Source organism: Shewanella sp. SP2S2-6 (assembly GCF_031931965.1).
Lineage (GTDB): Bacteria > Pseudomonadota > Gammaproteobacteria > Enterobacterales > Shewanellaceae > Shewanella > Shewanella baltica.
In genome coordinates this window covers 115,343-173,013 of record NZ_JAUOEQ010000001.1, presented here as the reverse complement: position 1 = coordinate 173,013, position 57,671 = coordinate 115,343, and the positions used below count along the sequence as shown (strand labels likewise).

The window sequence follows — 57,671 nt, the reverse complement described above, 5'->3', positions numbered from 1 at the left end:
GTCGGAATTGGCGGCGCGAGTGTCGATACTTTACTGGAAGATAATCGCTTGTTGCCGGGCCAAATGTTTAACGCGACAATCGTCGTTAAAGGCGGCAATGTGGCGCAGAGAATTTCGGGACTCGACTTGGCGTTAATGACTAAAGTTAAAGTGAGTACAGATAATGGCGATTATTTTAAAAATCATAAACTTGCAACTTGGCGTTTAAGCGATTCTTTTGAGATCCAAGCTGGTGAAGTGCGCAACATTCCTTTCAGTGGTAAGTTGCATCCTGAAACGCCATTTACTCAGTTACCTGTGCGGAATAATCAGTGTCAAGTTTGGCTGCAAACAGGTGTAGATATTGATTCAGCGATTGACCCTAGCGACACCGATGTTTTGGTTGTCATGCCTACACCAGTCCTTGAACATGTGCTTAATGCTATGTTTAGTATGGGTTATGTACTTTATAAGGCCGATGTTGAGCAGGGATTCTTGAATACCCGCGCCTTTCGCTCAACCTCTGGATGTTATCAAGAATTTGAGTTTAAGCCGCGTAATCTAGGGTTAAATACGATACGTGAGATTGAAATTTCTGTGGTGTGTGAAGCCGAGCAAACCCATTTACTACTTGAATTAGACAGGGCATTTCGTGGTGATGGCTATTTGTACTTTACGTTAGCCAATAACGCTAGCGCCAGCCAAGTGTTAGAAGTGTTCAAGGCGAATATACGCTAGTTAATCTTTTTCCATAAAAACGCCCTGAATCATCAGGGCGTTGATGTCACTACTTCGCGTTCGGAAGTGGGACGATTTCAAAGTTTTCATCAAATTTTACTAAGGTCGACGCTATCTTACCGAAGGCCGCTTTATCGCCCTCGAGTTTGGCTGTGCCGTTGGCAAGTAAGTCTTTGAGGGTCACTTTGCCGAGTAAAATCCCGGTAATGTAGCGCTTATCAATATAAAGATTGGTGTCGGCCTCCATTGGTTTATCAACCTTAATATTGCTTAAGTTACCGTTGCTTAACTCGACGAAGAGTGTTTCTTTAGTGTCGGGGTTAATCACATTAAGCCTTAACAGTCCAAGTTCAGCGGCCTTGATGCTATCGACTTTTACGGCGAGGAAATCAAACAGAGTCGAGATCTCCATTTCACCTAAAATATCTGCCGATGCCGATTTGGGTGCGCCGGGTTGGATCCCTACGCGTAACTCTTGGGCGCCGGTAAGATAAATGTTACGCCAGCCTGCGCCTTCGGCTTGGTAGCCCAGTTGCTCATAGGTATCGGCAAGTAATTGTCTGGCCTTTTCGTTATCGGGTTCTGCCATGACCACTTTATTCAGTGCCGTCGCCACGAAACGGTATTCACCTTGGGCATAGTCGGCCTTGGCATGTTTAACCACAGCTTTAGCACCGCCCATATACTCGACAAATTTCTTCGCTTCATCCTTAGTCGGTAGCGGGTTTAAGTTGGCTGGATTCATATCGAAATAGCCTAAATACATGTTGTACACGGCTTTGGCATTATGGCTGTAGGTACCATGGTAACCATTGGTATACCAAGTGTCGCGCACGGCTTTAGGAATGGTGGTTTGAATCGCATCGCCAATATCTTGAATACCCACGCCATTATTGGCTAGACGCAGGGTTTGATTATGCACTAGGCCATAGTTATCCCTTTGCATTCTGAGGTAAGCATTTACATCCGCATTGCCAAAGACGGGCGCTGAATGGGCCTCGAAAAGTACCTGTGCATCATCGCCAAAGCGTGTCAGCAATGCATTGATATCCTTTGACCATTTGATGGCATCACGGACTTTTGCACCGCGCAAGGTGTAAATGTTGTGCATGCCATGGTAGGTGAGTTCACCCGTCCACAGGGCTTTCATTGAGGGAATATAGGTGGCCATTTCCGAGGCGGCTTCTGTGCCTGAGGCATCCATAAACACCATGTCTATGCCATCAATGGTGAGTGTTTCCCACTTATCTTTGCCGTTTAAGGTGACATCGGGTTTAACGTAGGTCACTTCGCCTTTGGATAATCCCTTGGCGAGCGCTGCATCGACAATGCCTTGATCGTTTCGCTCTAATGTTGCGCCGTATTGATAGGCCGCGCGGCGGCTCATGGCATTACCGGCGAGGACGTTTTCGTCGACAATTTCTTTGGTAATGTTATTTGAACCATAGACTTTGACCTTAGGGTACATGTCTTTGATTGCACGGGAACCGCCAAAATGGTCCGCATGACTGTGGGAATAAATCATCGCCACCACAGGTAAGTCATTACCCTCAGGCAAGTTTTTTAGGGCAAATTCCAATGATAACTTTGCCGCTTCTTTGGTGAGCAGCACGTCATAAAGGATCCACCCCGTTTTACCGCGGATAAGCGTTAAGTTCGACAAGTCAGTACCGCGAACTTGGTAAATCCCCTCTGTGACCTTGTATAAGCCGTTAGACACCATATTCAACTGGGCTTGGCGATAGAGTGATGGATTGACAGTGTCTGGGGTTTTGTCGCCGATAAAGCTAAATTCAGTGCGCAAAATGGCGGCTGTTGGTTCATCGAGTTCGGCGATGAGATTCTTAGAGAACTCTTCAAAGGCTTTTTTATCGGTGTAATTTAGAGTGGCTGCTGTGGCCTTGTTGACCTCAGTGGTTTGCTGGGTCGCAGGCTTTCCCTGATAGTGCAGACTGATATGTTCATGCTCGTGTTCTGCCGCTGTAGCGCTGAGGGTGAACGTTGCGATAATACTCAATGTCATCAAAGATTTTTGCATAATTTTACCTACAGATAGGAGGGATAGTGTCGTTGATGGTTTGAGTATAGACAGCTTGTGTATTTAGATAACTCGCGTTAGCTTGGGTTGTAATATTCATATTGTGAATGAGTAGTTTCCCTTATGCCGACACAAAAGCCATTAGATTTAAACTTATTGCGGGTGTTTATGGTGGTTTACCGTACTCGTTCATTCACGCAAGCGGCTGAAGAGTTGGACTTAACTCAGTCTTCAGTCAGTAACGCGATCAGTCGATTCAGGGTATGGGTCGGGGAGTCACTGTTCAATCGGGTTGGGAGGGGAATTGAACCGACGGCAGTGGCGCGGGAAATGTACCGTAAGTTTGAGCAGCCAATGGCAGATATCGAAACTGTATTGCTGGGGTTTGAGCATTTTGATCCAAAGTGCAGTCAGCGACGCTTCTATGTGTATGCCAATGAGTCGGTTATCGAAGCGCTGCAAACCGGTGTGCAGGCTTTATTACAGGATGCGGATATTGAAGTGATTTTTCGGGAATCACCGCCACAGGAAGCTGATTTATATCGCGATATCTTGCTTGAGCGAGTCGCTGTGGCGATAGACATTAAACCCGCGCAGCAAAGTTTGCTCTCGAGCAAATTACTCTTCACCGAAACCTTAGTGTGTATCGTCAGTCGGCAGCATCCTCGGATTCAAGGCGCCATTACCCATGAGCAGTATTTTGAGGAGAAACACGTCTTTTTGAATATGCGGCGTTTTAATCTTACTGCGGGGGATTTGTTTACCGAAGGCGTCTTGCCTAGACGCAAGATGTATAGTGAGCAGTCATCTTTATTGAGTATGTTTGCTACCGTAGGCAAAAGTGAGGCTATCGGCATAGCGCCTTTGCGATACGCCAGTCAGTACGCCGAGTTGTTCGGCATCCAGATTTTACCTATGCCACTGAAAACAAGACCCATTGATTTGTATATGGTGTGGAGCAGTAAATACACCCAAAACCCGAGCCATCAATGGCTACGAAGCTTATTGCTCGATGCCAGTGCGAGCACGGTAAATGAAAAAGCTCTGAATCTTGCTAGCAACTAGGCTAGCGATTCAGAGCTTAGTTTCGGTTTTTAACCTTGGTTTTTTCTCAGTTCTAAACCTTAGTTCGTAATCTGATACTCGAACGAACGTTAATTACTGCCTTGCGAGTCTGTGGCTTTCGCCAGGTTGCTCGAAGTCACTGCGATACGGGTTGATATCTAAACCGCCGCGGCGCGTATAGCGGGCGTAAACGGTCAATTTAGTGCAATGACAGAAACGCTTCAAATCGACAAAAATTCGCTCGACACATTGCTCGTGGAACTCGTTATGTTGGCGGAAAGAAATCAAATAGCGCAGCAGTTTCTCGCGATCGATTTTAGGCCCTTGATAACGGATCATTACGCTGCCCCAGTCGGGTTGCGAAGTGATCAAACAGTTGGATTTCAGCAGGTTTGAATTAAGCGTTTCCGCAACTGTTTGCTTATCGTCCGTGCTGTTTTCCAAGTAATCAGGATTAAAACTATAATCGCTGACTTCAATATCGAGATCGTCAATACACGTGCCTGGTAACTCGATAATACGCTGAATGCCAAAGCTTTTTGGTTCGATGATTTTAACGCTAATATCACCTTGAGCACATTGGCTTAAGTCTGCGACTAAGGTCTTTTGCAGTGAATCTATGCTATCGAACTTGGTTTGATTAAAGCTATTGAGATACAGTTTGAACGATTTCGACTCAATCAGGTTCAGGCTTTCATAGCTTAAATGAAATTCAGCTATGGCCACCATAGGCTTACCTTTAGCATTTAACCAAGACAGCTCATAACCCGTCCAGATATCGGCACCATGAAACGGTAACGTCCCAGTGAGTGCAATAGCATTACGGTTTAGTGAGCGTGGAACCCCTTGCAGCAGCGACGCATCATACTCGGCTTGATAGTCTGTGGCTTTACCTAAAGTCAGGCCAACAAGCGCTTGCGCATCACTATAGGGATCGTGATTCTGTGTCATCAATACTGTTTCCATGTCAAAATAGGCGCACATTATACCTGAAATTGGATTGTGCTTAAGTGTCTTGTCTGCCCGCACTCGATAAATTTTTGCAAAACTACCATCAAGCTTACCTAACGAGTTTAGGTGAACTACCGCGTTATTACCCACAGGGTGAGCCTTCTGTGTGTATTCAAGGCGAATTTCATGCTGATCTTGATCAAGCCGTTTCTTGGCAGCCGGTTAAACGCGAAGTCGAAGGCAGTTTTGCCAATGTTGAGCATGCGCTTGAGTTGACTTTATGGCCAGAAATCAATCATTTTTACGGTCAGTATTTTTCTGCACCGTTACTATTCGACTCAGAATGGGGCACGGGTGAGTTACTGCAAGTGTGGAATGAGGATGATTTTACCTGCCTGCAGCAAAACCTGATTGGTCATCTGATGATGAAGAAAAAGCTCAAGCAGCCACCGACGTGGTTTATCGGTTTGTTAGATGAGGGCGATAAAATGCTCACCATCAACAACAGTGATGGCAGCGTGTGGATTGAGCTTCCAGGTGAGATCCCCACCCAGCAATTGTCGCCAAGTTTAGCGGAATTTATTGAGGCGTTATCGCCACGAATTGCACCACCCGTTAAACATGAAGAACTGTCTATGCCCGCATTAGAACATCCGGGGATTTTTGCCAGCTTTAAACGTATGTGGCAAAACCTCTTTGGTAAACGCTAGTTGGTGGGAGCTGGGCTCTTTATCTTGCTGCGAGCTCTTAGCCTTCAACCACGTTTAGTCAGAGTGTTAACGCTCAACAACACTTAGTTTGAGCGGAACATTCAACCTAAGCGTGGCTTATCTTAGGTTGAGGTCTACAGCGAGATAAGATGATGTTACTGATGATCCCAAGACAGATTCGATACTATGCGGCAAGGCTCGCAGCGAAAGTGGAACATATCCAATAAAGGTTCATCGAGTTTCCAATCATGACTGCCACAACGTGGGCAAGGTCGCGCCATTTCGGAGGCCAAATCTTGGCCGCCGACGCGGTATAAGTAGTAATAGGTCGGAATTTTAGTGAGATATTCGATACGGCCGCGCAAATCCCAACCTCTGCGAAATAAATCACTGTCTGGACTCGATAATTCCTCAAGTGCGGCAAATTCTGCTTTGGTGGCCGCCGCCATTTGTAACTCGTCACAGGCTTGCCATTCGCTCTGCCAACGGATAATGCGTTTGTGATCGCCATTAAAGGTTGCTGGAAGTCGATATAAGGGAATCGGCAGTAGATTATCGCCGCTGCGCAGGGGCGAGCACATGTGTACAAAGCTGGTATACAGCAGTTGCCAGCTCGGTGTGTCGGTATTGCTGACCTCAGAATTAATGTCCTGACCGATAAACTTTTCCCGCGGCGCGAGTAGCTTAGCGTCGGTTAACTCTGCTAATGCTTTTTTGACCCAAGGGCTGTGATATTTATGCGCTAAACTGCTTTTCTCTGGCATCAGTAAACGCACTCTAAACTCACCGTCATTAAAGGCGACCGCAAATTCTCGCCCTAAGATTTGGCCATTAGCTCGATAGGCTTCAAGGAGCTGATTAATGGCTTTTTCGGCGGCAGAGATAGTGGTGTCGGCGAAGCATTCAAAACGCAGTTCAGTGACAAACATTAAGCGGTTTTTCCTTGGGATTCTAATAAGTTGATGCGTTGTTTTAGTTCAAGCAGTTCGTTTTTCAATTGCATGATTTCTGCTTTTTGCTGCTCAGCATGACGTTCAAAATATGCCTGTTGTATCTGCAGGCGATCGGCAAGCAGCGCAAGCGTCAAGGTATCGTTAGTTGCAGCGGCTTCGATTGTCGGGCTGATGGCTTGTAACTCGGCTAAACGCTCGCGATCCGCCTTAGGCATAGATTTAAATTGCTGCAAGCCTTGGATCAATATCGGTAAAGGTAGGCTGCTACCTAAACGGGTTTTTATTAAGGCAAGGCTCGGTACTTTACCGCAGGCTTCGAGCGAACGTGCAGCCGCTAATACTTGGTCAAGTGGACTCATAATTAGCAAAATTCCTTAATTTGTTGAATGATTTAAACTAATCTTAAAAGACCACGTAAGTTTTTTCATTTAAAAACAGTGCGTTGTCATTTGGCATCTATTTTGCTTATTGTCCTGCCTAAATCGCTTTTTCAAGCAAAAAATAATAATCACACAGGATGTCACATGATTAACCATAAATTGAATAACAAACTTATCGCCATCACTTTTTTAGGGCTTGCAAGCTTAGGTCTTAGCGGCTGTGTGGTCAATGTCGGTGATGGCGAATCGGGTTGGGATAGCAGCGAATCATGGGAGAAAGTGCAAGATAAAAACCGCACTAACTTAACCAAACTGAGTTTAGGGATGCCCAAAGACCAAGTGATGATCTTAATGGGCACCGCTGATTTTAGTGAAGCCTACATTCAACAAAGTGCTCAACAAGGTGAATCGAATAAAGAAGTCTTAGTGTTGTTTTATCGTACCCAGCGCAATAATGGCGATGGAAAAACCACTAAGGATGAATGCACACCTATCGTGCTGAGCAACAATGCCTTAGTGGGTTGGGGTGAAACGGCTTACAGTAAAATTTAACCCGCGAGTTTTATAGCTTACGTAGCTGAGTATCTAGTTGCTCAATGGGCTCAGTCCAGAGGGCATCAGCTTCTAGGCCTTCGATGATAAAGCTCTTTTGAGCTGGGGTCCAAAAGGGCGCTTGGCTTAGATGAATGTGATGGTCGATGTCATGGGTTGCAATAAATTGCGCTATGGCTTCATCGCTACTGTCTAAACCGAGTTGCTCGAATAAGTGGCTTAGGTCTACTGGAGTTGTATCCATCATTATTTCCTTTTCAGTATAGTGCCTTCGTTTAGAGTAAGCGCCTGATTGAAAAATGCAATCTATGATTAAAATTTGCACTTTTCCGTTTCCTTGGTAAATTAATTGTTACTCATAAAAAGTGTGAGCTAAGTCAAGGAATACTAATAATGGACAATGAAACCTTGGAAGACTGCCGTGCAGTCTATTTGACCGCGGAAGACTTACGCATTGCCGCCTCTATCCTCTACAACGCTTATCATGATGACCCTTTTTTTGTCGATTCACTTTTTACCTCAGATAAAGCCGCTTACGAGCAAAAACTGCGCGCCGCGATCCGCGAAGAACTCAATACGTTATGGCAACAAAAACAAGCACTCATAGGTTTGTTCGACCATGAAAGACTGGTTGGTTTAGCCTGTGTGGTAACGCAAGAAGTGCCTTTGGGAGAAGGGCGTTACTGGCATTGGCGCTTAAAGATGTTGTTAGGTACTGGCTGGCAATCGACCCAAGCGTTGATGAAAAAAGAGTCCAGTATTGTCGAACTCTTACCCAGTAAGCACTGCGGTATTTTGCAGTTTATCGCCCTTGCACCGAACGAGCAGCACAAAGGACTCGGACATAAGTTAGTGCAAGCGGTAGTGAGTTGGTGTGATGAGCAGCCGGATTTGGATGGCATTGGTGTGTTTGTCGCTCAAGAGAGCCATCTGCAGTTATTTACCCAGCATGACTTTGTCTCTTTAGGCGAGCTCAATATCGGCAGTGTCCATGGTCAGTTATTATTCTATTCGGTTCAACAAGATGACTCACTCTTATAAACGGTTCGCCGATTTCTATCCTTTCTATTTATCCCAACACCAGCACCCGACTTGCCGGCAATTACACTTTGTTGGCAGTTGCGTAGTCCTGCTGCTGATTGGCATTGCCTTGGTTTCACAAGCTTGGTGGCTATGTTGGTTTATTCCGGTCGTTGGCTACGGTTTTGCGTGGGTGGGACACTTAGTATTTGAGAAGAATCGACCCGCGACATTTCAGTATCCCTTTTACAGTTTAATGGCTGATTGGGTGATGTTTGCTCAGATGATCAGCGGCTTTTTTAAGCGTTAAAAAAGCCGTCCGAGTGAGATGCCCATGCCCGTGTGAGAGATCGCTTACAAACGCTGTAGGACATAATGTTTTATTTTTGATTGTTTTTTGTTCTGTTGCGTTTAATTTTAATTATAATCATTAACTTATAATTATTTACCTTCTGTTCAACTGTAATTTATTTTGTAGTCCGTTCTTTGAGCCGAACAAAAAAGTTACGGTTAACGTAGAATTCACTCATGGCCAAAGCAAATGGATAGCAAGGAAAGCGAAACAGGCCAAAGGGACGCAAGAAGCAACGAATTAAGATTTCAAGGTTGAAATCGCTGACGGTAGGAAAACTGTCATTCGCCTAGGATAGGCTAAGGAAAAGCAGGATTGCTTTTCAAGGATGATTAGAGACAGTGAGTCGTATCGTCAGGATGATGAATTTCAGGAAGAATACAGGACACGCTTAAGGATTAAGCATGAACTCGAGACAGGATGTGTCGAGACAAGGATAAAGTATAAGGGTGAACAGCTTGTACTACTCTATGGAAGACAAATTTTGCAGGATGCAATAGGAAAAAGTCATAGGAAGTGACAGGCTCTGTAAAATGGATTTACAGGTCAAAGGACTGAGTGTTATCTCACGCAAGTTTGATACACAGGGACGAAAAGGGATTACAGGGACGATGCAGGACGCAAGCAGACGCATGGATGGTGCAGGGAGCACAAATCGAGCAGGACGGCTTACAAAGGATAAATGGGGCGCACTTTAGTTGCGCCCTTTTCTTTGGTTCATTTTCAGCATTAATCTTGCTTTGCCAAGCTATAACGCTATTCACATTGACTTTTTAACTCTGCTTAAAGACTTCTCACCGCAAAGCATGTTTACCAGTCTTACTTCTCTTACTTCTCTTATTGCTTAATAATTTTTTTCTGGTAATGCGCTGAATGCTTGTCGAACTTTGAGCAATAGCGGTTTATGTATAAGTCCTCAGGGGAGAACATCTAGCGTTTTGCTTACTTTTGATTCGAATTGCCATCCTTCGTGTAAGAGATCTCCTACAAGTATGTAAGTAATTTGTAGGTTAAAAGGGGGGTTATGTCTTGAGGTTGGTTATTATTTATATTTATATCAGTCAGTTAGTATATTTCTTATTAGTTAAACTCACCATTTTCGTTAACATTTTAAATAATCCGCAATGAGTACTTTCGTTGGTTGGCGTAGAATTCATCTTGTAGAAGGAATTACGGGCAACAGGATGTTGGCGATCAGGATGATCGAACAGTGACTAAGGAATGTGACTTAAGGAATGATAGGGATATAGGCCTTTCAGGATGAAAGAGAGCCAATACCAAGGAAGGGAGACTATCAAGGATTGATAGACTCATTGCATAGGATGGCAATGGCACATGGAGTGCAATTGAATGGATGCAATACCCGTTTCATGGATGATGATGGAACCGCTCAGGAAAGAGCAAGCTTGGGACTGGATGACCAAGAGATAGGGAAGTACATGAGTACAGGGACCTCAAGGATTGAGCAGGGATGAAGCAGGACGCAGATTGACGCATGGATGGTGCAGGGAGCACAAAAATAGCAGGATAGCTTAACAGAGAATAGGAGGGCGTGGCTTTAGGGCCGCGCCCTTTCTTTTTTTATTTTTATAGCGAGTTATTTTGCAGCACCAAAGAATGACTGATTATTCTCTATTCTGGCGAACAGCTTATTTGGGCATCATAGTCGATAAAACTTAATGACACTTGCCTGAGCTACAGCCGCTTTGCGTACCACAACCGCCAAATTTCCCCTGTGCTGTCGGCGCTTCTTGCCATTCGGGCTCTGGGAAGATAGGCCATTCTATTTTTTGAATTTTCTTACCTTGCATCCAAATATGGCCACTGTACTGGTTAATGCCGTCAGTGCTGAATTCAAATAAATATTTCGCTTTCCAACAAATCCCCGTGGTGCCGCCAATACTTGGGCGGGCGGTTTCCATTGCTATGGCTAACAGTTGCACTTTTTGTCGCCAACATTCTTTTTCGGCAAAAATGCGGCTCAACTCTGCCATTTGGCGTAACTGCCAAAAAAATGCGGCAATCACGACGAGGCCAATAATTAACAGTAAATCTGACATCATTTGCTTGCTGCCTTAAACAAACCACCTATGGCTTGTGATAGTTGAACGCTTCGATTGGGGTTTCTTAATTCGCCTAGTAGTTGATTGCGCAAACTAGGGATAGCCACAATATCAGCAAAGACCTGATTAAAAAAGGCTTGGGGCTGCAGTGCTAGGGCTTCTAAGTAAAGACTGCGACTTGAATCTTGTTTTAATACCGACCAGTTACGCCCGGCAATGCTGATGAGGGCATTGGTATCTAAAGAGGCTTGGCCGTGAAGATGTTCGAACGCTTGTTGGCTGTGTTTGGCGCTAGAAGCCAAAGCCCGTAGGAAATAAGCTTGGTGTTCTGGGGCTGCATCTTGAAGTTTCGCGAGAATTTTATCGGCGAGCGTGTCGCTAATCAGTAAGTGCTCAAGACACTGACATAGGGCGATTTGCACTTCGATGGCGGCAGTATCAAAACTCGATACTAAGTGCTGCTCATGATCAAACTCATTTGCGCGCGCACATACATCGGCTATGCCTTGCATCCCAATATGTTGCCATTGTGCTGGGGCTACTTGGCCTGACAGGTACTGCACGGCAAATTCGTATTGCGATGACGCGCGTTGGCCGAGTTGTTTACGAACGAGTGCGTTGAATACGGCGAGTTTTTCCTGGCTTGGCTTGAAGTTAAACGGATTATTCGCGAGTCGTTCTTGCTGCTCATCACTGAGTGGCTGAGTGGGATCTTGCCCTAATGCCGCTAATATCATTTCGATAAATTGTGAGCGCGGTGCAGGCGACAGTAATCCTTGCTCATCTAAGGCCAGTTTTAGAAACCAAATAAAGTGTTGCTGACTCGCATCCCAAAAGACGATAGCAAACTGCGCATGTCCTTGAATAGGGTAAGGATAAGGGGTAGCGAGAGATTCTATTTGGTGAAACGCGAGCATATCAATATGTTGAACCCTACGGCCAAGATCATACACTTGGAACTGGGTTTTGGCTGTGGTTAAAAACTGGCTTAAAGTTGTAATTTCAGTCATTTGGCTGCCATATCAATCAAAGAGGCTCAATAAATTGGCGCCATTATAGGGGGAAGTGCGCCTGGATGGTATGATTGCGGCACTTTAATCGACCTATTCGGCCTGTGGATTGTGGCAAGTTCTTCAATCACAGTGGCTAACATGAGAATGGATCTGAAAGCTATGTTATACAGTCAAACCCAAGCTAAATTGGCTCAGATTGCCCAAGCGCTGCAAGCGGCCGAGTTGTGGTCTGAGCAGGCGCCTTCTGCCACAGCAATGGCAAGCACAGCGCCTTTTGCCTGTGATCTTATGCCCCTTGAGCAGTGGTTGCAGTTTATTTTACTGCCTAGAATGCAGACTTTAATCGAAACGGGTGCGCCATTGCCGACGCAAATTGCGATAGCCCCTATGGCTGAACATGTTTGGCAGGATATGCCCCCGCGCCAAGCTCTGATTGGCGTATTGAATGAATTGGATATGTTGTTAAATGAATCAAGATGATATCTGGCTTGAAACGCCTAAAAATGCACTGAATGCATCCCAAGAGGATGATTCAGAAGAGCAGGCGCCTGAGATTGAAATTCTTTATGAAGATGATCACTTAGTGGCAATTCATAAACCTGCAGGCCTATTGGTCCACCGCAGTTATTTAGCGCGTCGGGAGCGATTTTTTGCCATGCAGCTGACCCGCGACTTAGTCGGTTGTCATGTGTTTCCTGTGCATCGACTCGACAGGCCGACATCCGGCGTGCTCTTGTTTGCCAAGAGTAGTGAAGTGGCTAATGCACTGTGTGAGCAATTTGCTTCCCATACGATTGAAAAGCAATATTTGGCTTTAGTGCGCGGTAATATGCATGAGAGTGGTATTTTAGATTATGCGCTTAAGGTTGAGTTGGATGAGTTGAGCGATAAGAACGCCGATCCTAACAAAGCGGCGCAGGAGGCTGTGACGGCTTATGAGCCATTACTCAATACTGAGATTCCGTATCCCTCGGGCCGATATCCCACTAGCCGATTCGCACTAGTACGCTTGAGCCCTAAAACGGGGCGTAAACATCAGCTCAGAAGACATATGGCGCATTTACGTCACCCTATTGTCGGTGATACCACCCATGGTGACGGTAAGCAAAATGCGTTTTTCCGCGAGCATTTTGGCATTAATCGCCTGTGGCTTATCGCGAAAAAGCTCAGCTTCACCCATCCAGTGACTCAAGTTCGGCTCAGCATAGAAACTGAGCTCGAGCCTCAGTGGGAAACCGTGTTTGCCGAGCTAGGTTGGGACGAGGCGAGCTTGAGTCAACAGGCTGAGTTGTTAATCGTCACGGAAGAGATGCCAGCTGGAAATGCGTAACTCATGACCTTAACTCAGACAATCTCAACTGAGACAATCTCGACATAATTGGCCGTCAGCCAAGTGAGTGGCATCAAAAGTCATTCGCTTGGCTTGGCTATTGACACTAAGCAATCGAATCAAAACTATCGAACCCATAACAGTCGAATCAACACTTTCAATTAAAACGGTTCAATTAAAACGGTTCAATTAAAACGGTTCAATTAAAACTGTCCAATCAAAATGAGTCTGGCGGTAATTAGTCGAGGCGTTGCGGTGTTTGTGCGGTTTGTGGACGCAATTCTTGCATCATGACGGCTAAGGTTGAGAATCCAGAGGTAGGCGCGAGTGGCGATGTGAGATTTTGCTGGGCGGAGTGGAAATAATTTTTACGTCGAATATGGGTTGTTTTGTGGTGTTGCTTGAGGTGTTTTTGGCGGGTGGACTGTCGCATCAGATATTTCCTCATGCTCAATGACTTGATTTATAAAAATTTTGCGCCTTAGCTTGCCCATCCGCTGAACAATAAAGTATGGTCAGCCTAATAAGGTTTGCAACGCGATGTGGAGTGTACCATGAAAAAGGTGAATCTGGTGTTTGGCACTGTCTATGGCAGTGCACAATTTGCCGCCGAAACCCTAGAGAAAGAAATGCAAGTTTTAGGTTATGATGTCACATTGTGGCAACCTAATGACATCGCCAGCTTTATTCCTCCGCAGGATGAATTGTTAGTTGTGGTCACTTCTACGACAGGCCAAGGGGATTTTCCCGAAGATATTCAGCCTTGGTATCATAATCTTAAAAATCTTGCGCCCTATTTACCTGCGCTTAACTACAGTGTAATCGCACTGGGTGATTCAAGTTATGAAACCTTTTGCGGCGCCGGTAAGTCTATAGATGCGCTTTTGAGTGAGCTTGGTGCTAAACCACTTGTAGAATTATTAGAAATCGATGCCTGTGAAACCATGGAACCTGAGGTTGAAGCGATAAAATGGCTAGAACGCTGGAATCAAGTCGTCAAGACCGAGCTCGTCGCTTAGGCAGTTTCGTTACTCAGCAATGGTTTAAATTTGCCCAGCGCTTAAGCCAAGCGCTGCTTATTCCTATTGCCATTTTGCCTGCAGCTGGGGTCATGCTTGGCCTCACCGTTAGTCCTATTCCTTTTATGCCCGAAGAGCTGACAGTGTTGATGTTGGCTGTGGGGAAACTCATTTTTGCCATCATGCCGATGTTATTTGCCGTAGCGGTCGCTATTGGCTTTTGCCGCGATCAAGGCATTGCCGCCTTTACGGCGGTGTTTGGTTATGGGGTGATGACGGCGACGTTAGCCGCGCTAGCTGATTTGTATCGACTCCCAACCCAGCCTCTATTGGGAATGGATACCTTAGATACTGGGATTGCGGGCGGCATGATGCTCGGCGGCATTACTTGTCTTGCGGTGCGCTGGAGTCAATATATACGCTTGCCTGCGATTTTCTCCTTCTTTGAGGGACGCCGCAGTGCATCTTTGTTGATCATTCCCCTAGCGATGGGCTTAGGTTATGTGCTCGCCCATGTGTGGCCACCCTTAGCGCTATTGATTGAGCGGGTATCTGACTGGGCGGTTTATCAAAAACCGGCTATCGCCTTTGGCGTGTATGGTGCATTAGAGCGGTTACTTATTCCCCTTGGCTTGCACCATATTTGGAACGCACCTTTTTACTTAGAAGTGGGCCAATATCAGTTATTAGGGCATGAAGTCGTCCGTGGTGAGGTGGCGCGTTATTTAGCGGGCGATCCGCAGGCGGGAAACCTTGCTGGTGGTTATCTGATTAAAATGTGGGGATTACCTGCGGCGGCGCTGGCAATGTGGCGCTGCGCCGATCCTTCTGAGCGCAATCGTGTGGCGGGCATTATGCTCTCGGCGGGGGCGGCCAGTTGGTTAACTGGGGTGACTGAACCTATCGAATTTGCCTTTATGTTTGTAGCGCCAATCCTATTTATCATTCACGCCTTACTCACTGGGCTCGCTTACTTTGTCTGTATCATGCTCGATATTCACCACAGCATAGTGTTCTCCCAAGGGCTGGTGGACTTTACGTTGTTATTTCCATTGTCCCGTAATGCCAGCTGGTTTATTTTCCTCGGGCCTTTGACCGCCATAATATATTACCTGTTGTTTAGGTTGAGTATTTTAGCCTTTAATTTGAAAACGCCCGGCAGGCTTGAGCATAATGATAATAAAGGACCTAAAGAAAGTTTACGGGCGATTATTGCGGCGCTAGGTGGGCGTGACAATATCGTTGAACTCAATGCCTGTTTAACTCGGTTACGCTTGAGCGTACACAAGCCCGAGTTAGTCAATAAGGTGCGTTTGAGTCAGTTGGGCGCTAAGGGCGTGATCGTTATGGGCAAAGGTGTGCAGGTGGTTTACGGCACTAAGGCCGAAACCTTACGTAAAGTATTGCAGCGTTACTTGGATACTCGCCGCTAGGATTGTGTTTTTACAAAATTAACTGCTTAATTTTTACATTTTATTGATTCAAGCCTCTGAAATGTCATTTTTATTTTCGCATTATAGGTTTTTCATGCTGTTCAGCACGATTTGCTATGGCAAACTCGATGTAGGGACAATATAGGAGATCCAATTTTGCAACAAATGACTGAAACTCGCGGTAATACTTCGCCATCCATAGAACGTAAAATCTTACTGACGGATTGCGCCGATGCCCAAGGCCTCATCGCCAAAATCACCAGTGTTTGTTTTACCCATAAACTGAATATCATCAAAAACAGTGAGTTTGTGGATAATGCCCAAGGGCGTTTCTTTATGCGAACTGAGTTAGAGGGCATTTTTAACAGCGAACAGTTATTGCAGGATCTGCGCGACGTGCTGCCTGCTAAGAATCACATGACCTTGGTCAGCGCTGGCAAGAAACGCATTGTGGTGTTAGTGACGAAAGAAGCGCACTGTTTAGGCGATCTGTTGATGAAAGCCTATTACGGTGGTTTAAGTGTCGAGATTGCCGCTGTGGTGGGCAACCATGATGCGCTGCGCGAACTGGCCGAAAAATTTAACATTCCCTTTCATCTGGTGAGTCACGAAGGCTTAGACCGAATTCAACACGAGCAAGCACTGTTGGCTGCGGTATCTCAATACGAACCCGATTATTTAGTCTTGGCTAAGTACATGCGGGTATTAACGCCTGATTTTGTGGCGCAATATCCTAATCGCATCATCAACATTCACCATTCTTTCTTACCTGCTTTTATTGGCGCAGCACCCTATCGTCAGGCTTGGGAGCGCGGGGTGAAAATTATCGGTGCGACGGCGCATTTTGTGAATAATTGCCTCGATGAAGGGCCGATCATCAAGCAGGACGTGATTCCCGTCGATCACAGTTATAGCGCCTTAGAAATGGCACGCGCTGGGCGCGATGTAGAAAAGAGTGTGCTGAGCAAAGCGCTGCAGTTAGTGCTTAACGAGCAAGTGGTCGTGTACGGCAATAAAACGATCGTCTTCTAAAGCGTAGGCAGTCGCGCTAAGGTAATGACAAGCGTAGCGATAACATGACATTCAGCTCAGCCTATTTTAATCAGCGTATGTCATGGGATCAGCTATCATTATGTTTATTGGAGATTTTATAGTGCTCACATTCGGGCGAATATCACGCTAAAGCGTGTCGCCCATGCTCTAATCAAAGACTGGAGTGCTGGATGTCAACTAGTCAAAGCCTTATCGTTGGAATGAAAGACTTGCCCGATAGTTTGAATTTGTCTTGGGCACAGCTTGATGAGCAATTTCGCGTGCTACGGATGAGCCAAGCCTTTTACCGGCGTTGTAAACGTTCGGCGGCGCAAATCATTAATCAACCCATTAGCCAACTGTTTAGTGCCTTTAATGCCGAGTTGTGCGCCGATATTGTAAGGCGACGTGGGCAAGAGCTTGGTTTTCAATTACAAGATCATAGAGGCATACGTGTGCATCTTGCGCTGCATTCTTTGCCTGAAATGGGATGGTATTTGATTCTATCCGACATCAATTTTGAAGATCCGCAGATGAAGGAATTGCATTCGGATTATCGCCGAGCGATTCAAGCCAGCGATGCTTGGCTGCAACACATTGAAGATGTGATTAAATCCTCCCAAGAAGAAGTGTTTAAAGTTGCCGTCTCCAAGGCGATGTCGCTCACTGGCAGTCGATATGGGTTTATTCTGCTGCATAACGAAAAGTCAAAAACACTCACGCTCGCGGCACGTTCAGACTATCCTCCCGCCGAGGCGAATCAAGCCGATTTCATCGAAGATAATACCCAAGTGTCTGAACTTGAAAGCCGCGTATGGCTCGAATGCGTGCGAGATTATAAGCCGATCATCCAAAATCAAACCGACTCCCAAAGGCGCTTAGGGGATTTGCCCTTAGATAAACTGTTACTTGCAGGGCGTTATTTGGCGGTGCCGATTTTGTTTCGCAGCCGCTTGGTCGGCATAGTGTGCGTGGTCGACCGTAACGAGCCCTATAGTCGCAATGATGCAAGATCATTACTCACCTTCGCCAGCATCCTATGGCACACCATCGAACTGCCGCGCACATTGCGCGCTGTTTCTCGCCAGTCCAAAATCATTAAATCGCAAAAAGAGCAGTTATCTCAGTCGTTAACCCAGCTTATTAGTGCCATTTCTGAGGCATTGGAACTAAAAGATGCCTATACCGCAGGGCATCAAAAGTCGGTGGCGCAATTAAGTTATTTGATTGGTGAGAAATTAGGCTTAGATCCACTGCGTCTCGAAGGACTGAAAATTGGTGCCTTAGTCCATGATATCGGCAAGTTGGCCATTCCATCGCAGATCTTGACCAAACCTTCGAAGCTTTCAAAAGAAGAATATGCATTAATACAGACCCATCCACTCCATGGCGCTGAAATTATTGAGGATGTGGAGTTTCCTTGGCCCATCAAAGAGATGATTTTACAGCATCATGAGCGGCTCGATGGCTCGGGCTATCCTGCGGGTTTAAAGGATAAAGCCATTCTCTATGAGGCGAAAATTATTGCCGTAGCCGATGTTGCCGATTCGATATTATCCCACAGGCCCTATCGTCCATCTTTGGGGCTGGAGAAAATGACCGAAGTGCTGCGTGCGGGTAAAGGGACTCTGTTTGATCCTGAGATAGTCGAAACCTGTTTAGCGATTTTGATTAATCGTGAGTTGAGTATTAGCGATCATATTGGTGCCGCGCCCCTTGAACCTCTCGTCACGATTTCCCTCGACCATGAATTAGCCGACGTTAAGCGTTTGCTTACTGCTGCTCGCGCTAAGGTGGCTGTGGTATTAGATGAGCAACATAAGATAATTGGCGTGATCACTCATCAATTGCTGGAGCATTGGTTTAGCCCATTACTTGGCACAGCGGCTGAGCGTGAGCAGGATAGGGCATCTTTACATAAAAAAGCCCATCAGATCATGCAGCATTCGGTGCCTACCATCAGTGAGGTGGCGACATCGGAAGATGCCTTATTGCAGTTGAATCTTTTGGATTCAGAATATCTTGTGGTGATAAACAAAGCACAGCAGCCATTGGGGATTATCGGCTGGCGGGCCATTGCCATGACAAGAAACGCTTTCCGCGAAGTTGAGAGATTGATTTAAGTGCTTTATGAAACACTTTATTTTTAATCCTGATAATAACAGCGCAACTGTAGGCTAAATTTTACCGACAATAAAAAAGATGCCCGAGGGCATCTTTTTACGTAACTCATGTTATCGAACGAATACTGTTAATCAACAATACGCAGTAATTCGTTGATACCCACTTTACCGCGGGTTTTTGCATCCACTTTCTTAACGATAATGGCGGCATAGAGGCTGTACTTGCCACAGGCTGACGGCAGGTTGCCAGAAACCACGACTGAACCCGCTGGCACACGACCGTAATGCACTTCGCCAGTTTCGCGATCATAAATTCGAGTGCTTTGGCCGATATAAACGCCCATAGAAATCACTGAGCCTTCTTCAACTACCACGCCTTCAACAATCTCAGAACGTGCACCGATAAAGCAGTTATCTTCGATGATGGTTGGGCCCGCTTGCAATGGCTCAAGTACGCCACCAATACCTACGCCGCCAGATAAATGCACGTTTTTACCGATTTGGGCACATGAGCCAACGGTTGCCCAAGTGTCAACCATAGTGCCTTCATCAACATAAGCACCTAAGTTCACATAGGATGGCATCAACACGGTATTTTTACCTATGAATGAGCCTTTACGCACTGTGGCCGAAGGCACCACACGAATCGCTTCCGCTTTGAAGCGGGCTTCATCATACTCGGCAAATTTTAACGGCACTTTGTCGAAGTATTTGGTTTCTGCGCCATCGATAACCACGTTATCGAAAATACGGAAGGACAGTAATACCGCCTTTTTCAGCCATTGGTGTACATGCCATTGTCCGTCGATTTTCTCGGCGACACGGACTTCACCTTTGTCGAGCATATTGATGACATGTTGCACATCGTCACGCACGCTGGCGTCAACTGTGCTTGGCGTGATGTCGGCGCGCGCTTCAAAAGCCGCCTCAATACGTTGGCGTAAAGCCTCCATTTACTTCTCCCACTGGTCTCGTTAATTAACTGATTCGATATTCTTTGCACTCAAGGCACTGATTAAAGCGTCCCTGAGGGTATTCTCTTGGGTTTCGTTAAGCTGCAGGCCATCGTTGGTTTGCAGCATAAAAAAGTCTTCGGCTCGCTCACCAATGGTGGTGATCTTGGCCGCGAGTAACGTCGTGTTGCAACGGTAAAAGATATCCCCGACTTTTGCCAGTAATCCTGGCGAATCTAAGGCGATAAGCTCCATCATACTTGTACCATGACGACTGCTTTCGAGGAAACTCACTTGTGTCGGAACATTAAAAGGTTTCATCTTGCGCGACAGTTTTCTAAAGCGTGGCAGTTTTGGGCTGTCGCTCGACAGGGCTTTTTCGAGTGCCTTACGGATACTTTGGATGCGTGAAAGCTGGCTCACTGGCTCGCCATCTTGTTCTAAGATCACAAAGGTATCGAGGGCATAATTATCTTTTGAGGTCATGATGTTGGCATCATGGACGTTGATATTTTTATTGTCGAGTACCGCCATCACAGTTGCAAATAACTTTGGTCTGTCTTGGCAATAGACAAATAGCTCAGTGCCACCACGGGTGGTGTGTTTTGAGACTAAAACTAAGGGCTCATCCTGTTGTTTATGCTTTAAAATCGCTTCGGCGTGCCACGCGACTTGATTGGGCTGGTGGCGTAAAAAGTAATCTGCCTTGAAACGTTGCCACAGGGTATCGAGATCTTTCTCTTTCAGTCCACGGCGCAGCAGTTCTTTTTTCGCCTTGGCTTGGTATTCACGTACTCTGGCACGAATGTCGACGGGTTTTTCTTTACCGCGGGCGAGTACCCTTTGGGTCGAAAAGTACAAGTCACGCAGCAGTGAGCCTTTCCAGTTGTTCCAGGTTTTTTCGTTGGTGGCGCAGATATCGGCCACGGTTAAGCAGTACAGATAACTTAAATGCACGGCATCGCGGACTTTATTAGCAAAATCGGCCACCACATCGGGGTCGGAAATATCGCGGCGCTGGGCGGTGACAGACATCACCAGATGATTCTCGACCAGCCAAGCGACTAAACGGCCATCGTGATCGTTTAACCCGTGCAGCTTACAAAAGGCGAGGGCGTCGCTTGAGCCCAATTTACTGTGATCGCCGCCGCGACCTTTGGCAATATCGTGAAAGATTGCACCGAGTACCAGTAAGCCCTTTTTCGGCAGTTGGTTGATGAGAATCGAGCCTAGGGGAAATTCTTCTTTTTGTTCGGGCTGGGAGAATCGTTCGATATTGAGCAGCAATCTGTGAGTATGTTCATCGACTGTGTAGGCGTGGAATAGGTCAAACTGCATCTGGCCTTCAATATTTCGCCATGCGGGTAAATAGGCCGATAACACACCGTGTTTATGCATTAACGAGAGGGCAACAATGCCGCGAGGGTGGCGCAGAATTTCCATAAAGGCTTGGCGACAGAGCGGATTTTCTTGCAGCGCTTGCGGCTGAGCACGCCTTGCACGGCGCAGTGAACGCAGTGTTGGCGCGTAAATGCCTTTGATGTTGGAGTTTTTAGCGACCAACAAAAACAGCCGGACAATTTCTTCGCCGCTATCGAACAGATCATCGCTGAGCGCTTCAATAAAGGTGCCACGGCGCTGGTAGTGTTTGTCTATCGATTGAATTTCTAAGGCTTTTGTGTGCCCCAATGTTGCCCGTTTAAATAGCTGCAGCAACATTTCGTTCAGCTCCATCACTCGGCGTACCGTGCGATAGTAGCGTTTCATCATCTGCTCAACAGCAAGCTGGGTGGCGTCTTCATACCCCATAAGTTCAGCAACTTGGCGTTGTACATCAAAGAGTAAGCGATTTTCATCGCGCCCCACCACCATGTGCAGGGCAAAGCGCAGCTTCCATAAAAAGTGCTGACATTCGAGCAATTCTTCTAATTCACCTTGCTCTAAAAAGGCGTATTGGACTAATTCTTCGAGGCGAGCGGCGCCAAAGTGACGCATGGCCACCCAAGCAATGGTTTGAATATCCCTAAGGCCACCGGGACAACTCTTGATATTGGGTTCTAAATCGAAGGCACTGGCTCTGGCATGGCGAGCATTTTGTTCGTCACGCTTAGCGATAAAGAAGTCGCTTGAGGTCCAAAAGTCACTCTGACGAATGGCATCGTAAAGTTGGTCGAATAAAAACTCGGGCCCTTCGAGCAGTCGTGCCTCTAACAGGTTAGTGGCTATGGTGATGTCTTCACGGCCGAGAGTAATAGTGTCGTTTAACGTACGGACACTGTGGCCGATTTCGAGATTAGCATCCCACAGAAAGGCAATAAACTGACTGAGTGCCGCTTCGGCGGCGGGTGACAAGATATCATTAAACAGGAACAGCAAGTCGACATCTGAGTGGGGATGCAGCTCCCCACGGCCATAGCCGCCTACGGCAATCAGGGCAATATCGTATACCCTTAGTCCGTGCTGTTCCCAAGCTTGCTTGACAAGGGCATCGACAAATTGACAGCGCTGCGTGACGAGCTCTTCAATCGGGGTTTTAGCCTTGAAACGGGCTAAAAGAGTCTGATTCTGTTCGATTAATGATTGTTTAGCGAGCAGAGCTGTATTCATCGAGTCCCTTGTTTTTATGCTTGTTAGTTTGGCCTATCGCTCGTGATTGATGATACGCGGGAAATCTTCATCCTCACGCAGAGTCAGTACTTCAACCCCTTTTTCTGTTACCAGAAGAGTGTGTTCCCACTGGGCAGAGTTTTTTCCGTCTGAGGTGGTCACCGTCCACTTATCATCACGATCGAGTATGGTCGTGTGGCGACCGGCATTGATCATAGGTTCAATGGTGAAACACATGCCTGGGCGTAATACTGTGTTATCGCCGTTACGGTAGTGCATGACCTGAGGTTCTTCATGGAAACCCGAGCCAATACCGTGGCCACAATAATCTTGCACGATGGAATATTTCTCAAGGCCTGTTTTGCTCGCTTTGATGAATTTTTCGATAGTATTGCCAATTTCACCCAGTTTTAAACCTGGACGCACCTTGCGAATGGCTAAATACAGGCTTTCTTGCGCGATGCGGCACAGGCGTTTGTCCTTAGCGCTCACTTCACCAATTAAAAACATCATCGAAGTATCGCCGTGATAGCCGTCTTTAATCACGGTGATGTCGATATTGAGAATATCGCCTTCTTTCAATGGTGGGTTATCGTTCGGAATACCGTGGCAAATCACATTGTTTACTGAAGTACAAATGGACTTAGGAAAACCATGGTAGTTAAGCGGCGCCGAAATCGCACCTTGCTTTTCGGTATATTTGGCGCAGAGATCATTGAGTTCATTGGTGGTCACGCCCGGCTTAACATACGGGGCGATCATCTCTAATACCTGTGCGGCGAGTTTGCCCGCAGCACGCATTTTTTCAATTTCTTCAGCTGTCTTGATGACTATACTCATTGCGTTTTCTCTTGTGTCTTTAATGTCTGTTGGCCACGCAACCTAATGCAAAAATTTGTGCTTTAGGGCTATTTATGGTATAAAGCGCGCCGTTATGTTTAAGTCTTGATGAATTGCCTAAGCCAGCATTAGCTCTGTTTAGATACTTGCAAGACTAAAGATGGCGGCCATTATACATGGCTATTTGTCTAAATACTAAATCACACACGTGTCGACACATTCTTCGGGGTGCCCTCAGCTGTTAACTGCGGGGTCGAAGACATGGGATACGTGGAGGTCTAACCCCCTAAATTTTAAGGTAATAGAAATGACTACAGTTTCAATGCGCGATATGCTTCAGGCCGGTGTCCACTTCGGTCACCAAACCCGTTACTGGAACCCAAAAATGAAGCCATTCATTTTCGGTGCTCGCAACGGTGTTCACATCATCAATCTTGAGCATACTGTGCCAATGTTCAATGAAGCGCTGGCTTTCATCAGCAACGTAGCTTCAAAGAAAGGTAAAGTATTATTCGTTGGTACTAAACGTGCTGCTGGCGAAGCGATCAAAGAAGCTGCTCTGTCTTGTGACCAGTACTATGTTGATCACCGCTGGTTAGGCGGTATGCTGACTAACTGGAAAACCGTTCGTCAGTCAATCAAACGTCTGAAAGAACTGGAAAGCCAATCAGTAGATGGTACTTTCGACAAGCTGACCAAGAAAGAAGCGCTGATGCGTACTCGTGAGCTTGAAAAGCTGGAAAAATCTTTAGGTGGTATTAAAAACATGGGCGGCCTGCCAGACGTATTATTCGTCATCGGTGCTGACCATGAGCATATCGCTATTAAAGAAGCTAACAACCTGGGTATCCCTGTTGTTGCAGTTGTTGATACTAACTCTGCGCCAGATGGTGTTAACTACATCGTTCCTGGTAACGACGACGCTATGCGTGCTATCCGCCTGTACACTACTTCTGTTGCTGCTGCTGCTAAAGCTGGCCGTGGTCAAGATTTGGCTGTTCAAGCTGAGCAAGACGGTTTCGTAGAAGCCGAATAATAATAAGGCGGGATGAGTTTCATCACCCTTATTAACCAAGATTTTTGATTGGTTAACAGGGGCCATTCGGCCCCTGTTTTATATCTGCAAATTAGTCGATTTTTTATAGAGGATTTAACAATGGCAATTACTGCTGCCCAAGTTAAAGAACTGCGCGACCGTACTGGCGCAGGCATGATGGATTGTAAAAACGCTCTGACAGAAGCTAACGGCGACATGGAGTTAGCGATTGACAACATGCGTAAGTCTGGCGCTGCTAAAGCGGCTAAAAAAGCGGGTAACATCGCTGCTGACGGTACTATTTTAATCAAGAATGGCGAAGGTTTCGCTGCTCTGTTAGAAGTTAACTGTCAAACTGACTTCGTTGCTAAAGATTCTAACTTCTTAGGCTTCGCAAACGCAGTGTTAGATGTTGCTGCAGCATCTAAAGTGACACTTGAAGATTTAAAAGCACAGTTCGAAGATGCACGTGTTGCTCTGGTAACTAAAATCGGTGAGAACATCAACATTCGTCGTGTTGAGTACATCGATGGTGCAAACCTGTCTTCATACCGTCACGGTGAGCGCATTGGTGTTGTTGTAGCCGGTGAAGCTGACGAAGAAACCTTAAAGCATATCGCAATGCACGTTGCTGCTTCTAAGCCTGAATTCGTTAATCCAGAAGATGTGCCTGCTGATCTTGTTGCAAGAGAGCAAGCACTGCAAATCGAAATCTCTATGAACGAAGGCAAATCTGCTGAGATCGCTGAGAAGATGGTTCTGGGTCGTATGAAGAAGTTCACCGGTGAGATTTCTCTGACTGGCCAAGCTTACATAATGGAACCAAAGAAAACTGTTGGCGAAGTTCTGAAAGAGAAAGGCGCTACAGTGACTAACTTCATTCGTTTAGAAGTTGGTGAAGGTATTGAGAAGAAAGAAGAAGATTTTGCAGCTGAAGTTGCTGCTCAAATCGCTGCTTCTAAAAAGGCTTAATCGCCAACGCTAAATACCCCCAAGACCGTGGCATTCGCTGCGGTCTTGTTATAACCAGGATAAAAATTATGAGCACCAATCCAAAACCCGCATTTAGACGCATTCTTCTTAAATTAAGTGGCGAAGCACTGATGGGCGACGAAGGCTTCGGCATCGACCCTAAAGTATTAGATCGCATGGCTCAGGAAGTGAAAGAGCTGGTTGAACTGGGTATTCAGGTGGGTGTGGTTATTGGTGGTGGCAATCTGTTTCGCGGTGAAGGCTTAGCAAAAGCTGGCATGAACCGTGTGGTGGGCGATCACATGGGTATGCTGGCAACGGTTATGAACGGCTTGGCAATGCGCGACGCCTTGCACCGTGCCTATGTTAATGCCCGTCTGATGTCAGCTATCCCGTTAAAGGGTGTGTGTGACGATTACAATTGGGCTGAAGCGATCAGCTTGCTAAAATCTGGCCGAGTGGTTATTTTTGCTGCCGGTACAGGTAATCCATTCTGCACGACCGATTCTGCTGCCTGTTTACGCGGCATTGAAATTGAAGCTGAAGTCGTGTTGAAAGGGACGAAAGTCGACGGTGTATACTCCGAAGACCCAATGAAAAACCCAGACGCCGTTAAGTATGATGAAGTCACTTATGCGGAAATTCTGGAAAAAGAATTAAAAGTAATGGACTTAGCAGCCTTTACTCTGGCGCGTGATCACGATATGCCTATTTTAGTCTTCAACATGAACAAGCCTGGCGCTCTTCGCCGCGTTATCATGGGTGAAGAGGAAGGCACGCTGATCAGAGCAAAAAAAGTTATTTAATGACCAAGAAGGACATTTAACGTGATTGAGAACATTAAGAAAGATGCGCAAGAACGCATGGGTAAATGTGTAGAAGCGACTAAAAACCAAATGGCGAAAGTACGTACCGGTCGTGCTCACCCAAGCCTGCTTGATTCAATTCAGGTTTCTTACTACGGTACTATGACACCACTGAACCAAGTGGCAAACGTGGGCGTTGAAGATTCACGCACTCTGTCTGTGACTGTATTCGATCGTAGTGCTATCCAAGCCGTTGAAAAGGCCATTATGAGCTCAGATTTAGGTCTGAACCCTATGTCTGCTGGCGCGACCTTGCGTATTCCATTACCTGCGCTGACGGAAGAGCGTCGTAAAGACTTCATCAAAGTGGTGCGTAACGAAGCCGAAAACGGTCGTATCGCTATCCGCAACGTACGTCGTGATGCCATTTCTGAAGTGAAAAAGCTTGAGAAAGCTAAAGAATGTACAGAAGATGACGTTCGTCGTAGCGAAGAAGAAGTACAAAAGTTCACCGATGCTCACATTAAAAAGGTTGATGAGATTTTAGCAGCCAAAGAAATTGAGTTGATGGAAGTCTAATCTCAAGTTCGATAAGCTAGAGTTGATGCGCCGTGTAGGGGTATACTACACGGCGTTTGTCTATTTTAAAGGGCTGTATTAGATGTCATCCACAGTGGAACTTGATCCGCACCCTAGGACGAGTGAGAGTGATTTATACACTCAAACGACCTTGCCGGGACAATTACCCGAACTCGTGAAACAGTCGCTACCTAAGCATGTCGCCATTATTATGGATGGCAATGGGCGTTGGGCACAAACCCAAGGTAAGCCACGAGTGTTGGGGCATAAGGCCGGTGTTAAGGCCGTTAGAAGAGCCGTAAGCACGGCAAGCCAATTGGGTATTGAATCGCTAACGTTATTTGCATTTTCTAGCGAGAATTGGCGTAGACCCGATAAAGAAGTCAGCTTGCTGATGGAATTGTTTTTTACCGTATTACAGCGTGAAATTAAATTGCTGCACAAGAATCAAGTTAAGCTGAAGATTATTGGCGATATCAGCCGTTTTTCTGCGCGATTACAGAAGCAAATTGCTGCCGCGCAAGAGAAGACATCAGGCAATACAGGCTTAGTTTTGAATGTCGCCGCTAACTATGGTGGCCGTTGGGACATACTTCAAGCAGCCCAAAAATTAGCTGAAAAGGTTGAAACTGGCGAAATGACCAGCAGTCAGTTCACCGAAGAAGCCTTAAGTGCACATTTGTGCATGCAAAATCAGAGTGAAGTTGATTTAATGATCCGCACGGGCGGGGACTGTCGCATCAGCAATTTTGTGCTGTGGCAGGCGGCCTATGCAGAATTGGTGTTTACCGACACCCTTTGGCCTGATTTCGATGAACAGGCTTTTCATGAAGCGATTGCCATTTTTGCAAGTCGCCAGCGCCGCTTTGGTTTGACTGGAAGTCAGATTGATGAGATGCGTGCATTGTAAAACCTCATGAGGGATTTTTTTTGCTAAAACAACGAATAATAACAGCAATTTGGTTAGTTCCATTAGTTTTGGGGGCGATATTCTTGCTCCCTGCCAGCTACTTCGCTTGGGCTTTGGTCGGCGTCTTTCTCATTGCAGCAAAGGAATGGGGAAGAATTATCGATAATCAGTGTGATGTGACTCAGTGGAGTTTCACTTGCACGGTCGGTATTTTATTGGTGGCACTGAATCTGATTGTGCCCATCGATGCGGTTTGGTTAAGCCATCAATTACACCCTATCTATTTAGCCATTCTCTATATTGGCGCACTTTGGTGGTTAGCCTCACTATTATTAGTGGTGACTTATCCGAAAAGCGCTAAGTTTTGGCAAAAAAATCCTATGTTTAAGTCCATGTTTGGACAGTTAACCTTAATCCCTTGCTTTGTCGCTCTTATCGCGCTCAAATCTATTGGTTCACAAGCTTCGCCTTATTTTGGCCCAGTATTGGTATTATTGGTGATGTTGATTGTGTGGGCTGCCGATTCTGGCGCTTACTTTGTTGGTAAGGCGATAGGTAAAACCAAACTGATGCCCGCGGTGAGCCCAGCGAAAACGCTTGAAGGCCTACTCGGTGGTTTAGCAACCACCATGATAGTGGTTGCGATTGTGATGTATTATTCGCCTGAGCAAGAACTGGGCTTAGTTGTGGTAGTAACCTTATTTGTTGCCTTAGTGTCAGCAGTGGGGGATTTATCTGAAAGTATGTTTAAGCGTGCGGCCTGTATTAAAGATTCTGGCACCATTTTGCCAGGTCACGGCGGCGTGCTCGACCGCATCGACAGCCTGACCGCAGCCTTGCCGGTGTTTACCCTGATCTACATTGCATTCTGGATGTAACGCTATGCAAAATATGGTGATTTTGGGTGCTACCGGCTCTATAGGTGCCAGTACCTTAAGTGTGATCTCGGCTAATCCATTCGCTTATCGCGTGTATGGATTAGTGGCCAACGCGAGTGTTGATAAGATGCTTGCACTTTGTTTGGCGCATAGACCGAAAGTGGCGCATATGGTGGATGAAGCGGCAGCAAAACAGTTGCGTGCCGTTTTACCTGCGACGCTCAATATCCAAGTCACCACAGGCATGAATGATTTACTCGGGTTAGTGACCGCTGCTGAAGTGGATACTGTGATGGCGGCGATTGTTGGGGCTGCAGGGCTAGTACCGACGCTTGAAGCCGTGAAGGCGGGTAAGCGGGTATTACTGGCCAACAAAGAAGCCTTAGTCATGTCAGGTGAGCTGTTTATTGAGGCGACTAAGCGCTCTGGCGCAGTGCTCTTGCCTGTGGACAGTGAGCATAATGCCATCTTCCAATGTCTCCCCCAGGAAGTGCAAGCCAACCTTGGCCGTTGTGACTTAGCGGCATCGGGTATTTCCCATATTCTGTTAACCGGTTCTGGCGGACCTTTCCTGCGGTCGGATCTTGCGACACTGGCCGCCATGACGCCAGCCCAAGCCTGTAAACATCCTAATTGGTCCATGGGACCTAAAATCTCCGTCGACTCCGCCACTATGATGAATAAGGGCTTAGAGTTTATTGAGGCACGTTGGTTGTTTAACACTCAGGCTGAGCAACTTAAGGTGGTTATCCATCCGCAAAGCGTGATCCACTCTATGGTGCAGTACCGTGATGGTTCCGTTATTGCCCAAATGGGTAACCCAGATATGCGTACGCCTATTGCCCATTGCATGGCTTATCCGCAAAGAATTCATTCTGGCGTTGAACCTTTAGATTTTTTCAAAGTCGGACAGTTAAGCTTTTATGAACCTGATTTTGAACGTTTCCCCTGTTTAGCTCTGGCAATGGACGCGTGTGCCCAAGGCCAAGAGGCGACAACTGTGTTAAATGCTGCCAATGAGATGGCCGTTGAAGCGTTTTTACAGGGACAAATTGGCTTTACTCAAATCGCAAAAGTGAACGAAGCTTGTTTAGTGACTGTGCCTAAACGTCCTATGGGCAGCATAGAAGATATTTTAGCCTTAGATGCGCAAACCCGCGTCTATGCGCGTGAGACCTTAGCAAGCATCGCTTAGCAATGGCTGAGTGATTAAATCAATGACGTAAGGAGTGGGATGTTAGATTTTTTATGGAACTTAGGTTCTTTCATCGTTGCACTGGGCCTGTTAATCACCGCCCACGAATACGGCCATTTCTATGTCGCACGCCGTTGTGGTGTCAAAGTCGAACGTTTCTCCATTGGTTTCGGTAAGGCGATTTGGCGTCGTGTCGGTAAAGACGGCACTGAATACGTGTTAGCCATGATCCCACTCGGTGGCTATGTCAAAATGCTCGATGAGCGCGTCGAAGACGTCCCTGAAGCATTAAAAGATCAAGCATTCAATCGTAAAACCGTTTGGCAACGCATTGCGATTGTGGCTGCTGGCCCGATTGCGAATTTTATTTTTGCCATCGTTGCCCTGTATTTTATGTATCTGATTGGTGTGCCGTCACTGAAACCTGTGATCACATCGACAACACCTGGAACTGCTGCCGCGCAAATCCAGGTCACTGAGCCCATGCAAATAACGGCCATTTCCGGCCAGGCTGTGCGTAACTGGGAAGAAGTGAATTTAGCCTTAGTGGGCCACATAGGCGATGAAAGCCTAAGTGTATCGCTGACGCCATTGAGCGGTTTGCAGGGCCTAGATTCCAGCGCGCGCTCTTATACCTTAGATACCCGCAATTGGCATTTTGATCCTGAAAAAGAATCACCGATTACCACCTTAGGTTTAGGAATATATCGACCCGAAATCGTCCCGACTATTGCTGCTATTAGCCCTGACAGCGCCGCTGCCAAGAGCGAACTAAAAGTTGGCGATACCTTAGTGGCGATAAATGGTAAAAATTATACCGATTGGCAGGCTTTTGTTGACATTATTCAACATTCTGCCAATGTGCCTGTGAGCTTAACTGTGCGTCGCAATGGCGAGCAGTTTAACGTGGCAGTGACACCGTTAAGCAGTAAAAACGCCGATGGCCAAGAGATAGGTATGCTGGGGGTGAGCCCAACCCAAGCGCCATGGCCAGACAATATGCGTTTACAACTTGAATATGGACCAATCGATTCTTTCGGCATCGCAGCGGATAAAACATGGCAACTTGTTGCTGTGAGCTTTAAGATGATTGGCAAATTATTTACCGGCGATGTGTCGGTGAAAAACCTGAGTGGACCCATCTCGATCGCACAGGGTGCGGGCAGTAGTGCAAACTATGGTCTGGTCTATTTTCTCGGGTTCCTCGCGCTCATCAGCGTTAATTTAGGCATCATTAACTTGTTGCCTTTACCTGTGCTCGATGGGGGACACCTGCTGTATTACTTTATTGAAGTAATAACTGGTAAACCTGTACCTGAAAAGGTGCAGGAAATAGGATTCAGATTTGGGGCAGCAATACTGCTGATGTTGATGAGCATTGCGCTTTTCAATGATTTTGCCCGACTCTGAGCAAGGACAGACTAATAATTAGAAGTGCTCTATGAGATTGAATAAACTTTTTGCCTCGATGTTATTCGTCGGTGCGTCGTTTTCAGGGACTGTGTTGGCTGATACTTTCCAACCGTTTGAAGTGACCGACATCCAAGTTGAAGGTTTGCAGCGAGTTGCACTCGGTGCTGCCCTGTTAAGCTTACCAGTAAAAGTAGGTGACACTGTTGACCAGTTAAGAATTCAACAAGCCATTAAAAGCTTGTATGCATCGACTAACTTTGAAAATGTCTCCGTGAGCCGAGATGGCGGCGTATTAGTGGTGAAAGTCACTGAACGTCCTACCATCAGTGCCGTGACCTTCGATGGCAACAAAGACATTAAAGATGAACAGTTACAGGAAAGTCTGGACGGTTCTGGCGTTAAAGTCGGTGAGTCGCTCGATCGCACTATGTTGACCGGTATTGAAAAGGGTCTGCAGGATTTTTACTACGGCGTGGGTAAATACGGCGCTAAAGTGGAAGCTCAAGTGATCAACTTACCCCGTAACCGGGTTGAGCTGAAATTTAAGTTCACCGAAGGTTTAGCGGCCGAAATCCGCCAAATTAACGTGGTCGGTAATCATGAGTTCACCGATGCTGAGTTGATTGGCATGCTGGAGCTTAAAGATTATGTGGCTTGGTGGGATCTGTTCGGCGAACGCCGTTATCAGAAGCAAAAGCTGCAGGCCGATCTCGAGACCATCAAAACCTATTATCACAATAAAGGTTATATCCGCTTTGAAGTCACCTCGACTCAAGTGGCGATGACACCTGACCGTAAAGGTTTATATATCACCATCAACGTAGATGAAGGTGAGAAATATAAAGTTAAAGAAGTAAACCTGACGGGTGATTTGATGGGCCGTGAAGAGTTGATGAAATCAATTCTGCCGATCAAAGCGGGTGATATGTACAACGGCGGTGATGTGACTTTCACCGAAGAAATGTACAGCAAGTATTTAGGCCGCTTCGGTTATGCCTATCCAGAAGTCAAAACGTATCCTGAAATTGATGATAAGACCAAAGAAGTCACCTTAAACATCAATGTTAAACCGGGTAAACGTGTTTACGTTCGTGCGATTAACTTCACTGGTAACACAGTGACTAAAGATGAAGTGATGCGCCGTGAACTGCGTCAGATGGAAGGGGCTTGGTTAAACTCAGCACAAGTTGAGCAATCTAAAGCGCGTCTTAACCGTTTAGGCTTCTTCGAAACCGTTGACACTGAAACCATTCAAGTGCCTGGTACCGATGATTTAGTCGATGTCGCAGTGAAAGTGAAAGAACAGCCGTCGGGCTCATTCAACGCTGGCGTAGGTTATGGTACTGAATCAGGCCTGAGCTTGCAGTTTGGGGTGCAGCAAAATAACTTCTTAGGTACGGGTAACCAAGCTGGTGTGAGTTTGAGCACCAACAAGTACTCTAAGAACGTTAACTTATCCTATACCGATCCGTATTGGACGAAGGATGGCGTGAGTTTAGGGGGGAGCGTTTATTGGAGTGAGTTTGACGCCAATGAAGCGAACTTAGAACGTTATAAAAACAGTTCTTACGGTGTGGCATTGAACTCGGGTTTCCCGATCAATGAATACAACCGTATCAACGGTGGCATCGGCTATCGTCATAACACGATTTCTGAAATTTCCGCCTACGAGCAAGCGCGTCGTTTCTATAACATCTATCGTGATAACGATCCAAATGCGGACTTAAGTTTCGATAACTTTGAATTGAGTCTGGGTTGGTATCGTAGCACCTTGAACCGTGGCACTTTCCCTACAGACGGCTCGTCTCAGCGTTTGAACGGTAAAATGACTTCGCCAGGGTCTGATTTACAGTACTTTAAGACAGACTTTGACACTAACTTCTATTTCCCTATTAACCGTAGTCAGAGCTTTGTGCTTTTGGCCCGTGGTCGATTAGGTTATGGCAACGGTTATGGTCAGTTTAACGATAACGATCAAATTCTGCCTTTCTGGGAAAACTATTACTCGGGTGGTAGTAGCTCTCTACGTGGCTTTAAGTCAAACTCGGTCGGTCCTCGCTCCTTCTATATGTATAGTGGCAGCGAACCTTGCTTCGATCCATCCGGTGACGGCTGCAATTTCCCTCAGCCGGATCCTGATCGTATTCAAGTGAGTTCTGGTCGCTCAATCGGCGGTAACGCCCTTGCGACAGCGAGCATGGAGTTGATTGTACCGACGCCATTCTTGGATGAGGCTTACACTAACTCAGTTCGTACGAGCTTCTTCGTTGATGCGGGTAACGTCTGGGATACTGAGTTTGATTACGATTATTATAAAAATAGCTTGCCAGCAGACGAGTTTGCTAAGTTACAGGATTATAGTGATCCAGCACGTTTACGCGCCTCTTGGGGCTTAAGTGTGCAGTGGTTATCACCTATGGGTCCTATGGTGTTTAGCTTAGCGTGGCCGATTAAAGAATACGAAGGCGACCAAACAGAGATCTTCTCTTTCAATATTGGCAAAACTTTTTAAAAGGCATACACTCGGCAAGTTTTGCTGACTATAACAAGGTAACAAGGAGTTTATTTTGAACAAGATGGTAAATCGCGCGCTGATGACGTTAGTTTTGTTAGGCGCGCCGTTAATGGCACATGCTGAGAAAATTGCCGTAGTGGATATGGGCGCTGTGTTCGAACAGCTGCCACAACGTGAACAGATCTCTCAATCTCTGAAGAAAGAGTTTGGCGATCGCATGGCTGATGTCCAAAAAATGCAAGAAGAAATGCGCTCTCTGATGGAGAAGCAGCAACGTGACGGTGCGTTAATGAACGATGCACAAAAAACGGAACTGGTTCGTAAAATGGAATCGCTAAAATCTGAATATCAGTTAAAAGGCAAAGCATTGGATGAAGACTTACGTCGTCGCCAAGGTGAAGAGCAAAATAAACTGTTAGTTAAAGTGCAGAAAGCCATCAACACTATCGCTGAAAAAGACCAATATGATTTGGTATTGCAACGTGGTGCAGTCATTTATGTTAAGCCTAACGCTGACATCAGTGGCAAAGTGGTTGAAGCCTTAAGCAAAGGCAAGTAATAGATGAATAGTGTGACTTTAAAAGAGCTAGGCCTGTTATTAGACGGTGATATCCAAGGCGACGAAACGCTAGTTATTAATAGTGTGGCGACCTTAGAACATGCCAAAGCGGGTCAAATCTCTTTTTTAGCCAACAGTAAATATCGCTCTCAGCTTGAGGAAACTCAAGCGAGTGCGGTGTTATTGTCAGCTAAAGATGCGCAGGATTATCAAGGTACTGCGTTAATTGTAAAAGATCCTTACGTTGGTTTCGCCCGCGTTGCCCAGTACTTGGACACTACGCCTAAAGCGGCGGTGGGTATCCATCCTTCGGCTCAAATAGACGCTTCTGCCCATATAGGTGAAGGTGTTGCGATTGGGGCGAATGCGGTTATTGGTGCGAACGTTATTTTAGGTGAAGATGTCCAAATAGGTGCCGGTGTTGTGCTTGGACAAGATGTGGTAATTGGCTCAAAAACGCGTTTATGGGCTAATGTTACCGTCTATCACGATGTGCATTTGGGGCAAAATTGTATTATCCATTCGGGTGCCGTATTAGGCTCGGATGGTTTTGGTTATGCCAATGAACGCGGCCAGTGGATTAAAATTCCACAAACGGGCGGCGTTCGTATCGGCGATCGGGTTGAGATAGGTGCGAATTCAACGGTAGATCGCGGTGCATTAGGCCATACCGAGATCCACGATGGGGTGATTATCGATAACCAAGTACAAATTGCCCATAACGATATTATCGGTGAAAATACCGCTATCGCTGGTAGTACGACTATCGCTGGCAGTGTCACTATTGGTAAATATTGCATTATTGGCGGTAGTTGTGCCATCGCAGGTCATTTGAGCATTGCCGATGGTGTGCATGTGTCTGGTGCTACCAATATTACCACTAATATGCGTGAGCCCGGTTTATACTCTTCTGCCACAGTGGCAATGGACAATAAACTTTGGCGTAAAAATACAGTTCGTTTCCGTCAGTTAGATGAACTGTTCCAGCGTGTTAAAACGTTGGAAAAAAATTTAAAAACACCAGATTAATTGCTCCAAGGCAATTTGAGGAACTCGGTTCGTGTCTAATCAAATGAACACTATGGATATTAAAGAAATACTTAAATATCTACCCCATAGATATCCATTCCTATTGATCGATCGTGTGCTTGATTACACTCCTGGTGTTAGTCTGCAGGCGATCAAAAACGTTTCAATAAATGAGCCATTTTTTCAGGGACATTTCCCGGTTCAGCCTGTGATGCCAGGCGTGCTTATTTTAGAAGCCATGGCGCAGGCAACTGGCCTGTTAGCCTTCAAAACCATGAGTAGTGATGTGCCTCCTCCTGGGGTGTTGTATTACTTTGCTGGTATCGACAATGCGCGTTTTAGACGTGTGGTTGAGCCAGGAGATCAAATCCATTTTGATGTCAAAATGATTAAAGAGCGCCGCGGGATTGGCGTCTTCTACGGTGAGGCCAAAGTGGATGGTGAAGTGGTTTGTTCCGCTGAAATCATGTGTGCCCGCAGAGAGATTAGTCAGTGATAGATACATTAGCGTTTGTGCATACCGATGCAAAAATTGGCAATAACGTCACCATTGGCCCTTGGACCTATATCGGTGCAGGCGTTGAAATTGGTGATGATTGTTGGTTGAGTTCCCATGTGGTTGTTAAAGGCCCAACGATTATCGGCAAAGGTAATCGTATCTTTCAATTCGCCTCAGTAGGCGAAGAATGCCAAGACAAAAAATACGCTGGTGAACCCACACGACTGATCATTGGCGACAATAACGTCATCCGTGAGCACGTGACTATTCACCGTGGTACAGTTCAAGATAACAGTGAAACCCGTATTGGGTCGAATAACCTGTTTATGAACTATGTGCATATCGCCCATGACTGTGTGGTCGGCGATAATGTGATCATGGCGAATAACGCTTCTATCGCGGGTCACGTACACGTGGGTGATTGGGCGATTTTAGGCGGTATGACTGGTGTTCACCAATTTGTGCATATCGGTGCCCATGCGTTTACTGCAGGGTGTTCTTTGGTGCTGCAGGATGTGCCTCCCTTTGTTATGGCGGCGGGTCAGCCGACGATTCCGCGCGGTTTAAACAGCGAAGGCATGAAACGTCGTGGTTTTTCTAAAGAAAGCCAGCTGGCGGTGCGTCGTGCTTATAAGACCTTATATCGCAGCAGCTTAACAGTTGACGAAGCGATGGAAGCCCTAGCAGAAGATGCGCAGAGCGATGAGCAAGTGAAATTGTTCCTTGAATTTGTAAAGTCATCGAGTCGCGGCATTATTCGCTAACTTGATGACCACACGACAACAAAAGGGCATTTTTATGCCCTTTTGTATTATTGGCTTAAGCCTATTGGGTGGTTAGACGTTGTCGTTAGTAATGTCCTTGTGCATTCAACCATCAATGAGCTTAATCATTAATTTACAGCAGTATGGCTTGGCATGATGCGTTTTAGCTGTTGTTCGCCCCGTCATCCAATGTCATTCATTCATGAGACATGATTGGTTTATGAGCAATAAAACTCCATTAGTGTTTGCCATGGTTGCCGGAGAACTCTCGGGCGATATTTTAGGCGCAGGTTTAATGGCGGCGCTGCAAAAGACTCATCCCGATGCGCATTTTGTCGGTATCGGTGGTCCCCGCATGGAAGCCCTTGGCTTTAAATCCCTGTTTGCGATGGAAGAACTCGCCGTGATGGGAATTGTTGAAGTGCTATCCCGTTTGCCTCGTTTATTAACAGTACGTGCCTCCCTGATTAAAGAGATTACCGCGCTTAAGCCCGATTGTTTTATTGGCATCGATGCACCGGACTTTAATATTGGTCTTGAGCTTAAACTCAAAGCGCGCGGCATTAAGACGGTCCATTATGTGAGTCCGTCCGTGTGGGCGTGGCGTCCAAAACGGATATTCAAAATCGCCAAGGCTACTCATATGGTGCTATCGCTGTTGCCCTTTGAGAAAGCCTTTTACGATCAGCATCAGGTGCCTTGTACCTTTGTGGGTCATACTTTGGCTGACGATATTCCTTTCCAAAGTGATAAAGCTGCAGCCCGTGCCTTGCTTGGATTAGATGCCGATGCTGAATACTTAGCGATTCTGCCCGGTTCCCGTGGTGGAGAGCTAAAGCAACTGGCTGAGCCTTTTGTGAAGGCGGCTTTACTGATTAAACAGAACTTCCCTGATATACGTTTTGTGACGCCGCTGGTGAATCAAAAACGCCGTGACCAATTTGAGCAAGCACTGAAGGATTTTGCGCCTGATCTTGAAATCCACATGATTGAAGGCCAGTCCCGTGAAGTGATGGCAGCGGCCGATGGGATTTTATTGGCCTCCGGCACTGCGACGTTAGAAGCCATGTTAGTCAAGCGTCCTATGGTGGTGGCTTATCGCGTGAGCCCGATAACCTATCGCATTGCTAAGCGCATGATGCAGGTCGAGCGTTTCTCGTTACCGAATTTGCTTGCTGGAAAAGATCTCGTCCCAGAACTTATCCAAGAAGATTGCACCCCAGAGAAAATTGCGGCGGCCGTGACCCTTGAGCTTAATCGCGATTTTGCGCCGCTCAAAGCCGAGTTTGATGCACTACACCAAGTATTACGTCGTGATGCGAGCTTAAAAGCTGCTGAAGCGGTAATGGCGCTGGTTGAGCCTAAACACACTCAGGCTAAATCGCCGGAGGCTAATTAGTGGCAACCTATAAAAGTTTAACTGAAGCCGATTTGCTGGCCTTTTCGACGGGGTTGATTGCCGGAGTGGACGAAGTCGGCCGTGGCCCCTTAGTCGGCGACGTCGTCACTGCCGCAGTGATTTTGGATCCGAGCAAGCCCATCAGTGGCCTGAATGATTCGAAAAAACTCAGTGAGAAGCGTCGCGAAGCTTTGTTTGATGAGATTTGTGATAAAGCGTTGTGTTATCACGTTGGCCGCGCCAGTCCTGCTGAAATCGATGAGCTGAATATTCTGCACGCTACTATGTTGGCGATGCAGCGCGCGGTTGCTGGGCTTAATATTGCCCCTGAGCTTGTGCTTGTGGATGGTAATCGTAGCCCCATCTTTATTGCCCATAATGGCGTCTCGCTTACCAGTCACAGCATCATTAAAGGTGATGGTTTAATTGCCAGTATTAGTGCCGCATCGATTATCGCGAAAGTGACGCGGGATCGTGAGATGGATGTGCTCGATGCTGCTTATCCGCAATATGGTTTTGCTCAGCATAAAGGCTATCCAACAAAGGCACATTTTGAGGCCATAGCCGAACATGGGGTATTTGACCAATATCGTAAAAGTTTCAAACCCGTCAAAGCATTACTGGGACTGTGAGCGCTGATTTTTAGCATTTGATCCAAACAAGCCGAAATAGGTATCTTGAGGTTGTTTGGGTATATAGTTGCCGTTATCCTGCAAAGTCACTGGCTCTGGCTGCGTGACTTTGTTAGGCTGCTTTCTAGTTATTGTTAACCTGCTATTCAAAGATAATCCTAATTATGTCCGATCCTCGTTTTGTGCATCTTCGTGTCCACAGTGACTTCTCTATGACCGATGGCGTGGCCAAGGTTAAGCCGATTTTGGCGCAGGTGGAAGCGCTGGGAATGGCGGCTGTCGCCCTGACTGATCAAAACAACTTTTGTGGTTTGGTGAAGTTTTACAGTGGTTGCCATGGTGCGGGGATTAAGCCGATTATCGGCGCCGATTTTTGGATGCAAGTGCCTGGATTTGAAGGCGAATTATGCGCCTTGACCATCATTGCGATGAACAATGTCGGTTATCAGAATCTGACCCAAATTATCAGTCAGGCCTATTTGCGTGGCCAAGTGGCTGGCCGTGTGGTGATAGATCAAGAGTGGTTACTCACCTATAACGAAGGTATTTTGCTGTTATCAGGCGCCAAAGAAGGCGATCTGGGTAAGGCGCTGCTCAAGGGCAATGGCACACAAGTCGAATCTTTATGTGAGTTTTATCAAACCCATTTCGCCGATCGCTATTTTCTTGAACTTATCCGCACAGGACGCCCAGACGAAGAGCGCTATCTGCACATGGCTGTGGCCTTAGCGCAGGAGAAGGGCATCCCTGTTGTGGCTACTAATCAGGTGGTGTTTCTTAAACCCGAAGATTTTGATGCCCACGAAATTCGGGTGGCAATTCACGATGGCTTTACCCTTGCCGATCCTCGCCGACCTAAAAAATACAGTGAACAGCAGTATTTGCGTAGCGAAGAGGAAATGTGTGAACTATTCGCCGACATTCCTGCGGCGTTGGCGAACAGTGTCGAAATCGCTAAACGCTGTAATGTAACGATCCGTTTATACGAATATTTCCTGCCCAACTTTCCGACGGGCGATATGTCCATTGAAGACTTTCTGGTCGATTGTTCGAAGAAGGGTCTTGAAGAGCGGCTCGAGTTTTTGTTCCCCGATCCCCAGGTGCGCGCCGAGAAACGCGGCGAATACGATGAGCGCCTCGACATTGAACTTAAAGTGATCAACCAGATGGGGTTCCCAGGTTACTTCTTGATCGTAATGGAGTTCATTCAATGGGGTAAAGATAACGGTATTCCAGTCGGGCCTGGTCGTGGCTCGGGCGCGGGTTCACTCGTGGCCTATGCGCTTAAGATTACCGATTTAGATCCATTGGAATTTGATCTGCTATTCGAGCGATTCCTCAATCCAGAGCGGGTTTCCATGCCCGACTTTGACGTCGACTTTTGTATGGATAGACGTGATGAGGTTATTGATCACGTGGCCGAATTGTACGGCCGTGAAGCGGTATCGCAAATCATCACCTTCGGTACTATGGCGGCGAAAGCGGTTATCCGTGACGTTGGCCGTGTGCTGGGTCATCCCTATGGTTTTGTTGACCGAATTTCTAAACTCATTCCACCAGAACCAGGCATGACGCTGGCGAAGGCTTTTGAGGTCGAGCCAGCCCTGCAAGAATCCTATGATGCCGATGAAGATGTCAAAGATCTGATCGACATGTGTCGTAAGCTCGAAGGTGTGACCCGTAACGCCGGTAAGCACGCGGGTGGTGTGGTGATTGCACCGACAAAAATTACCGATTTTGCGCCGCTCTATTGCGACGCTGAAGGTAAAAACCCAGTAACCCAATTCGATAAAAACGACGTCGAAACTGCAGGTCTGGTTAAATTCGACTTTTTGGGTTTACGTACTTTGACTATCATCGACTGGGCACTGGAGATGGTGAATAAGGTCGAAGTCAAAAACGGTCGTCCGCCTGTGCGTATTGAAGCGATTCCGTTAACGGATCCTGCGTCGTTCCGCCTGTTGCAAAAGTATGAAACCACAGCAGTATTCCAGCTGGAATCCCGTGGTATGAAGGATTTGATTAAGCGTCTGCAGCCCGACTGTTTTGAAGACATGATCGCACTGGTGGCATTGTTCCGACCCGGTCCGTTGCAATCGGGCATGGTAGATAACTTTATCGAGCGTAAGCATGGGCGCGAGGAAGTATCTTATCCCGATTCTCAGTACCAGCATGAATCACTAAAAGAACTGTTATCGCCAACCTACGGCATTATTCTGTATCAAGAGCAAGTGATGCAGATTGCACAGGTGCTGTCGGGTTACACCCTTGGTGGCGCCGATATGCTCCGCCGTGCTATGGGTAAGAAAAAGCCCGAAGAGATGGCCAAGCAGCGCAGCATTTTTAAAGAAGGCGCAATCAATAACGGCGTCGACGGCGATTTGTCGATGAAGATCTTCGACTTAGTGGAAAAGTTCGCCGGCTACGGTTTTAACAAATCTCACTCAGCCGCCTATGCGTTGGTGTCTTATCAGACCTTATGGCTAAAAACCCATTATCCTGCGCAGTTTATGGCGGCGGTAATGTCGGCTGATATGGACAACACAGATAAAATTGTGACCTTGGTCGATGAATGTGAGCGTATGGGGCTACCGCTCATTCCTCCGGATGTGAACAAAGGCTTGTTCAAATTTACCGTTGATGATGATCTGCGCATTGTTTATGGCATTGGTGCCATTAAAGGTGTGGGTGAAGGCCCAGTTGAATCGATTTTAGAGGCGCGTAAGGATGGCCCCTTCGTGGATCTATTCGATTTTTGCGCCCGTATCGATTTGAAAAAGCTCAATAAGCGCGTGATTGAAAAGCTTATCTGCGCGGGGGCACTCGATACTCTTGGACCGCATCGTGCGTCTATGATGGCAACCTTGCCCGAAGCGATTCGCGCCGCCGATCAACACGCTAAAGCTGAGGCGATTGGTCAACACGATATGTTTGGTTTGCTCAACAGTGAACCCGAAGATAGTAAGCAGCAGTTTGTTGAATGTACCCCTTGGCCGGATAAAATTTGGCTCGAAGGCGAGCGTGAAACCTTAGGCTTGTATTTGACCGGTCATCCGATCAATCAATATTTAAAAGAGCTTAAGCATTACACTTCTGGCCGTTTGAAAGATGTGCATCCGACCGAGCGCGGTAAAACCGCTAAGGCTGCGGGATTAGTGGTGGCAACACGCGTGATGTTGACTAAGCGCGGCTCGAAAATGGGCCTGTTGACGCTTGATGATAAGAGCGCGCGTCTTGAAATCATGTTGTTTACCGAAGCCTTTGAAAAGTTTAATCATCTGCTGGAGAAAGACCGCATCCTCATTTGTGAAGGTGAGGTGAGTTATGATGATTTTGCCGGCGGTAACCGTATGACGGCGCGTAACATTATAGATATCAGTGAGGCGCGCAGCCACTTTGCCAAAGCGCTGGAAATTGATATGGATGGCAGTGAGTTAACGCCATCAGCCCTTGATACCTTCGAGCAAGCCCTAAGCCCGTGGCGTAACGGCGCTGTGCCTGTAGTGATCAACTACACTCAAGCCCAAGCCAAAGGTCAATTTAGGCTCGCCGATGCTTGGCGAGTGAATCCGACCGATGACTTGATGCTCTCGCTTGAATCGCTGCTCGGGCCAAACAAGGTGAGAATTTTATTCTAATGTTGGCGAATGTCTTAGGTGCAAACAGATGAAGTTAACCTATGTCGGTTAAGTTTGATGAGCCATTGGCTGCAGGCGATCTCTGCGCGCATATTAGTGCTTTTTTGACGGCGCAGTCGTTAGCGCCTGACTGTAAGTTAGTGCTGGCTTACAGTGGCGGTGTTGATTCCGAAGTTTTGGCCTTTGGCTTAAGTCAGTTTGCGCGGCAACATCCCGAGTTTCATTATCAACTGGTGTATGTGCACCATGGCCTAAGCGACAACGCTGAGGCTTGGGCGCAGCATTGCCTTGAGCGCGGTCAACATTATGGTTTGCCCGTGACGGTTGAGCGAGTGACAGTTAATCGCGGACCCAGATTAAGCCTTGAAGCCGAAGCACGAAAAGTCCGTTATCAAGCGATTGAACGGCATTTAAGTGCAAATGATGTGTTGTTAACTGCCCACCATGAAGATGATCAGCTCGAAACTATCCTATTGGCGCTGAAACGTGGTCAGGGCCCGAAGGGGCTGGCGGCCATGGGGCAAGTACAAGCATTAGCACAAGGCAGACAACTTCGGCCGTTATTGGATATCAGCCGTGAGCAGATTGAAGCCTACGCGCAACAACAAAGCTTAGTGCATATCGAAGATGAAAGTAATCAAGATGATAAGTTCGATCGTAATTTTTTACGTTTAGAAATCATTCCTCGTTTAAAAGCGCGTTGGCCTAGTATCGCGACAACCGCGAGTCGCAGCGCAGCATTGTGCGCCGAGCAACAGGCAACGTTGGATGTGCAGGTGAGTGAACGTTTACCTTTATGGTTAACCCAAGCACCTTACCATACTCAAAGTGTATTCAAGCTCGATGGTTTTGCCGAGCAGTCAGCCGACTGGCAAGCGCTACTCTTGCGGGGTTTTATCGAATCACAAGGTTTTGCCTTGCCCTCAAAGGTGCAGCTTAATCAGATCATCGCTCAGCTTTTAACCGCGAAAGATGATGCCAAAGTGCATATACGTGTCGGTGAATGTGAAATCCGCCGCTTTGCCAATCAAGTGTATTTATTTAAGTATCAAGCCCGCATGCGTCATGTTAAGCCTGCGAGCTGGGCATTTCCTTCGCAGCTCCTAAATCCGTTAGTGCAGGGCGACGTTACTCAAGTGGACGTTACTCAATCAGACGTTACTCAATTGGACGTTACTCAATTGGACGTGACGTCTGCGGGTGTTACTTGTGGTGAGCTGATACGTCTAAGTGCCTCTAAACAAGGGCCTAGAGCCCGCTTTCCTCGGCCAGATGAAGTGGTGAGTGTGCGTTATCAACTCGCGGGGCAATGTCGCTGTCATCCCCATTCCCGTGGCAAGGGCCGAGAATTAAAGAAACTGTGGCAAGAGTTTGGCGTTCCGCCTTGGGTACGTGAAAAGGTCGGTTTCGTGTTTTATAACGAGCAACTGGTTATGGCGATTGGGCTGTGGGTTGAAAAAAGCTTTATTGTTGAGTTGAATGGACTAGGTTTGCAGGTCTCTCAAACTTCTGTTTGAGTGTTTGTTTAAGTGCCTGTTGGCGAAGCTAGGGGTTGGGAGTTGTCGCTGGAGTTTTTGTGAGTCGTTGCGGTGTTATTCTTTTTAAGTAGGAAAGCAGTAAAGCAGCAAAGTAAGAAAGAGTAGGTCGCAGCACGTCAGTTTGATTCGAATCTTCCTTGAGATCTACATTGAGATATTAACTTTCCTTTCGTTTTGAACCTTCACAGATTACGCGCTGCGAGTTTGTTATCGCATTTCATTTGGCATCCCTGCGCGTCTAAACTAATTGATTTTGGCTGAGTTTATAGCAGTTACGTCCCGCTGCTTTAGCTTGATATAGCGCCTTATCGGCAAGTTCATAAAGTTGTTCGGCTTCAATGGTATCGTGTGATTCTGCCGCACCTAAACTACAGCTCACTCCAAACTGGGTGAAACTACTGTGCTGATTGATGGCCGAGACAATCCGTTCGCATAGCAAGCCTGCCGCATGAATATTGCCTTGGACAATAATAACGAATTCGTCACCGCCGATACGGAATGCTTGATCCGTATTACGTATGGTCGCACGAATGATGTCGCCAAATTCCTTCAGAATATAATCACCACATTTATGGCCGAATTTATCATTTAGCTGTTTAAAGTTATCTAAATCGAGCACTATGAGAGCGACAGAACCTTGTTTTCTATGGGCTCTGGCGGTCGCATTGCTGAGACTTTGACTGTAGTAATGGCGATTACCTAAACCTGTGAGCGAGTCAAACATGGCTTGCATCGACATTTCTTGGTATTGCATTGCATTTAATAACGGTTGCAATAACAGCGGCTCAATCTCTTTCAGGTTCGAGGTTTGCGATGGCGTCAGTGGCGTCAATAACTGGTACTGAATCGTCAGCGGCATACCTGCACATATGAGCTGTCGTTTGACGCTGATACCATAACGTTTGCCCCAGCTTAATTTATGTTCGCCATAACTTAAGCGCACACCTTGGATCGGCAAGTGTTGTCCCAGCACTTTGCCATAGCAGGCAAAGACTGTCCTTGGATCTAAACTGGCGTGCAGTTGTTGGATTACTTGTACCAAGTCCAATGGATTATCATTGGGACTATAATGTTCTGTTTGATAGCGATATTCGTCGGGATATAGCTCGGTCGCTAGGCCAAAGTCCATAATCATCACTCCAGCAAATGTTAGTGCGATACATCTCTTACTTAGTCTAAGCAAATACCGTGCCGTTATATTTGTTAATAAAATTTGTCTTTGTTAGTCATTCAGTTAAGCTTAAAACTCAGCGTTAGTTTTTTTGACACGTCAGCATTTTGACAGGAGTCATAGCCCCAATGGAACATAGCTTCTTAATCCAAGTACTACTTATGTTAGTGATTGCCATTGTGGCTATTGCTGTGCTGCGCCGTTTGGGCTTACCCGCAATTCTGGCTTATTTACTCACTGGTGTAGTGAGTGGACCGAGCGGTTTTCATTGGTTTACCCAGCATCAAATGCAATCTGTCGCTGAACTTGGGGTTGTGCTACTGATGTTTACCTTAGGCTTAGAGTTCTCTGTGCCGCGGCTGTGGGCCATGCGCCGTACCGTATTTGGCTTAGGCAGTGCACAGATGGTAATAACGACCCTGTTGACTATGGGCGTGGCCCTGTTGTGTGGTCTTAATTGGGTCGAAGCCTTAGTTATCGGAGCTGCCATTGCCTTATCATCCACTGCCATCGTCCTTAAATTACTCAATGAGCAAGGATGGTTGCGTCGTCGTCATGGTGAGCTATCCGTCAGTGTCTTATTATTCCAAGATTTAGCGGTTGTGCCGCTGTTGATCCTATTGCCATTACTGGCCAATGGCGGCGAACCTTTGATCGTTGCGGATATCGCCTTTGCTTTGTTGAAAGGTATTTTGGCCTTTTTCCTCTTAATGGCTTTCGGTAAATGGGCACTGCCGCGGATTTTTGACGAAGTTGCCCGCTCCCGCTCTAACGAACTGTTCGTATTATCAACGCTGGTGGTGGCCTTAGTCACTGGCGCGTTCACCCAATGGCTGGGATTATCCATGGCGCTGGGGGCATTTATGGCGGGTATGCTGCTGGGGGAAAGCCAGTACCGCCGCCAACTTGAGGCCGATATCCGGCCTTTTCGTGATCTATTGATGGGGCTGTTTTTCATCTCCATAGGCATGATGCTGGACTTTACCTTAGTGATGCGTTTTTGGTGGCAGATATTGCTGGTTTTAGTGGCGGTTGTGCTTGGTAAAGCGTTGATCATTCATGGTATTTTAAGACTAGTAGGCGAGCCTTTTCGAATTTCGATGAGTACGGCCATGAGCCTAGCCCAGGTGGGCGAGTTCAGTTTTGTGGTGTTGGCTTTAGCGGTTAATTATCAACTTTTAGATAATGAAATTAGTACCATGTTGGTCATGGTCGCCGTGCTTTCCATGTCGCTCGCACCTTGGTTAGTTCGCCATAGCGTGGACATTGCTAAGTGGGTGTTGGGGATCCGGCAGGCAAAACACGTAGATGAAGTCGTACCACTTTTAATGGATGAGCAAGAGCTGGTGATGATTTTCGGTTATGGTCGAGTAGGGCAGACCATAGCGCGATTTTTGAAAACTGAAGCCGTACCTTATCTGGTGATGGATCTCGATCCGACTCGTGTTTCTGAGGCACGCCGTGCTGGCGAACCGATTTATTTTGGAGACGTGTGTAAACGGGCGATTTTAAAACAAATAGGCGTTAAGCAGGCTAAGATGATCGTCATCACTTTTTGTGAATCGCGCAGTTTAGAAGAAGTCCTACCCTTATGTAAGTTATTGGCGCCAGAAGCTAAAATTTTAGTCAGAACTAAAGACGACAGTGATCTAGACTTGCTGAAAAAAGCGGGTGCCAATCAAGTGATCCCAGAATCTTTAGAAGGTAGCTTGATGCTAGTGTCACAGGTATTGCATCAATGCGGTGTGCCATTAGCGCGGATTTTAAAACGTTTAGAGTCAGAGCGGCGCAATCATTATCAATTTTTACATGGTTTTTTTTCCGGTACAGAAACCGACTTCACCTTAGAGTCATTGCATGCGGTGGCGTTACCGCGTGGTGCAGATGCGATTGGTAAAACCGTTGCCGATATTATGTGGGAAACCTTAAGAGTCGAGTTAAGGGCGATTCGTCGCAGTGGCGCCGAAGTGGAACATCCTGAGCAGGACTGGGTTTTTCGTGCAGGGGATATTTTACTGATAGTGGGTAAACCACGAAGACTTGAGAAAGCCGAGGCTAAACTCTTGCACGGCTAAAGCCAAAGGCTGGCTTTTTAGATACAGCTGAATTGCAGATATAAAAATGCCGACATAGTGTCGGCATTTTTGTCTGGAACTTGTTAACTTAAATTAGACAAAGTCTAATTACAGAATAACTACGTTCGCAGCTTGAGGACCTTTTTGGCCTTGTTCGATATCAAAAGAAACCTTTTGACCTTCAGCAAGAGTTTTAAAGCCTTCTGAAACGATTGCGCGGAAATGAACGAATGCGTCAGCGCCACCATTGTCAGGAGAAATAAAACCGAAACCTTTATCTTCGTTAAACCATTTAACTACACCAGTAGTTTTAGACATGAATGTCTCCAAAATTTTCAAACAAATAATTCGCAATTATGCGGGATGTTAGCCAGAAATAGAATTATTTACATTGATGATAAGTTATGAGTGGAAAGCTTCATGACAGCAAAAAATATTACAGGCGTAGCGAAGGTTTTCAAATACATAATATTGCTTATAAATAGGTCTGAATCACAGGCCGGAGTGCAGATTAACACACTCTAGGGGTTTGTATAGCTTTATTTTGAAATACCTTTCATCTATAGAGAGGGTTATGGAAAGATTTTGGGAGGACGATGCTTTATAACTGTTTATATTCAATTGGATACGAAGCTAGTTTGAAAATTATCGAGCGTAAAAAATATTTTGTCTGTTTGTCGCGACTTAGTGACAGTTTACCTATTAGGTGTCTGTGGAGTGTGGGAGGCGACCTGTATGCCAGAGAAGGGATTCAGTCACGCTTAGTTACGTTATTAAATTGTTGCCTATTTGTGTTGGTGATATTCTCGTCTGCAAAATAACAGCGTGCTTGAGCTTTAGATTCAGTGCGATAACTGTAGACCCAATATAATAAGAATGGAGAATGACGTTGAAAACAGTACTAAAACGGATTGGACTCGGCAGCTTAGTCTTAGTGCTGTTATTAGTGGCGCTGGCCGCCCATGAATGGTTTGCGAAAAAGCCGTTTTTCTTTCGCGCGTTTTTAGATCGAAGTGTGGTCAAGATGGCTTTCGAAAGCCCTGAGACCTTAACCTCATTGGGTTTCTTAGAATCGGTAGGGATTACAGGCCATAACGCCGAGTTGGATGATGATAGTCCAGAGGCGATGGATAAGACTTTCGCGCAAGTGCGTGATCTACGTGAAACCTTATTGAGTTATTCCGATGCGGATTTAGATGAAAATCAGCGCATTTCCAAGGATATTGCCTTATATCTTGCCGATTTCGCATTGGTCTCTGAGCCCTATCGTTACCATAACTATCCGCTGAATCAGTTGTTTGGTGTGCAAAACGGGTATCCCAGCTTTATGCAGGCACAGCACCAAGTCCACTCGGTGGGCGATGCTGAAAACTATCTGTCGCGTTTACAAAAGGTGAAACTTAAGTTTGCGCAAACTCTCGAAGGCTTAAAAATCCGAGAAGCTAAAGGGATTATTCCGCCTAAGTTCGTGATTGAGCGGGTTCTCACCGAGATGAATGATTTTGTCGCGACGCCGATTCAAGACAATATCCTATACAGTTCATTCAAAACCAAATTAGCTGACACGGATATCAGTGCCGATGAACAAGCACGGTTATTGGCCGCGGCCGAAGCGGACATAAAAGGTTACGTGCATCCTGCGTATCAACTCTTTATTGATTATTTTTCCCAGTTACAAGCCAAAGCGGGGACGGACGATGGTTATTGGGCGCTGCCAAATGGCGACCTTGCCTATGAGCAATTGCTGAAGTTCTTCACTACCACCAATTACACTGCTGATGAAATCCATGCTAAAGGGCTGGCTGAGGTGGATCGCATTCAAAGTGAAATCATGACTATCTTAGCCGCAGAAGGTTACGATGTGAGTCAAGGTTTTTCGGTCGCGATTGAAGCATTAGCCGCGGATCCTAAGTTTTACTATGAAGATAGCGATGCGGGTAGGGCGCAAATCTTGGTTGATTATCAGCATATTCTTGATGAAGTGAATGCGGGACTGGGTGATGTTTTCCGTATTAGACCCGAAGCGGGGATGGAAGTGGTGCGCATTCCTGAATTTAAAGAAAAAACAGCACCGGGTGCCTATTATCAGCAGCCCGCGATTGACGGTAGTCGTCCAGGGCGTTTCTATGCCAATTTATATGACATCAAGGCCACGCCTAAATACGGTATGCGCACTTTAGCCTACCACGAGGGGATCCCTGGGCATCATTTTCAAATCGCAGTGGCGATGGAGTTAGAAGGTATGCCGCTTATTCGTAAGATGGCGCCTTTTACGGCGTACATTGAAGGTTGGGCTTTATATAGCGAACGTTTGGCGTGGGAACTTGGTTTTGAAAAGGATCCCTTTGATAATATCGGTCGTTTGCAGGCAGAGTTGTTCCGTGCTGTACGTTTAGTGGTAGATACGGGTATTCACCATAGCCGTTGGACTCGCGAGCAAGCGATTGACTATATGAAGAAAAATACTGGCATGTCCGATCGCGATGTCACGGCTGAGATTGAGCGTTATATCGTTATGCCAGGTCAAGCGACGGCTTATAAAGTCGGCATGATGAAAATTCTCGAACTGCGCGAAAAAGCCAAGTTGGCCTTAGGTGATAAGTTCGATCTCAGAGACTTCCATGATGTGGTGCTGAAGAATGGTGCAGTTCCTTTGGATATCTTAGAAACATTAGTCGATCGCTACATTGCTGATAAAAATAGTACTGATGCAAAAAGTACTGAGGCTAAAGCAAAAGTTTAGCCCTTGGTTGCGACCGTTAACGTCTTGGGGGTGATGCAAAGTTAACGCCTTATTTATTAATGTTTTTCGGTAATTTTAAATCTATGCCCTGCCTGCGAATAAGTCTGTTCTTTTATCTTGCAGGCAGAGTGAGTTTATCGATAGAGGCTATCATTCTGGCTTTCGGCCAAGGCTTTCAATACAATTCCACACAACTCATTGATAAATGTCGCTCGGCAATGGCTTGCTATTGTTAGGTATCGATATTTTTAAGTTTCAAGGTTTGTACATGAATCGCTTGTCCCCCCAAGAACCTATTCAATTGACTCGCACCACGATTGAGTCATTATTCACGCCGCCAACCTTAATGCGCGCCCGTGATTATGTGATGAAAGGACGGGTCTTGAGCGCCAAAGCGAATGCCGATTTTCGTCATATTGAAGGTCGCGTCATGGGGACGGAATCCCAGCCCTATCGGCAAGATATTCGCCTCGTCAGTGTGAACCATAAGTTGATCATGAACGGCTTCTGTTCATGCCCCGCCACTGGGCATTGCAAGCATATTGCCGCCGTGCTTTACAGTTTACTGAGTGATAGAACCGTTGAAGATCAACGTATTGCACAGTGGTTACATCTGCTAGACGAAAGTGATGATCTCACGGTTTCAAATGTCGATTTACTCTATGACGATCGCGTGTTGTACGTGTTATCCAAAGATGATAACGGCGTCTACCTTGAACTAAGAAAAGGTAAGCTGGCGAAGAAGGGCGGTTATAACAAAGGCTCTAAAATCGCGTTATCGGATGTGCAATACTACATGCCCGCTTGGATTGGCGCCGAAGACGTGCTCATCATCAATCTTATTATGTCGACTCGCCGCCACGGTGCCTCGCGTTTGTATCTTAAAGCTCAGTTAGGCGCTATGGCGCTGGAAAAAATGCTCGTCACTGGGCGATGTTTTTGGGAAGAGAGCCGTTTAGCGCTCACCCGAGGTGAACCGTTAAAGCCTGAATTCATTTGGCTGGATAAGGATGCCGAGCACAAGCAGATGCAGTTAACGCTGCCCAATAAGGACAATTGGGAGCTGATCCCCTGCGAGCCGCCGACTTATATCGATTTAGATTATTTTAAAATAGGCGCATTAGAGACAGAGATCAGCGTTGAAAAACTCTTGTTACTCAGTCAGATGCCGCCAGTGCCTAGCTCACAAATTGAACTAGTGAGCCACAAACTGATTAAGCATTTTTCTGCGAAAACCGTACCTACGCCGGCTTCGATTGATTTTGTCGAGCTGCAAGTGCCGCTGCAAGTTAGGTTGACCTTAACCTCGCAGGAATTACCCGAGTTTGCTATGGCGCAGCCATTAGTGCTGCTGGAATTTGTTTATCAAGACGTGGTGCTTGGCGGCCAATATCCCGATGAGCCCTTGTCCTTAGTTACCCATCAAGGCAAAACCTATCAAGTCGCGCGTCAACTCGATGCGGAAATGGATGCCATTAATCGTTTGATGACATTGGAACTGGTCGAGCTGGCGCCTTCTTTTATCCCGAATAGCGGCAGTTATGCCAGTATTTGGGGGTTAGGGCCACTGCCAGAAACCATCGATGCTTGGTTGCACTTTATCCAACAGGAAATCCCGGCGCTAGAGGCCTTGGGCTACCAAGTGCATTTTGCCGACCATTTCAGTTTGAATGTGATTGAAACTCCATTGGCGATTGAACTGGATGATACCCAAGAGGGTTGGTTCTCCCTGTCACTGAATGCCGATATCGATGGCCAAATGGTGCCTATGCTGCCCTTAATTGCCACTTGGCTTAAGCAGTATGGTGAACCGGCAGACGATGCAGAATTATTGCTACCCAGCCCGAATGGCGATTGGTTAAAAGTTAAAGCTAGCGTGATTAAGCCGCTGATCAGCATAATTTTAGAACTGTTCGACAGCCATAAAGGCAATAGCGTGTCTTTGCCTAAATACCGTGCCCACCTATTAAATGATTTTGCCGACAGCGATATTCGTCTGCTTAATGGCGAACGGGTACGCAGTTTAGCAACTAAGCTTGAAAATTTTAACGGTGTGTTAGAGGTCGCTGTCCCCGACAACTTACATGCTGAGTTACGCCAGTATCAACAGCAAGGCTTAAATTGGCTCTGTTTTTTAAAGGAATATCAGCTTGGCGGTATTTTGGCCGACGATATGGGACTGGGTAAAACCATTCAAACCTTGGCTTTTTTACTTAAGCAGCAAGCGTTAAAACCGACGGGTGCTAGCCATGTACCGAGCCTCATTATTTGCCCAACGAGTTTAGTGGGCAATTGGGCGAAAGAAGCCGCGAAATTTGCGCCTTCGTTAAAGCTTGTCGTCATTCATGGCGCCTTACGTAAGCCTTTACTCGAACGCTTAGGTGAGTTTGATATTGTGGTGACGACCTATCCGCTGATTGTGCGCGACAGTGACTATTACCAACAGCAGGTGTTTGAACATATCGTGCTCGATGAAGCGCAGCAGATTAAAAATGCGCAGGCGAAAGTGACTCAAGTGATTAAAGCTCTTAAAGCGCCGTTTAGATTGTGTCTGTCGGGTACGCCGCTTGAAAATCACTTAGGCGAACTTAAGTCTTTGATGGATTTTAGTTTACCTGGATTACTCGGCACGAATGCCTTCTTTAACAAATCCTTTAGGCACAAAATTGAACGTTATGGCGATAGGGAACAAGCGCGAATCTTGAGTCAGCGGATTGCGCCTTTTGTGCTGCGCCGAACCAAAGATGAAGTGGTCGGTGAATTACCCCCTAAAACCGAAATCTCCCAGAGCTTAGAGTTAGAAAAAGATCAGCGAAATCTCTACGAGAGTATTCGATTGGTAATGGAGAAAAAACTGCGGGATTTATTTGCCACTCAAGGCGTTGGCAGCAGCCATATCGAGTTTCTCGATGCTTTACTTAAGCTACGCCAAGCCTGCTGCGATCCGCGCTTAGTGAAGTTAGAGCAAGCGCAGAAAGTGAAGAGTAATGCTAAGTTAGACTGGCTGAAACAGAACTTGCCCGAGATGGTGCAAGAGGGGCGCAAGATATTAATTTTCAGCCAGTTCACTAGCATGCTTAGCCTGATTGAAGCTGAGCTGGTGGACTTGGGGCTCGATTACAGTAAGCTCACAGGGCAAACTCGCCTGCGCCAAGCGCAGATAGATAAGTTCCAAGAAGGCGATACGCCTGTGTTCTTAATCAGCTTAAAAGCGGGCGGGACTGGGCTCAATCTCACCGCGGCGGATACTGTGATCCATTATGATCCTTGGTGGAATCCAGCGGCGGAAAAACAGGCTACGGACAGAGCCCATCGTATTGGCCAAGATAAGCCCGTGTTTGTGTATAAGCTGATTGCCGAAGGCACTGTAGAAGAAAAAATCCAAGAAATGCAGCAGCATAAACAAAGCCTAGCGGACAGTATTCTCGAAGGTAAAGGTAAGGGCACATGGCAAGGAAGCGCCGATGAATTGTTATCGCTTTTTAGCTAATAGTGGCCAGTTTTAAATTGATTGAATCATTTGACTGAGGTGAACCATGCAGTACCAAGTCGACACTCATACCCATACTGTGGCTTCAAGCCATGCTTATAGCACGATTCATGACTATATTGCCGTAGCAAAACAGAAGGGTATTCGCCTATTTGCTAATACAGATCATGGGCCTGCGATGGCGGATGCGCCGCATTTTTGGCACTTTGTGAATTTAAGAGTGTTGCCGCGTATGGTCGATGGCGTCGGGATTTTGCGGGGTATCGAAGCCAATATTAAAAATATCGACGGCGAGATTGATTTCTTTGGCGATTATTTAAAGCAGCTCGATATTGTGCTCGCGGGATTCCATGAGCCCGTCTATCCTCCGTCAGATAAGGCAACCCACACAGAGGCCATGATTAATGCGATTAAGAGCGGCAAGGTCGATATCATTACTCATCCGGGTAACCCTGCTTATCCAATTGATATTGAAGCCGTTGCCCGCGCCGCTGCAGAATACGGTGTAGCGCTTGAAATTAACAATTCCTCCTTTGAAGTATCCCGTAAGGGCAGCGAAGCTAATTGCACTGCGATTGCTAAAGCGGCCAAGGAGTTTGGCACGATTTTAGTTATGGGCTCTGATTCCCATGTGGCTTTCAGCTTGGGCGGTTTTGCGCGGGCGCAAGCGATCATCGATGAAGTGGCTTATCCGCCATCACGATTACTCAATCGCAGTCCTTCGGCACTCTTGGCCTTTTTAGCCGCCCGTGGTCATGAAACCGTCGCCGATTTGATCCCCTTATTTAGCGACGATGCTCAATTAATAGATGCATAGTGAATAATATTAGTGATGAAAATCGTGGTCACTGAGGCGATGCCAGCTCAAAGCGGGGAGGCGAGCAACACAGAAGCCAACATCCCGCAAGTCGTGTTGATTACTGGCGCGAAGAGTCAGCTTGCTCAGGCTTTGCTGAGAGTCGCAGCCGATATTGGCGAGCTAGCCCTAAATACCATCGCAAACACAAACATAAGTGAAAACACTGACGCATCGCTGAAGCTTTATGCGTTAAGTCGCAGTCAGTTAGACATTACCGATGTCGCCAATATTGCGGCAGTGTTTGATCAATATCGACCAAGCTGGGTGATCAATTGCGCGGCCTATAATGCGGTTGACGCTGCTGAGCATGACGCAATCGAAGCGAATCGGGTGAATGCACTCGGCCCTGAGTTATTGGCGCAGCAATGTTTGTTGTCGGGCGCGCGCTTACTGCATGTGTCGAGCGATTATGTGTTTGGTGGTCAAGCTGTTTGCGGTATTGCTCATGCTGCTGAACGTGCTGTTTGCGATGCTAGAGAAAGTGGCGTTGAACAGCATCAAAACCTAGACTCAGCTTCAAATTCAAATCCAAACCATTTACCAAGGCCATTTGTTGAACTTGATGCTCCCGAGCCGTTGTCTACTTACGGTAAGAGTAAGTTGCTCGGCGAGCTGAAGGTAGTGGCGGTTCTGGGTGATGGTGCAACGATTGTGCGCACCTCATGGCTCTACGGTCAAAATGGGCATAATTTTGTCAACACCATGCTGAACTTGATGCGTACTCAGCCAAGTTTGCAGGTAATAGCCGATCAAATCGGTTGCCCGACATGGAGTGATGCACTCGCGCAGGTGATTTGGCAATTAGTCATGCAGCAGCGCTCGGGCGTATTTCATTACAGCGCTCAAGGCCAGTGCAGTTGGTATGAATTTGCTAGTGAAATCCAGCGACAAGCCCTAGCGCTTAATTTGTTAAGTCAACCTGTGGATATCCAGCCGATTACCAGTGCGGATTATGCTAAGCAGGCACTAAACCGCGGTGTCAATTTGGCAAAAAGGCCGAGTTATAGTGTGTTGAACAGTGGTAAATTACGCTCCACTTTGGTGACCCATAACGCACTGTTGATGCCTGAACACGTGGAGTGGCAAGATTGGTGTCAGCAATTGAATTGCATGTTGCGGCGGTTATCTTGACGATAATGAGCGTGACTCACATTTTGCTTTAGGCTGCTTTAATCAGGCGTTAAGCGTTTACGTTATCGCAGTGACTAACGCTGTCGAAAACAATAAGCCCGCCAATAATCAGATTTAAGCGACGGCTTTAGACTATCCGTATGAAAACATGGGCTCTGAATACGAATGCAGCTGGACTCAAGGCTCTTCTCAGCGCCGATGGCTTGCCTTAGTATCGTAATCACTTTGTTTATCTGTGGTTTTGTACGCAGCGGTTCAAGCCGTGAGTCTTAGTCTATTTTGCTTGATGTATGATGAATTTGTTCTAAATTCCCCTTGGATGACAATGGCATAATGCCAAGATATTTAATGCATTAAGGACGTTTCAGTGACAGACAAGACGACAATAGCACAGACATTGACCAAACAAGATCTACTGCAAGTGGTCGCGATTGCCAAAACGGCGGGCGATGCCATTATGACGGTTTATGGTCAAGATGACTTTTCGGTGAGCCATAAGGGTGACGATAGCCCCGTGACAGCGGCGGATTTAGCCGCGCACCACGTGATAGTGGCGGCATTGGCGCAGCAGTTTGTCGGTATTCCTATTATGTCTGAGGAAGCGGCGGATATTGCGTGGGATGAGCGTCGTCAATGGCAAACCTATTGGTTAATTGACCCTTTAGATGGCACTAAGGAATTTATTAAGCGCAATGGTGAGTTTACCGTCAATATTGCGCTTATCCATCAAGGGGTTGCAATCGCAGGTGTGGTATATGCGCCTGTGCTCGATACCTATTATTACGGCGCTAAGCATTTAGGTGCATGGCGTCAACAAGCGGGTCAAGAAAGTCCCTTATTGGGCGCTAAAGCGCCACGCGCGATGCCGATGATTGTTGGCAGTCGCTCGCACTTAAGCCCTGGTTTAGCGCAATATTTACAACAGTTTGGCGAGCATGACATCTTAAGCGTGGGTAGCTCGCTTAAGTTTTGTATGTTGGCAGAAGGCAGTGCTGATCTGTACCCCAGACTTGGCCCAACTAGCGAATGGGATACTGCGGCGGCGCAAGCTGTGCTCGAAAGTGCAGGCGGCACAGTTGTCTGTTACGACTCAGGTGAACCATTAACTTATAATCAAAAACCTGACATTTTAAACCCTTACTTTATTGCCACAGCCCCAGGCTGGGTGAAATAACGACCGCATAGCATCGATACTTGTTGATGAAAGGGCGGGCTAAACACTGGAGTAGTATTCATGATGCGCATGGGCGTCGATTTAGGCGGAACAAAAATAGAATTAGTCGCACTGAGTGATGAAGGCAATGAGCTATTTCGCAAACGTGTGACGACGCCGCGTGACTATCAGGGCACGCTAGCTGCGGTTGTCAACCTGGTCAAGGAAGCAGAAGCGACACTCGGCGAGCAAGGCACAGTCGGTGTGGGAATTCCTGGTGTGGTATCGCCCTATTCAGGTTTAGTGAAAAACGCCAATTCAACATGGATCAATGGTCATCCCCTCGATGTGGATTTAGGGGAATTGTTGCAGCGTGAAGTGCGGGTTGCCAATGATGCCAACTGCTTTGCGGTATCAGAGGCGGTCGATGGTGCTGCCGCTGGTGCATCTGTGGTGTTTGGCGTGATTATTGGTACTGGTTGCGGTGCTGGCGTGGCAATTAACGGCAAAGTTCATGGCGGTGGTAATGGTATCGGCGGTGAATGGGGTCATAATCCTTTGCCTTGGATGACCAAGGAAGAGTTCAATACCACCCGATGTTTCTGTGGCAATCCCGATTGTATCGAGACCTTTATCTCTGGCACTGGATTTGTGCGTGATTATAATACGGCTTTGACGGCTGCAGGTACAGTGCGTACTGCTGCCAAATCAGGTGCTGATATTATGTTGTTAGTCGATGAGGGTGACGCTATTGCGGTTGCTGCATTTGATCGTTATATGGATAGACTCGCTCGTTCACTCGCCCATGTGATCAATATGCTCGATCCAGATGCCATAGTGCTGGGCGGCGGAATGTCGAATGTCGCAGCGATTTACCCAAGATTACCGGCATTGCTGGCCCATTATGTGGTGGGGCGTGAGTGCCATACGCCTGTGGTGCAGAATCTTTATGGTTGTTCATCGGGTGTGCGCGGCGCAGCTTGGTTGTGGGAAAAGTAATCTTCGCTTGGATATCTGTACTCATCTAGTGAGCTTATTCGGCTTTGAGATCAATGCTTAATGGCTTATACGTTTTATAAACATTAGCCCAGCAAAACGCTGGGCTAATGTTATCTGCTGTGCGTTTCGCCGTATTTTGATGCTATGATTGCGCTCCTTTGGGTTGCTTGGCATGGACATCATGTTTTGGGTTAAGAAAGTTGTTTCACAAGGGATAATGCCGATTCCCTTTATCCTATTGTTATTACTGATTTCTTTTCTGGTATGGCGCCGTCGGAGCATGGCGAAATACTTAGTATCTTGCGCTTTTTTTCTCTTACTCTTTTTAAGCAGTCAACAGAGTGTAAATACCTTAGTGCGGCCATTAGAAGCGGCTTACCCTATTAATTCTACGCCCATCGCTGGCGCTTGTTTTGTGATGGTATTAGGTTCGGCACACTCGGATATTCAAGGCGCGACTGCTGTGCAATCCTTATCTGCAGTAGCGCTTACAAGACTGAGTGAAGGCGTCAGGCAGCTTAATTTAGGCCAAGAATG

The 57,671-nt window shown here is 46.6% G+C and carries 50 protein-coding genes (2 of these 50 running past the window's edge); 37 read left to right on the top strand and 13 right to left on the bottom strand.

Annotated features, from left to right (window positions below; genetic code table 11):
* On the top strand, positions 1-717 hold the 3' portion of the coding sequence (locus Q4Q57_RS00755) for a sporulation protein (protein ID WP_006085223.1). The gene continues 24 nt to the left of window position 1, outside the view; the window shows 717 of its 741 coding nt (coding positions 25-741); its start codon lies beyond the left edge, outside the window; the stop codon is at positions 715-717.
* Positions 718-766: 49 nt separating this feature from the next.
* On the opposite strand, the gene Q4Q57_RS00750 is transcribed toward Q4Q57_RS00755, so the two are convergent.
* On the bottom strand, positions 767-2,755 hold the full coding sequence (locus Q4Q57_RS00750) for an alkyl sulfatase dimerization domain-containing protein (RefSeq protein ID WP_311889267.1): 1,989 nt from the start codon (positions 2,753-2,755) through the stop codon (positions 767-769).
* A gap of 123 nt (positions 2,756-2,878) precedes the next feature.
* Here Q4Q57_RS00750 and Q4Q57_RS00745 point away from each other — a divergent pair, with 123 nt between their 5' ends.
* Positions 2,879-3,820, top strand: a complete 942-nt coding sequence (locus Q4Q57_RS00745; RefSeq protein ID WP_071939089.1) for a LysR family transcriptional regulator — start codon at positions 2,879-2,881, stop codon at positions 3,818-3,820.
* A 93-nt stretch (positions 3,821-3,913) separates the two neighbouring features.
* Here Q4Q57_RS00745 and queF read toward each other — a convergent pair whose 3' ends face one another.
* Positions 3,914-4,771, bottom strand: a complete 858-nt coding sequence (gene queF, locus Q4Q57_RS00740; RefSeq protein ID WP_006080957.1) for an NADPH-dependent 7-cyano-7-deazaguanine reductase QueF — start codon at positions 4,769-4,771, stop codon at positions 3,914-3,916.
* 59 nt (positions 4,772-4,830) lie between these two features.
* Between queF and syd the strand changes: the two genes are divergently transcribed.
* A complete protein-coding gene (gene syd / locus Q4Q57_RS00735) occupies positions 4,831-5,481 on the top strand; it encodes a SecY-interacting protein (RefSeq protein WP_311889266.1) in 651 nt (216 codons plus the stop codon).
* A gap of 155 nt (positions 5,482-5,636) precedes the next feature.
* Here syd and Q4Q57_RS00730 read toward each other — a convergent pair whose 3' ends face one another.
* Together Q4Q57_RS00730 and Q4Q57_RS00725 are read right to left on the bottom strand one after the other, a co-directional pair.
* A complete protein-coding gene (locus Q4Q57_RS00730; protein WP_311889265.1) occupies positions 5,637-6,410 on the bottom strand; it encodes a Zn-ribbon-containing protein in 774 nt (257 codons plus the stop codon).
* A complete protein-coding gene (locus tag Q4Q57_RS00725; protein ID WP_006080960.1) occupies positions 6,410-6,793 on the bottom strand; it encodes a hypothetical protein in 384 nt (127 codons plus the stop codon). Before Q4Q57_RS00725 ends, Q4Q57_RS00730 begins: the two co-directional genes overlap by 1 nt.
* Before the next feature lie 165 nt (positions 6,794-6,958).
* Here Q4Q57_RS00725 and Q4Q57_RS00720 point away from each other — a divergent pair, with 165 nt between their 5' ends.
* Positions 6,959-7,366 carry a DUF3192 domain-containing protein gene (locus tag Q4Q57_RS00720; protein WP_006080961.1) on the top strand — a complete coding sequence of 136 codons (408 nt, stop codon included), beginning with the start codon at positions 6,959-6,961 and terminating at the stop codon, positions 7,364-7,366.
* 10 nt (positions 7,367-7,376) lie between these two features.
* Here the strand turns inward: Q4Q57_RS00720 and Q4Q57_RS00715 are convergent, their stop codons facing one another.
* Positions 7,377-7,610, bottom strand: a complete 234-nt coding sequence (locus tag Q4Q57_RS00715; RefSeq protein ID WP_012588139.1) for a DUF2789 domain-containing protein — start codon at positions 7,608-7,610, stop codon at positions 7,377-7,379.
* 149 nt (positions 7,611-7,759) lie between these two features.
* On the opposite strand from Q4Q57_RS00715, the gene Q4Q57_RS00710 reads away from it, so the two are divergent.
* Positions 7,760-8,407 carry a GNAT family N-acetyltransferase gene (locus tag Q4Q57_RS00710; protein ID WP_006085234.1) on the top strand — a complete coding sequence of 216 codons (648 nt, stop codon included), beginning with the start codon at positions 7,760-7,762 and terminating at the stop codon, positions 8,405-8,407.
* Positions 8,391-8,696 (top strand): DUF962 domain-containing protein, encoded by a 306-nt coding sequence (locus Q4Q57_RS00705; RefSeq protein ID WP_311889264.1) that lies wholly within the window; start codon positions 8,391-8,393, stop codon positions 8,694-8,696. The genes Q4Q57_RS00710 and Q4Q57_RS00705 overlap by 17 nt, the downstream gene beginning before the upstream one ends.
* Positions 8,697-10,414: 1,718 nt before the next feature.
* On the opposite strand, the gene Q4Q57_RS00700 is transcribed toward Q4Q57_RS00705, so the two are convergent.
* Together Q4Q57_RS00700 and Q4Q57_RS00695 are read right to left on the bottom strand one after the other, a co-directional pair.
* A complete protein-coding gene (locus Q4Q57_RS00700) occupies positions 10,415-10,801 on the bottom strand; it encodes a DUF3301 domain-containing protein (protein ID WP_006080967.1) in 387 nt (128 codons plus the stop codon).
* Positions 10,798-11,811 carry a DUF3549 family protein gene (locus tag Q4Q57_RS00695; RefSeq protein WP_107402276.1) on the bottom strand — a complete coding sequence of 338 codons (1,014 nt, stop codon included), beginning with the start codon at positions 11,809-11,811 and terminating at the stop codon, positions 10,798-10,800. The genes Q4Q57_RS00700 and Q4Q57_RS00695 overlap by 4 nt, the downstream gene beginning before the upstream one ends.
* Positions 11,812-11,973: 162 nt before the next feature.
* Here Q4Q57_RS00695 and Q4Q57_RS00690 point away from each other — a divergent pair, with 162 nt between their 5' ends.
* On the top strand, positions 11,974-12,294 hold the full coding sequence (locus Q4Q57_RS00690; protein WP_126492393.1) for a YqcC family protein: 321 nt from the start codon (positions 11,974-11,976) through the stop codon (positions 12,292-12,294).
* Complete coding sequence (gene truC / locus Q4Q57_RS00685; RefSeq protein WP_311889263.1) at positions 12,281-13,144, top strand: tRNA pseudouridine(65) synthase TruC; 864 nt, start codon at positions 12,281-12,283, stop codon at positions 13,142-13,144. Before Q4Q57_RS00690 ends, truC begins: the two co-directional genes overlap by 14 nt.
* Positions 13,145-13,382: 238 nt before the next feature.
* Here the strand turns inward: truC and Q4Q57_RS00680 are convergent, their stop codons facing one another.
* Positions 13,383-13,577 (bottom strand): hypothetical protein, encoded by a 195-nt coding sequence (locus Q4Q57_RS00680; protein WP_006080971.1) that lies wholly within the window; start codon positions 13,575-13,577, stop codon positions 13,383-13,385.
* Positions 13,578-13,698: 121 nt separating this feature from the next.
* Here Q4Q57_RS00680 and Q4Q57_RS00675 point away from each other — a divergent pair, with 121 nt between their 5' ends.
* The 4 genes from Q4Q57_RS00675 (at position 13,699) to Q4Q57_RS00660 (ending at position 18,751) form a co-directional block, all read left to right on the top strand.
* Positions 13,699-14,163 carry a flavodoxin gene (locus tag Q4Q57_RS00675; protein ID WP_311889262.1) on the top strand — a complete coding sequence of 155 codons (465 nt, stop codon included), beginning with the start codon at positions 13,699-13,701 and terminating at the stop codon, positions 14,161-14,163.
* Positions 14,115-15,596 carry a PTS transporter subunit EIIC gene (locus Q4Q57_RS00670; RefSeq protein ID WP_311889261.1) on the top strand — a complete coding sequence of 494 codons (1,482 nt, stop codon included), beginning with the start codon at positions 14,115-14,117 and terminating at the stop codon, positions 15,594-15,596. Before Q4Q57_RS00675 ends, Q4Q57_RS00670 begins: the two co-directional genes overlap by 49 nt.
* Before the next feature lie 165 nt (positions 15,597-15,761).
* Positions 15,762-16,628: a formyltetrahydrofolate deformylase gene (gene purU, locus Q4Q57_RS00665; RefSeq protein WP_012088721.1), complete on the top strand. Its 867-nt coding sequence runs from the start codon at positions 15,762-15,764 to the stop codon at positions 16,626-16,628.
* A gap of 191 nt (positions 16,629-16,819) precedes the next feature.
* Entirely contained in the window at positions 16,820-18,751 is a 1,932-nt protein-coding gene (locus tag Q4Q57_RS00660; RefSeq protein ID WP_311889260.1) for an HD domain-containing phosphohydrolase, read from the top strand.
* 128 nt (positions 18,752-18,879) lie between these two features.
* Here the strand turns inward: Q4Q57_RS00660 and dapD are convergent, their stop codons facing one another.
* From dapD to map, 3 genes are read right to left on the bottom strand one after another with little or no spacing between them, the layout of a single operon-like run.
* Positions 18,880-19,704 (bottom strand): 2,3,4,5-tetrahydropyridine-2,6-dicarboxylate N-succinyltransferase, encoded by an 825-nt coding sequence (gene dapD / locus Q4Q57_RS00655; protein ID WP_106650017.1) that lies wholly within the window; start codon positions 19,702-19,704, stop codon positions 18,880-18,882.
* Between the two features lie 21 nt (positions 19,705-19,725).
* Positions 19,726-22,311 (bottom strand): bifunctional uridylyltransferase/uridylyl-removing protein GlnD, encoded by a 2,586-nt coding sequence (gene glnD / locus Q4Q57_RS00650; RefSeq protein ID WP_311889259.1) that lies wholly within the window; start codon positions 22,309-22,311, stop codon positions 19,726-19,728.
* 33 nt (positions 22,312-22,344) lie between these two features.
* Positions 22,345-23,175: a type I methionyl aminopeptidase gene (gene map / locus Q4Q57_RS00645; RefSeq protein ID WP_311889481.1), complete on the bottom strand. Its 831-nt coding sequence runs from the start codon at positions 23,173-23,175 to the stop codon at positions 22,345-22,347.
* Positions 23,176-23,458: 283 nt separating this feature from the next.
* Between map and rpsB the strand changes: the two genes are divergently transcribed.
* From rpsB to tilS, 17 genes are all read left to right on the top strand, one after another.
* Positions 23,459-24,187 carry a 30S ribosomal protein S2 gene (gene rpsB / locus Q4Q57_RS00640; RefSeq protein WP_037458301.1) on the top strand — a complete coding sequence of 243 codons (729 nt, stop codon included), beginning with the start codon at positions 23,459-23,461 and terminating at the stop codon, positions 24,185-24,187.
* Positions 24,188-24,307: 120 nt separating this feature from the next.
* Complete coding sequence (gene tsf / locus Q4Q57_RS00635) at positions 24,308-25,159, top strand: translation elongation factor Ts (protein WP_106650020.1); 852 nt, start codon at positions 24,308-24,310, stop codon at positions 25,157-25,159.
* Between the two features lie 68 nt (positions 25,160-25,227).
* Complete coding sequence (pyrH, locus tag Q4Q57_RS00630) at positions 25,228-25,965, top strand: UMP kinase (RefSeq protein ID WP_106650021.1); 738 nt, start codon at positions 25,228-25,230, stop codon at positions 25,963-25,965.
* Between the two features lie 21 nt (positions 25,966-25,986).
* On the top strand, positions 25,987-26,544 hold the full coding sequence (gene frr, locus Q4Q57_RS00625) for a ribosome recycling factor (RefSeq protein WP_106650022.1): 558 nt from the start codon (positions 25,987-25,989) through the stop codon (positions 26,542-26,544).
* 82 nt (positions 26,545-26,626) lie between these two features.
* Entirely contained in the window at positions 26,627-27,454 is an 828-nt protein-coding gene (gene uppS / locus Q4Q57_RS00620) for a polyprenyl diphosphate synthase (RefSeq protein WP_106650023.1), read from the top strand.
* 20 nt (positions 27,455-27,474) lie between these two features.
* Positions 27,475-28,332, top strand: coding sequence for a phosphatidate cytidylyltransferase (locus Q4Q57_RS00615; RefSeq protein ID WP_311889257.1), 858 nt, complete (start codon positions 27,475-27,477; stop codon positions 28,330-28,332).
* A gap of 4 nt (positions 28,333-28,336) precedes the next feature.
* Complete coding sequence (ispC, locus tag Q4Q57_RS00610; protein WP_311889256.1) at positions 28,337-29,527, top strand: 1-deoxy-D-xylulose-5-phosphate reductoisomerase; 1,191 nt, start codon at positions 28,337-28,339, stop codon at positions 29,525-29,527.
* A 39-nt stretch (positions 29,528-29,566) separates the two neighbouring features.
* Positions 29,567-30,937: a sigma E protease regulator RseP gene (gene rseP / locus Q4Q57_RS00605; protein ID WP_311889255.1), complete on the top strand. Its 1,371-nt coding sequence runs from the start codon at positions 29,567-29,569 to the stop codon at positions 30,935-30,937.
* Positions 30,938-30,968: 31 nt separating this feature from the next.
* A complete protein-coding gene (gene bamA / locus Q4Q57_RS00600; RefSeq protein WP_311889254.1) occupies positions 30,969-33,452 on the top strand; it encodes an outer membrane protein assembly factor BamA in 2,484 nt (827 codons plus the stop codon).
* Between the two features lie 64 nt (positions 33,453-33,516).
* A complete protein-coding gene (locus Q4Q57_RS00595) occupies positions 33,517-34,014 on the top strand; it encodes an OmpH family outer membrane protein (protein ID WP_011846353.1) in 498 nt (165 codons plus the stop codon).
* 3 nt (positions 34,015-34,017) lie between these two features.
* Positions 34,018-35,043 (top strand): UDP-3-O-(3-hydroxymyristoyl)glucosamine N-acyltransferase, encoded by a 1,026-nt coding sequence (lpxD, locus tag Q4Q57_RS00590; RefSeq protein ID WP_106650028.1) that lies wholly within the window; start codon positions 34,018-34,020, stop codon positions 35,041-35,043.
* Between the two features lie 31 nt (positions 35,044-35,074).
* Positions 35,075-35,539, top strand: a complete 465-nt coding sequence (fabZ, locus tag Q4Q57_RS00585; RefSeq protein ID WP_106650029.1) for a 3-hydroxyacyl-ACP dehydratase FabZ — start codon at positions 35,075-35,077, stop codon at positions 35,537-35,539.
* Positions 35,536-36,306: an acyl-ACP--UDP-N-acetylglucosamine O-acyltransferase gene (gene lpxA, locus Q4Q57_RS00580; RefSeq protein ID WP_311889251.1), complete on the top strand. Its 771-nt coding sequence runs from the start codon at positions 35,536-35,538 to the stop codon at positions 36,304-36,306. The genes fabZ and lpxA overlap by 4 nt, the downstream gene beginning before the upstream one ends.
* A gap of 220 nt (positions 36,307-36,526) precedes the next feature.
* Complete coding sequence (gene lpxB, locus Q4Q57_RS00575; protein ID WP_311889250.1) at positions 36,527-37,705, top strand: lipid-A-disaccharide synthase; 1,179 nt, start codon at positions 36,527-36,529, stop codon at positions 37,703-37,705.
* Entirely contained in the window at positions 37,705-38,337 is a 633-nt protein-coding gene (rnhB, locus tag Q4Q57_RS00570) for a ribonuclease HII (RefSeq protein ID WP_311889249.1), read from the top strand. Before lpxB ends, rnhB begins: the two co-directional genes overlap by 1 nt.
* A 164-nt stretch (positions 38,338-38,501) precedes the next feature.
* Positions 38,502-41,975, top strand: a complete 3,474-nt coding sequence (dnaE, locus tag Q4Q57_RS00565) for a DNA polymerase III subunit alpha (protein ID WP_311889248.1) — start codon at positions 38,502-38,504, stop codon at positions 41,973-41,975.
* Between the two features lie 41 nt (positions 41,976-42,016).
* A complete protein-coding gene (tilS, locus tag Q4Q57_RS00560) occupies positions 42,017-43,492 on the top strand; it encodes a tRNA lysidine(34) synthetase TilS (protein WP_311889247.1) in 1,476 nt (491 codons plus the stop codon).
* Positions 43,493-43,751: 259 nt separating this feature from the next.
* On the opposite strand, the gene Q4Q57_RS00555 is transcribed toward tilS, so the two are convergent.
* Positions 43,752-44,642 (bottom strand): GGDEF domain-containing protein, encoded by an 891-nt coding sequence (locus tag Q4Q57_RS00555; RefSeq protein WP_006080996.1) that lies wholly within the window; start codon positions 44,640-44,642, stop codon positions 43,752-43,754.
* A 170-nt stretch (positions 44,643-44,812) separates the two neighbouring features.
* On the opposite strand from Q4Q57_RS00555, the gene Q4Q57_RS00550 reads away from it, so the two are divergent.
* Positions 44,813-46,759, top strand: coding sequence for a monovalent cation:proton antiporter-2 (CPA2) family protein (locus Q4Q57_RS00550; RefSeq protein WP_311889246.1), 1,947 nt, complete (start codon positions 44,813-44,815; stop codon positions 46,757-46,759).
* A gap of 108 nt (positions 46,760-46,867) precedes the next feature.
* Here Q4Q57_RS00550 and Q4Q57_RS00545 read toward each other — a convergent pair whose 3' ends face one another.
* On the bottom strand, positions 46,868-47,077 hold the full coding sequence (locus tag Q4Q57_RS00545) for a cold-shock protein (protein ID WP_006080998.1): 210 nt from the start codon (positions 47,075-47,077) through the stop codon (positions 46,868-46,870).
* Positions 47,078-47,642: 565 nt separating this feature from the next.
* On the opposite strand from Q4Q57_RS00545, the gene Q4Q57_RS00540 reads away from it, so the two are divergent.
* The 7 genes from Q4Q57_RS00540 to Q4Q57_RS00510 form a co-directional block, all read left to right on the top strand.
* Positions 47,643-49,502, top strand: coding sequence for a DUF885 domain-containing protein (locus Q4Q57_RS00540; RefSeq protein WP_311889244.1), 1,860 nt, complete (start codon positions 47,643-47,645; stop codon positions 49,500-49,502).
* Between the two features lie 268 nt (positions 49,503-49,770).
* A complete protein-coding gene (locus Q4Q57_RS00535; protein WP_311889243.1) occupies positions 49,771-52,992 on the top strand; it encodes a DEAD/DEAH box helicase in 3,222 nt (1,073 codons plus the stop codon).
* A 46-nt stretch (positions 52,993-53,038) separates the two neighbouring features.
* Positions 53,039-53,809 (top strand): phosphatase, encoded by a 771-nt coding sequence (locus Q4Q57_RS00530; RefSeq protein WP_259483228.1) that lies wholly within the window; start codon positions 53,039-53,041, stop codon positions 53,807-53,809.
* A gap of 15 nt (positions 53,810-53,824) precedes the next feature.
* A complete protein-coding gene (locus tag Q4Q57_RS00525; RefSeq protein ID WP_311889480.1) occupies positions 53,825-54,982 on the top strand; it encodes a sugar nucleotide-binding protein in 1,158 nt (385 codons plus the stop codon).
* Between the two features lie 367 nt (positions 54,983-55,349).
* Positions 55,350-56,156 (top strand): 3'(2'),5'-bisphosphate nucleotidase CysQ, encoded by an 807-nt coding sequence (cysQ, locus tag Q4Q57_RS00520; protein WP_063883227.1) that lies wholly within the window; start codon positions 55,350-55,352, stop codon positions 56,154-56,156.
* A gap of 60 nt (positions 56,157-56,216) precedes the next feature.
* Positions 56,217-57,134 carry a fructokinase gene (mak, locus tag Q4Q57_RS00515; RefSeq protein WP_300483938.1) on the top strand — a complete coding sequence of 306 codons (918 nt, stop codon included), beginning with the start codon at positions 56,217-56,219 and terminating at the stop codon, positions 57,132-57,134.
* 217 nt (positions 57,135-57,351) lie between these two features.
* Positions 57,352-57,671, top strand: partial view of an ElyC/SanA/YdcF family protein gene (locus Q4Q57_RS00510; RefSeq protein WP_311889479.1) — the 5' portion only. 382 nt of this gene lie beyond the right edge of the window; only the first 320 of its 702 coding nucleotides appear in the window; it begins with the start codon at positions 57,352-57,354; its stop codon lies beyond the right edge, outside the window.

Bases quoted from the DNA above. Each gene is read 5' to 3' on its own strand.
- Q4Q57_RS00750 (WP_311889267.1), bottom strand. From the start codon at position 2,755: ATGCAAAAATCTTTGATGACATTGAGTATTATCGCAACGTTCACCCTC.
- Q4Q57_RS00745 (WP_071939089.1), top strand. From the start codon at position 2,879: ATGCCGACACAAAAGCCATTAGATTTAAACTTATTGCGGGTGTTTATG.
- queF (WP_006080957.1), bottom strand. From the start codon at position 4,771: ATGACACAGAATCACGATCCCTATAGTGATGCGCAAGCGCTTGTTGGC.
- Q4Q57_RS00730 (WP_311889265.1), bottom strand. From the start codon at position 6,410: ATGTTTGTCACTGAACTGCGTTTTGAATGCTTCGCCGACACCACTATC.
- Q4Q57_RS00725 (WP_006080960.1), bottom strand. From the start codon at position 6,793: ATGAGTCCACTTGACCAAGTATTAGCGGCTGCACGTTCGCTCGAAGCC.
- Q4Q57_RS00720 (WP_006080961.1), top strand. From the start codon at position 6,959: ATGATTAACCATAAATTGAATAACAAACTTATCGCCATCACTTTTTTA.
- Q4Q57_RS00715 (WP_012588139.1), bottom strand. From the start codon at position 7,610: ATGGATACAACTCCAGTAGACCTAAGCCACTTATTCGAGCAACTCGGT.
- Q4Q57_RS00710 (WP_006085234.1), top strand. From the start codon at position 7,760: ATGGACAATGAAACCTTGGAAGACTGCCGTGCAGTCTATTTGACCGCG.
- Q4Q57_RS00705 (WP_311889264.1), top strand. From the start codon at position 8,391: ATGACTCACTCTTATAAACGGTTCGCCGATTTCTATCCTTTCTATTTA.
- Q4Q57_RS00700 (WP_006080967.1), bottom strand. From the start codon at position 10,801: ATGATGTCAGATTTACTGTTAATTATTGGCCTCGTCGTGATTGCCGCA.
- Q4Q57_RS00695 (WP_107402276.1), bottom strand. From the start codon at position 11,811: ATGACTGAAATTACAACTTTAAGCCAGTTTTTAACCACAGCCAAAACC.
- Q4Q57_RS00690 (WP_126492393.1), top strand. From the start codon at position 11,974: ATGTTATACAGTCAAACCCAAGCTAAATTGGCTCAGATTGCCCAAGCG.
- truC (WP_311889263.1), top strand. From the start codon at position 12,281: ATGAATCAAGATGATATCTGGCTTGAAACGCCTAAAAATGCACTGAAT.
- Q4Q57_RS00680 (WP_006080971.1), bottom strand. From the start codon at position 13,577: ATGCGACAGTCCACCCGCCAAAAACACCTCAAGCAACACCACAAAACA.
- Q4Q57_RS00675 (WP_311889262.1), top strand. From the start codon at position 13,699: ATGAAAAAGGTGAATCTGGTGTTTGGCACTGTCTATGGCAGTGCACAA.
- Q4Q57_RS00670 (WP_311889261.1), top strand. From the start codon at position 14,115: ATGGCTAGAACGCTGGAATCAAGTCGTCAAGACCGAGCTCGTCGCTTA.
- purU (WP_012088721.1), top strand. From the start codon at position 15,762: ATGACTGAAACTCGCGGTAATACTTCGCCATCCATAGAACGTAAAATC.
- Q4Q57_RS00660 (WP_311889260.1), top strand. From the start codon at position 16,820: ATGTCAACTAGTCAAAGCCTTATCGTTGGAATGAAAGACTTGCCCGAT.
- dapD (WP_106650017.1), bottom strand. From the start codon at position 19,704: ATGGAGGCTTTACGCCAACGTATTGAGGCGGCTTTTGAAGCGCGCGCC.
- glnD (WP_311889259.1), bottom strand. From the start codon at position 22,311: ATGAATACAGCTCTGCTCGCTAAACAATCATTAATCGAACAGAATCAG.
- rpsB (WP_037458301.1), top strand. From the start codon at position 23,459: ATGACTACAGTTTCAATGCGCGATATGCTTCAGGCCGGTGTCCACTTC.
- tsf (WP_106650020.1), top strand. From the start codon at position 24,308: ATGGCAATTACTGCTGCCCAAGTTAAAGAACTGCGCGACCGTACTGGC.
- pyrH (WP_106650021.1), top strand. From the start codon at position 25,228: ATGAGCACCAATCCAAAACCCGCATTTAGACGCATTCTTCTTAAATTA.
- uppS (WP_106650023.1), top strand. From the start codon at position 26,627: ATGTCATCCACAGTGGAACTTGATCCGCACCCTAGGACGAGTGAGAGT.
- ispC (WP_311889256.1), top strand. From the start codon at position 28,337: ATGCAAAATATGGTGATTTTGGGTGCTACCGGCTCTATAGGTGCCAGT.
- rseP (WP_311889255.1), top strand. From the start codon at position 29,567: ATGTTAGATTTTTTATGGAACTTAGGTTCTTTCATCGTTGCACTGGGC.
- bamA (WP_311889254.1), top strand. From the start codon at position 30,969: ATGAGATTGAATAAACTTTTTGCCTCGATGTTATTCGTCGGTGCGTCG.
- Q4Q57_RS00595 (WP_011846353.1), top strand. From the start codon at position 33,517: ATGGTAAATCGCGCGCTGATGACGTTAGTTTTGTTAGGCGCGCCGTTA.
- lpxD (WP_106650028.1), top strand. From the start codon at position 34,018: ATGAATAGTGTGACTTTAAAAGAGCTAGGCCTGTTATTAGACGGTGAT.
- lpxB (WP_311889250.1), top strand. From the start codon at position 36,527: ATGAGCAATAAAACTCCATTAGTGTTTGCCATGGTTGCCGGAGAACTC.
- dnaE (WP_311889248.1), top strand. From the start codon at position 38,502: ATGTCCGATCCTCGTTTTGTGCATCTTCGTGTCCACAGTGACTTCTCT.
- tilS (WP_311889247.1), top strand. From the start codon at position 42,017: ATGTCGGTTAAGTTTGATGAGCCATTGGCTGCAGGCGATCTCTGCGCG.
- Q4Q57_RS00555 (WP_006080996.1), bottom strand. From the start codon at position 44,642: ATGGACTTTGGCCTAGCGACCGAGCTATATCCCGACGAATATCGCTAT.
- Q4Q57_RS00550 (WP_311889246.1), top strand. From the start codon at position 44,813: ATGGAACATAGCTTCTTAATCCAAGTACTACTTATGTTAGTGATTGCC.
- Q4Q57_RS00545 (WP_006080998.1), bottom strand. From the start codon at position 47,077: ATGTCTAAAACTACTGGTGTAGTTAAATGGTTTAACGAAGATAAAGGT.
- Q4Q57_RS00540 (WP_311889244.1), top strand. From the start codon at position 47,643: ATGACGTTGAAAACAGTACTAAAACGGATTGGACTCGGCAGCTTAGTC.
- Q4Q57_RS00535 (WP_311889243.1), top strand. From the start codon at position 49,771: ATGAATCGCTTGTCCCCCCAAGAACCTATTCAATTGACTCGCACCACG.
- Q4Q57_RS00530 (WP_259483228.1), top strand. From the start codon at position 53,039: ATGCAGTACCAAGTCGACACTCATACCCATACTGTGGCTTCAAGCCAT.
- Q4Q57_RS00525 (WP_311889480.1), top strand. From the start codon at position 53,825: ATGAAAATCGTGGTCACTGAGGCGATGCCAGCTCAAAGCGGGGAGGCG.
- mak (WP_300483938.1), top strand. From the start codon at position 56,217: ATGATGCGCATGGGCGTCGATTTAGGCGGAACAAAAATAGAATTAGTC.